50 protein-coding genes and 1 pseudogene (1 of these 51 cut by a window edge) are annotated in these 51,108 nt (G+C 62.0%); 28 read left to right on the top strand and 23 right to left on the bottom strand.

What is annotated here, in order from left to right; genetic code table 11:
• Window positions 1-540 precede the first annotated feature (540 nt).
• The 3 genes from AC1DYF_RS06525 to recQ all read left to right on the top strand — a co-directional run bounded on the left by AC1DYF_RS06525 (window position 541) and on the right by recQ (window position 4,080).
• On the top strand, window positions 541-963 hold the full coding sequence (locus AC1DYF_RS06525; RefSeq protein ID WP_477875879.1) for a hypothetical protein: 423 nt from the start codon (window positions 541-543) through the stop codon (window positions 961-963).
• 552 nt (window positions 964-1,515) lie between these two features.
• Window positions 1,516-2,103 (top strand): sterol desaturase family protein, encoded by a 588-nt coding sequence (locus tag AC1DYF_RS06520; RefSeq protein WP_477875878.1) that lies wholly within the window; start codon window positions 1,516-1,518, stop codon window positions 2,101-2,103.
• Window positions 2,104-2,220: 117 nt separating this feature from the next.
• Window positions 2,221-4,080, top strand: a complete 1,860-nt coding sequence (recQ, locus tag AC1DYF_RS06515; RefSeq protein WP_477875877.1) for a DNA helicase RecQ — start codon at window positions 2,221-2,223, stop codon at window positions 4,078-4,080.
• 24 nt (window positions 4,081-4,104) lie between these two features.
• Here the strand turns inward: recQ and AC1DYF_RS06510 are convergent, their stop codons facing one another.
• The 4 genes from AC1DYF_RS06510 to AC1DYF_RS06495 all read right to left on the bottom strand — a co-directional run bounded on the left by AC1DYF_RS06510 (window position 4,105) and on the right by AC1DYF_RS06495 (window position 9,946).
• On the bottom strand, window positions 4,105-5,520 hold the full coding sequence (locus AC1DYF_RS06510) for an FGGY family carbohydrate kinase (RefSeq protein ID WP_477875876.1): 1,416 nt from the start codon (window positions 5,518-5,520) through the stop codon (window positions 4,105-4,107).
• Between the two features lie 8 nt (window positions 5,521-5,528).
• On the bottom strand, window positions 5,529-6,779 hold the full coding sequence (locus tag AC1DYF_RS06505; protein ID WP_477875875.1) for an FAD-dependent oxidoreductase: 1,251 nt from the start codon (window positions 6,777-6,779) through the stop codon (window positions 5,529-5,531).
• Window positions 6,780-7,008: 229 nt separating this feature from the next.
• On the bottom strand, window positions 7,009-8,451 hold the full coding sequence (locus AC1DYF_RS06500; protein ID WP_477875874.1) for an FAD-dependent oxidoreductase: 1,443 nt from the start codon (window positions 8,449-8,451) through the stop codon (window positions 7,009-7,011).
• Window positions 8,452-8,521: 70 nt separating this feature from the next.
• Window positions 8,522-9,946 carry an MFS transporter gene (locus AC1DYF_RS06495; protein ID WP_477875873.1) on the bottom strand — a complete coding sequence of 475 codons (1,425 nt, stop codon included), beginning with the start codon at window positions 9,944-9,946 and terminating at the stop codon, window positions 8,522-8,524.
• A gap of 212 nt (window positions 9,947-10,158) precedes the next feature.
• On the opposite strand from AC1DYF_RS06495, the gene AC1DYF_RS06490 reads away from it, so the two are divergent.
• Window positions 10,159-10,686 (top strand): NADPH-dependent FMN reductase, encoded by a 528-nt coding sequence (locus tag AC1DYF_RS06490; RefSeq protein ID WP_477875872.1) that lies wholly within the window; start codon window positions 10,159-10,161, stop codon window positions 10,684-10,686.
• Here AC1DYF_RS06490 and AC1DYF_RS06485 read toward each other — a convergent pair.
• From AC1DYF_RS06485 to AC1DYF_RS06465, 5 genes are all read right to left on the bottom strand, one after another.
• Window positions 10,641-11,771, bottom strand: coding sequence for an AGE family epimerase/isomerase (locus tag AC1DYF_RS06485; RefSeq protein WP_477875871.1), 1,131 nt, complete (start codon window positions 11,769-11,771; stop codon window positions 10,641-10,643). The two genes, AC1DYF_RS06490 and AC1DYF_RS06485, sit on opposite strands and share 46 nt — an antisense overlap.
• A gap of 56 nt (window positions 11,772-11,827) precedes the next feature.
• Complete coding sequence (locus tag AC1DYF_RS06480; protein ID WP_477875870.1) at window positions 11,828-12,616, bottom strand: 2-keto-4-pentenoate hydratase; 789 nt, start codon at window positions 12,614-12,616, stop codon at window positions 11,828-11,830.
• Between the two features lie 309 nt (window positions 12,617-12,925).
• On the bottom strand, window positions 12,926-13,726 hold the full coding sequence (locus tag AC1DYF_RS06475) for an SDR family oxidoreductase (RefSeq protein WP_477875869.1): 801 nt from the start codon (window positions 13,724-13,726) through the stop codon (window positions 12,926-12,928).
• Window positions 13,704-14,852 carry a galactonate dehydratase gene (gene dgoD, locus AC1DYF_RS06470; RefSeq protein ID WP_477875868.1) on the bottom strand — a complete coding sequence of 383 codons (1,149 nt, stop codon included), beginning with the start codon at window positions 14,850-14,852 and terminating at the stop codon, window positions 13,704-13,706. The genes AC1DYF_RS06475 and dgoD overlap by 23 nt, the downstream gene beginning before the upstream one ends.
• A gap of 19 nt (window positions 14,853-14,871) precedes the next feature.
• Window positions 14,872-15,627: a FadR/GntR family transcriptional regulator gene (locus AC1DYF_RS06465; RefSeq protein ID WP_477875867.1), complete on the bottom strand. Its 756-nt coding sequence runs from the start codon at window positions 15,625-15,627 to the stop codon at window positions 14,872-14,874.
• Between the two features lie 209 nt (window positions 15,628-15,836).
• Between AC1DYF_RS06465 and AC1DYF_RS06460 the strand changes: the two genes are divergently transcribed.
• The 5 genes from AC1DYF_RS06460 to AC1DYF_RS06440 all read left to right on the top strand — a co-directional run bounded on the left by AC1DYF_RS06460 (window position 15,837) and on the right by AC1DYF_RS06440 (window position 21,457).
• Window positions 15,837-16,820 carry an arabinose ABC transporter substrate-binding protein gene (locus tag AC1DYF_RS06460; RefSeq protein ID WP_477875866.1) on the top strand — a complete coding sequence of 328 codons (984 nt, stop codon included), beginning with the start codon at window positions 15,837-15,839 and terminating at the stop codon, window positions 16,818-16,820.
• Between the two features lie 101 nt (window positions 16,821-16,921).
• Window positions 16,922-18,424 (top strand): L-arabinose ABC transporter ATP-binding protein AraG, encoded by a 1,503-nt coding sequence (gene araG, locus AC1DYF_RS06455; protein WP_477875865.1) that lies wholly within the window; start codon window positions 16,922-16,924, stop codon window positions 18,422-18,424.
• Window positions 18,425-18,438: 14 nt separating this feature from the next.
• Window positions 18,439-19,389, top strand: a complete 951-nt coding sequence (gene araH, locus AC1DYF_RS06450; protein WP_477875864.1) for an L-arabinose ABC transporter permease AraH — start codon at window positions 18,439-18,441, stop codon at window positions 19,387-19,389.
• 256 nt (window positions 19,390-19,645) lie between these two features.
• On the top strand, window positions 19,646-21,010 hold the full coding sequence (locus tag AC1DYF_RS06445) for an amidase (RefSeq protein ID WP_477875863.1): 1,365 nt from the start codon (window positions 19,646-19,648) through the stop codon (window positions 21,008-21,010).
• Window positions 21,011-21,013: 3 nt separating this feature from the next.
• Window positions 21,014-21,457 carry an N-acetyltransferase family protein gene (locus AC1DYF_RS06440; protein ID WP_477875862.1) on the top strand — a complete coding sequence of 148 codons (444 nt, stop codon included), beginning with the start codon at window positions 21,014-21,016 and terminating at the stop codon, window positions 21,455-21,457.
• Between the two features lie 65 nt (window positions 21,458-21,522).
• Here the strand turns inward: AC1DYF_RS06440 and AC1DYF_RS06435 are convergent, their stop codons facing one another.
• The 3 genes and pseudogenes from AC1DYF_RS06435 to AC1DYF_RS06425 all read right to left on the bottom strand — a co-directional run.
• Window positions 21,523-22,662 carry an extracellular solute-binding protein gene (locus AC1DYF_RS06435; protein ID WP_477875861.1) on the bottom strand — a complete coding sequence of 380 codons (1,140 nt, stop codon included), beginning with the start codon at window positions 22,660-22,662 and terminating at the stop codon, window positions 21,523-21,525.
• The gene (locus AC1DYF_RS06430) at window positions 22,659-23,819 is read right to left on the bottom strand and encodes a CaiB/BaiF CoA transferase family protein (protein ID WP_477875860.1); all 1,161 of its coding nucleotides are present in this window, start codon (window positions 23,817-23,819) and stop codon (window positions 22,659-22,661) included. Before AC1DYF_RS06430 ends, AC1DYF_RS06435 begins: the two co-directional genes overlap by 4 nt.
• 4 nt (window positions 23,820-23,823) lie before the next feature.
• Window positions 23,824-24,020 (bottom strand): annotated as a pseudogene (locus tag AC1DYF_RS06425) (amine oxidase); the annotation flags it as partial.
• Between the two features lie 169 nt (window positions 24,021-24,189).
• Here AC1DYF_RS06425 and AC1DYF_RS06420 point away from each other — a divergent pair.
• Together AC1DYF_RS06420 and AC1DYF_RS06415 are read left to right on the top strand one after the other, a co-directional pair.
• Window positions 24,190-25,287, top strand: coding sequence for a lactonase family protein (locus tag AC1DYF_RS06420; RefSeq protein WP_477875859.1), 1,098 nt, complete (start codon window positions 24,190-24,192; stop codon window positions 25,285-25,287).
• A 121-nt stretch (window positions 25,288-25,408) separates the two neighbouring features.
• On the top strand, window positions 25,409-26,116 hold the full coding sequence (locus AC1DYF_RS06415) for an EF-hand domain-containing protein (protein WP_477875858.1): 708 nt from the start codon (window positions 25,409-25,411) through the stop codon (window positions 26,114-26,116).
• Here AC1DYF_RS06415 and AC1DYF_RS06410 read toward each other — a convergent pair whose 3' ends face one another.
• The 5 genes from AC1DYF_RS06410 to AC1DYF_RS06390 form a co-directional block, all read right to left on the bottom strand.
• A complete protein-coding gene (locus AC1DYF_RS06410) occupies window positions 26,117-26,728 on the bottom strand; it encodes a hypothetical protein (RefSeq protein WP_477875857.1) in 612 nt (203 codons plus the stop codon).
• 61 nt (window positions 26,729-26,789) lie between these two features.
• Window positions 26,790-27,527 (bottom strand): CbtA family protein, encoded by a 738-nt coding sequence (locus AC1DYF_RS06405; protein WP_477875856.1) that lies wholly within the window; start codon window positions 27,525-27,527, stop codon window positions 26,790-26,792.
• 12 nt (window positions 27,528-27,539) lie between these two features.
• Complete coding sequence (locus AC1DYF_RS06400; RefSeq protein ID WP_477875855.1) at window positions 27,540-27,752, bottom strand: CbtB domain-containing protein; 213 nt, start codon at window positions 27,750-27,752, stop codon at window positions 27,540-27,542.
• A 222-nt stretch (window positions 27,753-27,974) separates the two neighbouring features.
• Window positions 27,975-28,700, bottom strand: coding sequence for a Crp/Fnr family transcriptional regulator (locus AC1DYF_RS06395; protein ID WP_477875854.1), 726 nt, complete (start codon window positions 28,698-28,700; stop codon window positions 27,975-27,977).
• A 203-nt stretch (window positions 28,701-28,903) separates the two neighbouring features.
• Window positions 28,904-29,401, bottom strand: a complete 498-nt coding sequence (locus AC1DYF_RS06390) for a hemerythrin domain-containing protein (protein ID WP_477875853.1) — start codon at window positions 29,399-29,401, stop codon at window positions 28,904-28,906.
• Window positions 29,402-29,589: 188 nt separating this feature from the next.
• Between AC1DYF_RS06390 and ccoN the strand changes: the two genes are divergently transcribed.
• From ccoN to ccoP, 4 genes are read left to right on the top strand one after another with little or no spacing between them, the layout of a single operon-like run.
• Entirely contained in the window at window positions 29,590-31,215 is a 1,626-nt protein-coding gene (gene ccoN, locus AC1DYF_RS06385) for a cytochrome-c oxidase, cbb3-type subunit I (RefSeq protein ID WP_477875852.1), read from the top strand.
• Window positions 31,216-31,226: 11 nt separating this feature from the next.
• Window positions 31,227-31,808 carry a cytochrome-c oxidase, cbb3-type subunit II gene (gene ccoO, locus AC1DYF_RS06380; protein WP_477875851.1) on the top strand — a complete coding sequence of 194 codons (582 nt, stop codon included), beginning with the start codon at window positions 31,227-31,229 and terminating at the stop codon, window positions 31,806-31,808.
• 11 nt (window positions 31,809-31,819) lie between these two features.
• The gene (locus AC1DYF_RS06375) at window positions 31,820-31,972 is read left to right on the top strand and encodes a cbb3-type cytochrome c oxidase subunit 3 (protein ID WP_477875850.1); all 153 of its coding nucleotides are present in this window, start codon (window positions 31,820-31,822) and stop codon (window positions 31,970-31,972) included.
• Between the two features lie 3 nt (window positions 31,973-31,975).
• A complete protein-coding gene (gene ccoP, locus AC1DYF_RS06370) occupies window positions 31,976-32,836 on the top strand; it encodes a cytochrome-c oxidase, cbb3-type subunit III (protein WP_477875849.1) in 861 nt (286 codons plus the stop codon).
• 62 nt (window positions 32,837-32,898) lie between these two features.
• On the opposite strand, the gene AC1DYF_RS06365 is transcribed toward ccoP, so the two are convergent.
• Window positions 32,899-33,312 (bottom strand): SRPBCC family protein, encoded by a 414-nt coding sequence (locus AC1DYF_RS06365; RefSeq protein WP_477875848.1) that lies wholly within the window; start codon window positions 33,310-33,312, stop codon window positions 32,899-32,901.
• Between the two features lie 140 nt (window positions 33,313-33,452).
• Here AC1DYF_RS06365 and ccoG point away from each other — a divergent pair, with 140 nt between their 5' ends.
• The 5 genes from ccoG to AC1DYF_RS06340 all read left to right on the top strand — a co-directional run bounded on the left by ccoG (window position 33,453) and on the right by AC1DYF_RS06340 (window position 38,571).
• Entirely contained in the window at window positions 33,453-35,036 is a 1,584-nt protein-coding gene (gene ccoG, locus AC1DYF_RS06360; RefSeq protein WP_477875847.1) for a cytochrome c oxidase accessory protein CcoG, read from the top strand.
• Between the two features lies 1 nt (window position 35,037).
• Complete coding sequence (locus AC1DYF_RS06355) at window positions 35,038-35,532, top strand: FixH family protein (RefSeq protein ID WP_477875846.1); 495 nt, start codon at window positions 35,038-35,040, stop codon at window positions 35,530-35,532.
• Window positions 35,529-37,991 (top strand): cation-translocating P-type ATPase, encoded by a 2,463-nt coding sequence (locus AC1DYF_RS06350; RefSeq protein ID WP_477875845.1) that lies wholly within the window; start codon window positions 35,529-35,531, stop codon window positions 37,989-37,991. The genes AC1DYF_RS06355 and AC1DYF_RS06350 overlap by 4 nt, the downstream gene beginning before the upstream one ends.
• Window positions 37,988-38,155 (top strand): cbb3-type cytochrome oxidase assembly protein CcoS, encoded by a 168-nt coding sequence (ccoS, locus tag AC1DYF_RS06345; RefSeq protein ID WP_477875844.1) that lies wholly within the window; start codon window positions 37,988-37,990, stop codon window positions 38,153-38,155. The genes AC1DYF_RS06350 and ccoS overlap by 4 nt, the downstream gene beginning before the upstream one ends.
• 248 nt (window positions 38,156-38,403) lie before the next feature.
• A complete protein-coding gene (locus tag AC1DYF_RS06340; RefSeq protein ID WP_477875843.1) occupies window positions 38,404-38,571 on the top strand; it encodes a hypothetical protein in 168 nt (55 codons plus the stop codon).
• 5 nt (window positions 38,572-38,576) lie between these two features.
• Here AC1DYF_RS06340 and AC1DYF_RS06335 read toward each other — a convergent pair whose 3' ends face one another.
• The gene (locus AC1DYF_RS06335; RefSeq protein ID WP_477875842.1) at window positions 38,577-39,260 is read right to left on the bottom strand and encodes a class I SAM-dependent methyltransferase; all 684 of its coding nucleotides are present in this window, start codon (window positions 39,258-39,260) and stop codon (window positions 38,577-38,579) included.
• A gap of 14 nt (window positions 39,261-39,274) precedes the next feature.
• Window positions 39,275-40,261, bottom strand: a complete 987-nt coding sequence (locus AC1DYF_RS06330) for an aldo/keto reductase (RefSeq protein ID WP_477875841.1) — start codon at window positions 40,259-40,261, stop codon at window positions 39,275-39,277.
• 390 nt (window positions 40,262-40,651) lie between these two features.
• On the opposite strand from AC1DYF_RS06330, the gene AC1DYF_RS06325 reads away from it, so the two are divergent.
• Window positions 40,652-41,128: a DUF1003 domain-containing protein gene (locus tag AC1DYF_RS06325; RefSeq protein WP_477875840.1), complete on the top strand. Its 477-nt coding sequence runs from the start codon at window positions 40,652-40,654 to the stop codon at window positions 41,126-41,128.
• 241 nt (window positions 41,129-41,369) lie between these two features.
• Window positions 41,370-42,146 carry a 5-formyltetrahydrofolate cyclo-ligase gene (locus tag AC1DYF_RS06320; RefSeq protein WP_477875839.1) on the top strand — a complete coding sequence of 259 codons (777 nt, stop codon included), beginning with the start codon at window positions 41,370-41,372 and terminating at the stop codon, window positions 42,144-42,146.
• On the opposite strand, the gene AC1DYF_RS06315 is transcribed toward AC1DYF_RS06320, so the two are convergent.
• A complete protein-coding gene (locus AC1DYF_RS06315; RefSeq protein ID WP_477875838.1) occupies window positions 42,106-42,384 on the bottom strand; it encodes a hypothetical protein in 279 nt (92 codons plus the stop codon). The genes AC1DYF_RS06320 and AC1DYF_RS06315 overlap by 41 nt on opposite strands.
• Before the next feature lie 60 nt (window positions 42,385-42,444).
• Complete coding sequence (locus AC1DYF_RS06310) at window positions 42,445-43,341, bottom strand: DMT family transporter (RefSeq protein WP_477875837.1); 897 nt, start codon at window positions 43,339-43,341, stop codon at window positions 42,445-42,447.
• A 172-nt stretch (window positions 43,342-43,513) separates the two neighbouring features.
• Here AC1DYF_RS06310 and AC1DYF_RS06305 point away from each other — a divergent pair, with 172 nt between their 5' ends.
• From AC1DYF_RS06305 to AC1DYF_RS06290, 4 genes are all read left to right on the top strand, one after another.
• Entirely contained in the window at window positions 43,514-44,683 is a 1,170-nt protein-coding gene (locus AC1DYF_RS06305) for a mandelate racemase/muconate lactonizing enzyme family protein (protein WP_477875836.1), read from the top strand.
• A gap of 293 nt (window positions 44,684-44,976) precedes the next feature.
• On the top strand, window positions 44,977-45,438 hold the full coding sequence (locus AC1DYF_RS06300; protein WP_477875835.1) for a hypothetical protein: 462 nt from the start codon (window positions 44,977-44,979) through the stop codon (window positions 45,436-45,438).
• A gap of 146 nt (window positions 45,439-45,584) precedes the next feature.
• Window positions 45,585-46,598 carry an Ldh family oxidoreductase gene (locus AC1DYF_RS06295; protein ID WP_477875834.1) on the top strand — a complete coding sequence of 338 codons (1,014 nt, stop codon included), beginning with the start codon at window positions 45,585-45,587 and terminating at the stop codon, window positions 46,596-46,598.
• Between the two features lie 9 nt (window positions 46,599-46,607).
• Window positions 46,608-47,873, top strand: coding sequence for a M24 family metallopeptidase (locus AC1DYF_RS06290; protein WP_477875833.1), 1,266 nt, complete (start codon window positions 46,608-46,610; stop codon window positions 47,871-47,873).
• Here AC1DYF_RS06290 and AC1DYF_RS06285 read toward each other — a convergent pair.
• Window positions 47,846-48,763: a LysR substrate-binding domain-containing protein gene (locus AC1DYF_RS06285; protein WP_477875832.1), complete on the bottom strand. Its 918-nt coding sequence runs from the start codon at window positions 48,761-48,763 to the stop codon at window positions 47,846-47,848. The two genes, AC1DYF_RS06290 and AC1DYF_RS06285, sit on opposite strands and share 28 nt — an antisense overlap.
• Before the next feature lie 100 nt (window positions 48,764-48,863).
• Between AC1DYF_RS06285 and AC1DYF_RS06280 the strand changes: the two genes are divergently transcribed.
• Together AC1DYF_RS06280 and AC1DYF_RS06275 are read left to right on the top strand one after the other, a co-directional pair.
• Window positions 48,864-49,652, top strand: a complete 789-nt coding sequence (locus tag AC1DYF_RS06280) for a HalD/BesD family halogenase (RefSeq protein WP_477875831.1) — start codon at window positions 48,864-48,866, stop codon at window positions 49,650-49,652.
• A 174-nt stretch (window positions 49,653-49,826) separates the two neighbouring features.
• Window positions 49,827-51,108, top strand: the 5' portion of a protein-coding gene (locus AC1DYF_RS06275) for an ABC transporter substrate-binding protein (RefSeq protein WP_477875830.1). 383 nt of this gene lie beyond the right edge of the window; 1,282 of the gene's 1,665 nt are visible here — the first part of the coding sequence; it begins with the start codon at window positions 49,827-49,829; its stop codon lies beyond the right edge, outside the window.

The raw sequence follows: 51,108 nt of genomic DNA, 5'->3' as shown, positions 1-51,108 counted from the left end.
CTTGGGAACACCGACGCAATCAAAGTGGAGCCCGCATCAAATGGATGTTCTCAACCGAGCAAGCCCGCGCCAAACTTGCCAAAGCATACCCAAACCCAATCGCCAAAGAGTCATAATCTCTGTGCAGAGGTACTAGGGGTAGTCCGGCAGATGGACCCCCATTAATAGACCAATTTAACAACCCAGATAACATTCCCCCTGTATCCCCCAAGCCAACGAAAGCCTCTTTCCGTGCAAACCCTCTCCAACGCCTCTCAGAGTATCTTGAGCCAAGCGGAGGCATCCCGCCGCTCGAATGGGGAGAATGGGCACACACCGCCTTCGCCTGGGACGCCGACCGCATCAGCTTCGAATGGGACGACTTCTCCGATTACTGGAATAGCGGCAACGCCAAGGGTGGGGGACGGAAGTCCGATTGGGCTGCAACATGGCGGAGCCATTGCCGTCGTGTCTCCTCGGACAGCCGACGAGGCTACCGTGTTGGCGGAAAGGCTCGTAGTGGATTTGCTGCCGCCTTCGCTTCAAGCGTGGCTAACCGCTATGGAATCTCACCAGCTGACGGTGGTGTCGGTGGGCGGCAAGCCTCCGAAGGGGCCGGAGAGGACGCCGGAGCTGATGCAGGCCGTCTCCCTGTCGGTCAAATCGCTTTCTGAGCTGTTGGCGCCGGCACGGACACGCGGCCCGGAGCTGGAAGCGCAAATCCTCAAGATGTTCGCCGCCTTCAACCTCTACACCGGGGACCAAGGTAAGCTAAATGCCATGGTCGAGGTCTGGGCCGACGAACTGGAGGAATACCCCACGTACGCTATCCGCAAGGCCTACAAATGGGCTATCCGGGGAGGGGACAAGCTGCCGTCGCTGGCTTCGTTCATCGGGGATGTGAAGCTGGCGATTGGCAGCAACGTGCTGGCGCGCAAGCGGATGCTGCAACAATGGTTAGCTCAAGGAATAGAGGCGCGATAGGCCTGTATCTCTGGGTCAAGCGCAACCATCTCACTCGCGATGGCCGTAAAACGTGGGAGAGAAGGAGATTTGAAAAACTCGTGGACCTTGTAACTGGTGACCTGCCACGGGTAATTTCCTCCAGAATGGATTAAAGTCCGGCCCATTGATGATTAAAGAAACGGCAATTTCCTTTATCACCTTGGTCGCTCATGAGAGATCGGAAACCAACGAAGTGGACAAGTCGTCATTTCAGCCAACTCGCCTACGCCGTCGAGACAGCTGATTCCATCCTTCCGAATTACCAAGGCCCATTCATTGGGAGATCAAGCGCGTGCGGCTCACAGGTTTGATGCACGTCAACCAACCTCTCACTATGTTCCCCATCCCCCCACTGTGCCAGCCCGAACACGCCCACCCGCCAATTTCCCAAAACACCCCCCAATCCCCATATTGCCGATTGCGACCCGCCCCACTCTATGTTCAATACTATCTCGCAAAGAGACCGGGTCATTCCACACATCGTGCGGCACTTCTCGGGCAGGTGTCGCGGCAAAGCAGCAAGCAGGGTCCATGAAGCAGCCGCTCAACAAGACGTCCAATCGGGTTGCATATTTTGCCGATTTCATCGTCTATCCAGTCGTGGTCGTCGCGCTGGTTGCAGCCTATTTCCTCCACTATGACGGGCGGCCGTGGGCCTGGCTGGCAATGATTGCGGTCGGCGGTTTTGTCTGGACATTGGTGGAATACATCATCCACCGCGCGGTCCTGCACCATGTCGTTTACTTCCGCAACCTGCATGACCAGCATCACAGCACACCGACGGAGCTGATCGATACCCCCGTCTGGATGAGTTTTTCCTTCATGGCGCTCGGCGTGCTGCTGCCGTCCTGGCTGACCTTCGGTTTCGGCGCTGCCTCGGGCTTCACCATCGGCATGACGCTCGGCTACCTGACCTATGGCCTGATGCACCACGCCATGCATCATTGGCGCATCCCGCACGACACCTACCTTTATCGCGCCAAGCGCCGACATGCGCAACATCACGCCTCGACCGACGAGGGCAATTACGGCGTCTCGTCGCCATTCTGGGACTATGTTTTCGGCACGATACTGCCGGACCCCGCGACGACAGCCAAAAGGAGCGAGGGGACGGTCTGACGCTCCCGGCGACGGCACGATCATGGTTGTCGCGGTTCATGTGGACGTGCGCCCGGGCATACTCGCGGAGACGAATGAACCTGTGCCATAGTGCGCGCTTTGCTTGAGACCGATTCCATGCCGCAAACCCAAAGCCAGTTCGACACGATTTTCGGCCCGGAAGGCGCCAAAGCGCCGCTCGACGTGCTGAAGCGGGTCTATGGCTATTCCTCGTTTCGCGGCAAGCAGGGGGCGGTGATCGAGCAGGTTTTGTCCGGCGGCGATGCGGTCGTGCTGTTTCCGACCGGGGCCGGCAAATCGCTGTGCTTCCAGATCCCGGCGCTCTGCCGAGACGGCGTCGGCATTGTCGTGTCGCCGCTGATCGCGCTGATGCGCGACCAGGTGGAGGCGTTGAAGCAGCTTGGCGTGCGGGCCGCGGCGCTCAATTCGTCGCTGACGCGCGAGGAATTTTTCGATGTCCGCCGGGCGATCGCCGATGGTGCGCTAGACCTGCTCTATGTCACGCCAGAGCGGATCGTCACACAGGGTTTCCAGGACTTGATCGGCAATGCCCGGATCGCGCTGTTCGCCATCGACGAGGCGCATTGTGTGTCGCAATGGGGCCATGATTTCCGGCCGGAATATCGCGAACTCGGCCAGCTGGCCGACCTCTATCCCGGCGTGCCGCGCCTGGCGCTGACCGCGACCGCCGACCCGCATACGCGCGATGACATTATCGACAAGCTGGCGCTCGGCAATGCCCAGGTGTTCACCACCTCTTTCGACCGCCCCAATATTGCCTACGAGATCGTCGAGCGCGACCAGCCGCGCCAGCAATTGCTGCGCTTCCTGTCGCGCCATGCGGGATCGAGCGGCATCGTCTATTGCCTGTCGCGCGCCAAGGTCGAGGATACGGCCGAATGGCTGGAGCAGCAGGGCATTCGCGCGCTGCCCTACCATGCCGGCATGGAACGCAGCTCACGCGACCGCCACCAGGATGCTTTCCTCAAGGAGGAGGGGCTCTGCCTGGTCGCCACCGTCGCCTTCGGCATGGGCATCGACAAGCCGAATGTCCGCTATGTCGCCCATCTCGATCTGCCCGGCTCCGTCGAGGCTTATTACCAGGAGACCGGCCGCGCCGGCCGCGACGGCCTGCCGTCGGAAGTGTGGATGACCTATGGCATGGCCGATGTCATCCAGCGCCGGCGGATGATCGATGAGAACGCTTCGGCCGATGACGTCAAGCGAGTCGAGCGTGCCAAGCTCAACGCCCTGCTTGCCATCTGCGAGACGCCCACCTGCCGGCGCCAGTCGATCCTCGCCCATTTCGGCGAGGCGCATGCCGGCAATTGCGGCAATTGCGACACCTGCCTCAAGCCGGTCGAGACCTGGGACGGCACGGAAGCGGCGATCAAGGCGCTGGCCGCGATCTACCGCACCGGCGAGCGTTTCGGCGCCGGTCATCTGATCGAGGTGCTGCTCGGCCATGAGAACGACCGGACCATCCGCTTCGGCCATGCGAGCATGCCGATCTTCGGGGCCGGCAAGGATTTTCCCGCCAAGACCTGGCAATCCGTCTACCGCCAGCTGCTTGCCGCCGGCTTTGTCCGCGTCGATCACGATGCCTTTGGCGCGCTCAAGCTCGAGCCGGAGGCCCGCGCCGTGTTCAAGCACGAACGGCAGGTGCTGTTCCGCAAGGATCGCCCGACCAAGGGCAAGGCGTCGAAGGCCCCGTCGGCGCGCTCGGCCAATGCCAAATCGGCACTGGAGGGCGCAGAGATCACGCTGTTCGAGGCCCTGCGTGCCGTCCGCACGGCGATCGCGAAAGAGCTATCGGTGCCGCCCTATGTCGTCTTTCCCGACACGACGCTGGTTGCCTTCGCCACGGAACGGCCGACCAGCCGCGATGAACTGCTCGGCATTTCCGGCGTCGGGCAATCCAAGCTTGAACGCTATGGCGACGCTTTCCTCGCTGTCATCCGGGCGCATGAGGAATGATTTCGGCTGTCGTCCCGGCCGATATCAGCGATGCCAGCCGCGGCTGCGGCGGATCGCTTCGTCGAAACGGGAGCGCCACGCGCCGCTGACAGGTTGCGGCGCGTATTTCTGCGATGCCGGCGAGGACAGCGGCAAATCCTCGCCGAGAGCGCGGGCCGCTAGCGATGCGACGCCATAGGCGGTCCGCTCGGAAAAATCGTTGACGACAATCTCGAAGCCGCTGCAATCGGCAAGAAAACCGGAAAAATAGCCATTCTTCGACAGGCCGCCATCGATCGAGAGCGACGTTGCCAGCGGCACATGCTCTCGCATGACGTCGAGGACAGTGGCGGTCAGCAGGGCGACCCCTTCGAGCAACGCCTGGCACATGTCGCCGCGGCCCATATCCGGGCGAAGTCCGATGATCAGCGGGCTGGCGCTGCGGTCCCAGAAGGGACAGCCCAGGCCGGAAAAGGCTGGCACGAAGATCAGGCCGCGATCGATGGCGGTGTTGTGGCGATCCAGCCCGTTGAAATCGTCGAGGCCCGTGGCGAGACCGGCGCGGACACCCCATTCGATCGCCGAGCCGGCATCCTGCACGCCGCCATCCAGCGCATAGACCAGGCCCTCGCCCAAATCCCAGGCGACGGTGGGGACAAGGCCGGCAGCAAGCGCCTCGCGCGGCACGGAGGCTCCGGTCACGGCCAGCGCGAAAGCGCCGGTGCCGAAGGTGATCTTGGCGTCGCCGCGTTCGCGGCAGCCATGGCCGTAAAGTGCGGCCTGCTGGTCGACGATGGCAGCCGTCACCGCAATGCCGTCGATCGCGCCGAAGCCGGCTGTGTTGGCGCGGATTTCCGGCAGGCAATGGATCGGTACTTTGAACAGCCGGCACAGTTCAGGATCCCATTGCCCGGTTTCGATATTCATCAGGCTGGTGCGCGAGGCGGTAGCCCGGTCGGTGGCGAAGTGGCCGGTCAGGCGGTCGAGGAAAAAGGCGTCCGTCGTGCCGAGCCGCAGGCGGCCGGCGTCCAGCGCCGTCCGCGCCGCCGGCAGGTTTTCGATGATCCAGCCGAGCTTGCTGGCGGAGAAATAGGGATCAAGGGGCAGGGCAGCGCGGGTGGCGACGTCTTGCGTGGCACCGTCTTGCGCCATTGCCTCGAGCAGCGGCGCGGTGCGTGAATCCTGCCAGACGATCACCGGCGACAGCGGCTCTTTGCTCACCGCATCCCAGGCAAGGCAGCTCTCGCCCTGATTGGCGAGACCGATGGCATCCACCGGGCCGGCTTCGCCCAGAACCTTGCTTATGTTGGCGATCAGTTCATTGCCGTCCTGCTCGACCCAGCCGGCATTGGGATAACTGGTCTGATGCCGCTGGCTGCCGGCGATGTCGATAGGACCGTCACTGCCGAACACCAGCGCGCGGGTGGATGTCGTTCCCTGGTCGATGGCGGCAATGCGCATGGCGGATCCTATTGATTGCGTGCGACGATGCGAAGCGTGCCGGCCTGGCCCTGTGGCAGGGCGTCGGCTGGTATGGAAATACGGCGCTCCGGCCCGCTGACGAGACGTTTTTTCCACAGCACGCGGCCATCCTGCTCGACGGCAAGTTCGCCGTCCAGCCATTGGTCCAGCCTGACCTCAATACTCTCGAAAGCCGGCTTTTGCGCCGGCGCAAGCCGCTGCGGCATGACGAGTTTCACCCCGGGTCCGGCTTCGAGGAGAGTGGCGGCGGGCGCGGCTCCACGATTGGCATCAGCCATCATCGCAGCCGCCACCCTGCGCGCTTCGGACCAGCAATGGCCAGCGGTTTCGACGCCGCGCAGCACATTGCCGGCGGCGTAATGCCCGGCCATGCTGGTGCGCCCGCATGTGTCGACCACGGGACCGAGGCTCTTCGGATCGATTGACATGCCGGACATGCGCGCCACACCGGCCTCCGGCGTGAAGCCGCCGGTGAACAGCACGCCATCGCAGTCGATCCGGATCAGCGATCCCCCGGCGCGGCGCAGGTTCACGCCTTCGACCTTTGCGACCCCGATAATATCGGCAATCTCCGCGTCATGGAAAACCGGAATGCGCATGACATGCGGCAGCCAGCCAAAGGGCGCGCGCGCAATCGTGCGCGGGCCGCGCTCGACGATCGCGGCCGGCCGGGCACCGGCCGTCAGGCAGGTCAGGATCGCCGACATCGATACAAGCTCCGTGCCGACGATGACCGGCCGCCGGAATGGTCTTAGCCGGCGAAGAAACACCATGTCCTGCAGCGCCCCAGTATTCATGATGCCGGCCGGGCGTCCACCGGAGACAAGGCGGCCGGCGCGGGTCGCCTCGCGGATGCCGGTGGCAAGCAGCACCTGCCGCGGTTCGAAAATGCGGATGCCGTCCGGCGTCGCGACCATGACCCGCGGTCCTTCGGACAGGCTGACAACCGAATGGCCGAGGCGAAGCTCGGCGCCGGCCGCCACAGCCGTATCGACCAGCCGTCGGGCATAGCTTTTGCCGGAGAGGATGCGCTGGAACTCGCGCATGCCGAAGGGCGAATGACCGCAATGCCGGGGAATGCCGCCCGCTTCCATCTGCCGTTCGACGACCACCACCCTGCCGGCGCCGGCCTGGCGCAGTGCCGCGGCGGCACCGAGGCCAGCGGGTCCGGCGCCGATGATCAGCACAGCGGGGCGTTCGACTGGGGGGAGAGCTTGCTCGCCAGTAGTGGCTGTCATGGCTGTAGCCCTGGTGAAGCGGGGCCATTGGGCAGTGCAATCGCGTGTGGCACCCCCCTCTGTCCTGCCGGACATCTCCCCCTCAAGGGGGGAGATTGGCCAGGGGCGGACTCCCTGCCTCGAACTGCCGTCGAGTGCTGGGAATACGACAGATGATTGGGGCGAGGCTGCGCCCCATCCAATCTCCCCCCTTGAGGGGGAGATGTCCGGCAGGACAGAGGGGGGTATCTCAGCATTCGCGATTGCCCTCCTCTTGGCGGATGTCAGCAGGACGGGTCGAGCCGAGTGTCTGGATCCCGGCCGCCACTCCCGGAAACGGATGCGGCAATCGCCCAGCGGTCAGCTCCGCCAGACGCCCAAGGCAATTAAACCCCTGGCAGCGGCCCATCGTGCAGCGCGTCCGCCGCTTCAGCCCGCCGGCATCGCCCGGCGGCAATGGGCCGGCGAGGGCTGCCTCGATCTCGCGGCGCGTCACCATTTCGCAGTGACAGACGATCTCGCCATAGCCTGGCGTCTGCCAGTCGCGCGGCAAGTGCTCCGCAAGGTTCTGCATCTGCGGCAGTGCGGCACGGCTTGCCGGCATATCGGCCTCGCCCAGCAGCAGCCGCGCGGCATGCTGCGCCAGCCCGAGGGACGCCGTCATGCCGGTGGAGCGGATGCCACCGATCGTCAGCCAGTTCCGGTCGGCTTCGTGGCGGATGCGGTAGTATTTCTCTTCGGTCGCCGGTCGCAATCCGGCATAGAGCGCGGTGACCGGCATGTGCTTGAGCGCGGGCAGCATCATCTCCGCCCGATTGAGCAGGATCTTCAGTTCCGGCTCGGTCACTGCGGCAAGACTGCGGTCCTCCTGCTCTTCGGCTGTCGGGCCGATCAGCACATTGCCGAAGGCGGTACGGCAGAGTACCACGCCCTTGGTCCGGTCGCTGGGCACCGGCAGGATGATCGTGGTCAGCAATTGGCTGGCCGCCTTGTCGTAGACCGCGAACTGGCCCTTGCGCGGCCGGATGCCGAAGCTCGCAGCGCCGAGCAGGCGCTGCTCCATCCTGTCGCCATAGAGGCCGGCGCAATTGACGATCGTCCGGGCGGAGAAACGGCCTTTTCCGGTCTCGATGGTCCAGACCGCACCGTCAAAGGCCCCGCCTGTCACCTCCGCATCGAAGACGAAACGTCCGCCCGCGTCGATCGCCTGGATCGCATAGGCGAGGAACGGCGACCAGGGGTCGATGATATGCTCGCCCGGCACCAGCAGCGCGGCGCGGGCTCTGTCCGAAAGCTGCGGTTCGCGCGCCAGAATTTGCTTTTGTCCGATGCAATGGGCATCGCTGACGCCGTTCTGGTGCGCCTGGGCTTCGAGTGTCGGCAGCCGGGCCTCTTCCTCCTCGTTCCAGGCGACCACCATCGCGCCGGTTTCGAGCAGCGGCAGGTTCATCGACTGGCGGATTTCCAGATATTCCCGATAGCCGCGCTGCATGCATTGCAATTCGAGGCTGCCCGGCGGTGCGTCGAAGCCGGTATGCAGGATGGCGCTGTTGGCCTTGCTGGTGCCGGAAAGGATGTCGGCGCCCTTTTCGAGCACCAGGACACGTTTTCCCGCCAGCGCCAGTCGCCGCGCGGTGGCGCAACCGACGACGCCGGCGCCGATGATGGCGATATCGTAGATCTCCCCGGTCATTCCGCCTCGCTGCCCTGGCTCGCCATCCGGGTTAGCATAGAGGCGAGATCATGGATAGGCATGAGCGCGGTCAGGACGCGTGGCCCGCCCTCAGCAGGCTGGTGAGGCCGCCCGCGACAGCGAGAACCGCACCCAATGCAAGGCCGATGCGCGGCGCCACGGYAAGTGGCGCCACTGTGAACAGCAGCGCCATGATCACCGCCCCAACCGTCTGGCCGGCAAGCCGGGCCGTGCCCTGCATGCCGCCGGCGGCACCACTGCGCTGCCTGGGGGCGGACATCAGCATGTTGCGGTTGTTGGGCGTCTGGAAGAAGCCGAAACCCAGTCCACAGATCATGGTCAGCGGCACGAGCGGGATCAGGTTTTTGCTGAATGGGTAGAGCGCGCAGAGGATCAGGCCGATACCGAGGCATATGCCGCCGGCGGCGCAGAGCCAGGCCGTTGGAATGCGCACCGACATCCGTCCGGACACCGGCGCTGCGACGGCGACCGTCAGCGGCCAGGGTGTCATGTAGAGGCCGGTGACGAAGGGCGATTGGCCGAGCGCGTGCTGCAGGTAGAAGGGCAGCGCCACGGAGCTGACCATCTGTGCGGTGAAGCAGCAGACCGAGGCGATGACGGAAATCCGGAATGGCGCGCTGCGCAATAGGTCGAGCGGGATGAGCGGCGCCTCGCGATGCATCTCCCGGCGCACCAGCGCCACCAGGCTGACGGCCGCGATGACCAGCAGCACGGCCGCGATGACCGGCCGCGTCGTCAGCGAATCGACGCCGACAACAAGTGGTGCGAAGAAGCCGCCATTCAGCGCCACGCTGAGATAGTCGATCTTCCGCCCGGTTCCCTCATGTTGCGGCAAGGCGCGGCAGGCGATCAGCACGATGATGCCGACGGGGATGTTGACCGCAAACAGCCATGGCCAGCTCGAAACGGAGAGAATGCTGGCGCCGATCGTCGGGCCGGCGGCGGAAGACAGTGCCACGGCAAGCGCGTTCCAGCCGATGGCCGTGCCGACCAGCCGCTGCGGATAGGTGAAGCGCAGATTCGCGGCCAGGAGCGCCATGATCGCGGCGCCGCCGAGGCCCTGCAGGAAACGCGCGGCAATCAGCCAGGGCAGCGATGGCGACAGCGAGCAAAGCGCCGAGGCAGCGGTAAAAATCACCACGCCGAGGATGAAAACGCGGCGATAGCCGAAACTTTCGCCCAGCGCCGCGCAGGGCAGCAGCGCCACCACGAGCGAGATCTGGTAGCCGGTGACGACCCAGATCGATTCGGCCGGAGAGACGGCAAGTGTCTTCGAGATCGTCGGCAGCGCGACATTGGCGATGGCGCCATCCAGCACCGCAAGCACGATGGCCGCCAGCAGCGCCGCCGCAGCGACGTATCGCCGCGGGGTCGGCAGCCCGTCTTCGTCCGCGGCATGCGCGGGCGCGATTGCGCTTGCGGACGGGCGTGCCTGCAGCACAGCCGTTTCATCCGCCGGGGGCCGATCGTGCATGCATTGTCTCCGATGAGTCGTTTGGGCGGGGCGTGTCGGGAAACTACCGCGTTTGCCTGCGATCGGAAAGTGCAAGCTCTTGCACTGCAGCATGTTCATTGTGCAATCTGCGTGGACGCAGTGTTGACGCAATAGACGGCGCAACATGGCTCCGTCATGGTAAGAGCGTGACGCATTCCGCATGCCAGAATTTCCCCAAAGGAGAACGAACTATGCCGGACCAAACGAAAGTCGCTGTGCTCGTCGGCAGCCTGCGCAAGCACTCCTTCAATCGCAAGGCAGCGCACGCGCTGGCAGCCCTGGCGCCCGAGACCCTCAAGCTCGACATTGTCGAGATCGGCGCGCTGCCGCATTACGACCATGACCTGGACGAAGAAACCCCGCCGCAGGCCTGGACCGAATTCCGCAACGCGGTCAATGCCCATCAGGCCGTGCTGTTCGTCACCCCGGAATATAACCGCTCCGTGCCGGGCGTGCTGAAGAACGCCATCGATGTCGGCTCGCGCCCCTATGGCAAGAGCGTCTGGGACAAGAAGCCCGCGGCGATCATGAGCATTTCGCCCGGCGCCATCGGCGCCTTCGGCGCCAACCATCACCTGCGCCAATCGCTGGTCTTCCTCAACATGCCCGCCATGCAGCAGCCCGGCGGCGCTTGTGGCGTACCCCGCCGCCGCAACGCTCGTAGCTATAGCAGTCAATCCGACGGCAGCAATTCCGCCACCGCCGTCCAGAGATGGTAGAGCGAGCTCGCCGGAATAGACGTCGCAATCGGGCGCCCATCGAGATCAAAACAATCACGCCATGTCCCGGCGGCCGTCTCTGCGAGATAAGTCTCGAACAGCGCCGCCGCCAAGGCGTCAGCCTTCTCCAGATAGCTCTCATCCCCCGTCGCACGCGCCTGGGTGATATAGGCCTTGATCAGCTCCGCTTGCGGCCAGAGCCGCCGGCTTTGCTTCGCCGGAACGCCGTCAAGATCGGTTTCATCCACCAGGAAGGGCGTGCCGGCATCGATGCCGAGCTTGACGGTGGTCGCAAGAATCCTGCCGGTCAGGCTGCTCAAGTCCATGCCGGTGAATTGGGCATAGCGTCCCACCAGCCACACCCATTCCGCCATATGGCCGGGCTCGATTCGCCCTGATCCATAAGTGTCGGACATCTCCCAGGCCGGGCCGAAATATTCTCTGAGCGTATCGGTCGGATCGTGGAAGAACCGGGCGCGAAACAGGCCGTAGAGTTCGCCGGCGCGGGCCACATGGGCGGGATCGGCATCGGTTTCCCAGAGCGCCAGGAAGGATTCGAAGCAGTGCATATGCGGATTCTGCCGCCGTGGAACGCTGCCGGTGCTGTCTTCCGCCCAGCCGCCATGCGGGGCCGCGAGCGTGATGTCCATCGCCGCGATCAGTTCCTCGATCTGATCGCCATAGGCCGGCTTGCCGGTCGCCTCGGCCAGCCAGGCGAGCGCCAGCAGCACGCAGGCCGTGTCGTAAAGGTCGCGCTCGGAATCGACGATCGTGCCGGTCTTGTAATTGATCGTCCGGGCAAAGCCGGGCCTGTCGCCGCCGATCCAGGCCGTGGCACGGAGACTGGCGAAGGCGCGTTCGGCCTTGTCGAGCGCGCCTTCCGGGGCCACGCCGAGTGCGCTTGCCTGGGCGAAGACATAGATTTCGCGCGCTGCCGTGCGCGTCCGGACCACGCCGCTCGGATCGGCGGAACCATCGGTCTGCAGGCCTTCCATGAACTGGCCGGCATCGGCGTCGAAGGCCGTTTCGGCCCAGACCGGCAAGACGGCTTCGACAAAATAGTCCTTGAGGCGGTTAAGCGACACGCAATTCTCCATGGTCGGTCGACTGGTTTGGGAGGATACCAGGCGACTGTGGCAACTTATGTGAAATGGACGGTGAGGCGGCCGAAGATGCCGTAATCGGCGATCACACTGTCGCCGGGCTGCACCTCGACCGGCTTGACGCAGGTGCCGGTGATCACGACCTCGCCGGCATGTGCGCCAGCGCCGATACCGGACAATTCGTTGACCAGCCAGGTCAGTGCGATGCGCGGATCGCCGAGCGCGTTGGCGCCTATGCCCTCGCAATGCGACTTGCCGACGAGATCGGCCGAAACCTTGTGCTGCACCAGGTCGATGGTTCGCCAGTCGAGTTCCGTTGCCGGACCGACCAGGACCAGATGGGCGCAGGCATTGTCGGCGATCAACTGGGCTGCGCCGACGGCGCAGAAATCCTCATAGCGGGAATCGGGAATTTCGATCGCCGGATGCAGCGAACCGACGGCCGCCATCACTTCGTCGACGGTGTAGGGCGTTTGCCGCGGCGGCAGGTCGGTGGCAAAGCGGAAAGCAAACTCGACTTCGGCCACCCGCATGTGATTGCCGGTGAGCGAGATCGTCGCGCCATCCGGCACGGCGCGCTCGGCCAGCAGCCGTCCCGCCAGCGGCCCGTCGACATTGATATGTTTTTGGCCAGCCTCGCTGGTGCCGGCGATCTTCCAGCCGAGCAAGGGTTTGGTGGAGGCGTCCATGACATGCGCCTGGATCGCGTAGCCCTCGGCGCGGGTTGTCGGGCGGATTTCGTGGGGTAGCTCCGGGATGAGTGTGCCGTCGTTCCAATGGCGCCGCAGGAGCAGCGATGCCTCGCGTTGTGCGGAAAGCTCCAGCATTGATATTTTCCCCGCATTGTCTTCGGCCGTCATGTCCGTCAGACATGGCCGAAGCGGCGGCGGGCGTCAAGCCGTCCGGCAGGGCCGGTGGACGGTGATACCCCCCTCTGTCCTGCCGGACATCTCCCCCTCAAGGGGGGAGATTGGCCAGAGGCACGAACCTCGGTTCAAATATCTGCCGAGAACCTGGTTTGCGGCAGTTGTTTTGGGCACAGCGGGCGCCCCATCCAATCTCCCCCCTTGAGGGGGAGATGCCCGGCAGGGCAGAGGGGGGTGCAACTTGCTCCGGAGGGCGAGGGGTTAGCCCATCTAAGCCGGATGCTGCTGTACACTCAGCCCGCCATCGATCGTCAAACAAGTCGCATTCATAAACGGACACTCATCCGAGATCATGAATACCGCAGCCATGGCGATCTCTTCCGGCGTCGCGATCCTGCCGCCAGGATGCAGCCTCATCGTCTCCGCCTTGGCCGCTTCCGGATCAGGAAAACTGTCCCAGTAGTCGATCACTTTCTGGGTGGCTACATAGCCGGGCGCGATCGCGTTCACCCGGACATTCTTGGCCGCGTATTCCAGCCCCAGCGACCTGGTCATGCCGAGCAGCGCATGCTTGGCGAGTGGATAAGGAAACGTATGCGGAATGATGGTGAAGGCATGCGTCGAGGCGATGTTGACGATTGCCCCGCCGCCCCCTTCGATCATCCCCGGCAGCACTGCCTTGCAGCAATTCCAGGCGCCCTTGAGATTGATGTCGAAGCAGCGGTTCCATTCTTCGTCCGTCGTCGCTAAGGGCTCGGCAAAGACATTGACGCCGGCATTGTTGAGCAGTGCATTGATCCGGCCGAGCGTCTTCGATGCCTCTTCGACAGCCGCAGCGATTGCTGCGGCGTCGGTGATATCGGCCGCTCGATAGCCGACGCGGGCGCCATCCGCCTTCAGCGCTTCCGCTTCCTGGGCAAGCAATGCACCGTCGCGATCGACCAGGAAGACACTGCCGTCTTCCCGGACAAATGCCTTGGCCACGGCGAGCCCTATGCCCTGGGCGGCACCGGTGACGAAGATGCGCTTTCCGGTGAGCCGCCCCATCTCACCACTCGGCCACGCTGCCATCCTGGTGGCGCCAGACCGGGTTGCGCCAACGATGGCCTTCCTTGGCGCGCTCGATCACATAGGCCTCGTCGACCTCGACGCCGAGACCCGGCCCCTGCGGGATGGTGACGAAACCATCGGCATAGTGGAACACCTCCTTGTTGGAGATGTAATCGAGGATGTCGTTGCCCTGGTTATAGTGGATGCCGAGGCTCTGTTCCTGGATGAAGGCATTGTGGGAGACAGCATCGACCTGCAGGCAGGCGGCCAGCGCGATCGGGCCAAGCGGGCAATGCGGCGCCAGCGCCACGTCATAGGCTTCGGCCATGGCCGCGATCTTGCGGCATTCGGTGATGCCGCCGGCATGCGACAGGTCCGGCTGGATGATATCGACATAGCCGTCCGACAGGACATGCTTGAAATCCCAGCGCGAGAACAGTCGCTCGCCGAGCGCGATCGGCGTCGAGCAATGGTTGGCGATTTCCTTCAAGGCTTCGCGGTTTTCCGACAGCACCGGCTCCTCGATGAACATCAGCTTGTAGGGCTCGAGTTCCTTGGCGAGCACCTTGGCCATCGGCCGATGCACCCGGCCGTGGAAATCGACGCCGATGCCGATATAGGGGCCGATCGCCTCGCGGATCGTGGCAATGGTCTCGACCGCCTTCTCGACCTTGTCATAGGTATCGACGATCTGCATTTCCTCGCAGCCGTTGAGCTTGATCGCCTTGAAGCCGCGGGCGACGACGTCCTTGGCATTGTTGGCGACGTCGGCCGGCCTGTCACCGCCGATCCAGCTATAGACCTTGATCGTGTCGCGGCACTGGCCGCCGAGCAGCGAATGGATCGGCTGTCCCAGCCACTTGCCCTTGATGTCCCAGAGCGCCTGGTCGATGCCGGCGATCGCCGACATGTGTATCGCGCCGCCGCGATAGAAGCCGGCGCGATACATGACCTGCCAATGATCCTCGATCCGCATCGGGTCCTTGCCGATCAGATAATCAGCCAGTTCGTGCACGGCGGCCTCGACCGTCAGCGCCCGGCCCTCGACCACCGGCTCGCCCCAGCCGACGACGCCCTCGTCGGTCTCGATCTTCAGGAAGCACCAGCGGGGTGGCACGATGTAGGTGGTGAGCTTGGTGATCTTCATGCGATGCTCTCTATGTTGATCATTTTGTACGGCCGATGACCCGCTCGGCCGCCGCGAGATCGCGGCCAGCCAGATCGAGCATACGATTGGAACAGTCCCGCGCCCCGGTCTTGTCGCGCAGGCGCAGCGCTTCGACCAGTTCGCCATGCACGATCACCGCGTCCTCGCGGTCCTCGACGGCGACATTGGAGGCGTGCAGCGCGTAATGCAGTGCTGCATGGATGGCGCTCGACAGGCGCCGGAACACCTGGTTGTGGCTGGCGTTGAGCAGCACCGTATGGAACTGCATGTCGGCCTCGGTGAATTTCTCGGGGTCGCGGCTCGAGTCGCGCATGCCCTGCCAGGCGCGTTCGAGATCGGCGATCTCCTGCGCGCTGGCCCGCTCCGCCGCGAGCTCGGCGGCGGCTGGCTCGATCGTCCGGCGCGCTTCGAGGATGCAGCCGAGCAGGTCGAAATCCCTGATATACGGCCCCATCCATTCGAGCACGTCGGCATCGAGGATGTTCCATTCATCCTTGTCGCAGACCGTGGTGCCGATACGCGGCTTGCCGCGCACCATGCCCTTGGATTCCAGCACTTTCAGGGATTCGCGGATGACGGTCCGGCTCACCCCATAGAGGTCGCAGAGATCGTTCTCGCGCGGCAGCGGCGAGCCGGCCGGATAGCGGTCGGAAAAGATGTCCTCGGCGATCGCCGCCGTCACATTGCGGCGCACGCGCGGCCGGCGCGCAACCTGCGTGCCCTCTGCCTCATCCTGCCGTTCGACCGTATCCAACAATGCCTCCGCTTCGCTTCCCTGGCGGTTTCGAACCTCAATATCCGAATTCGAACCGCTTTGCGACAATTCCTCCAGTGACGACTTTTCGCGATCACCGATTTCCCTTCTATCTAAATCATCATACAAAGGCAATTGACTGGTATGATGATTTAGAATAATTCATTAGACGCTGCCTGGGAGGCAGCCCAGAGATCAGGGAGAGAGACATGCGCTCGTTCAAAGCCGCCATTCTGGCCGGCACATTCGCCATCATGGCGGCCAGCTCCGTATTCGCCGCCGACGTCAAGATCGGTTTCATCGTCAAGCAGCCGGAAGAGCCGTGGTTCCAGGACGAATGGAAATTCGCCGAACAGGCCGGCAAGGAAAAGGGTTTCACCGTCGTCAAGATCGGCGCCGAAGATGGCGAGAAGGTCCAGTCGGCAATCGACAATCTCGGCGCCCAGGGTGCCCAGGGCTTCATCATCTGCACGCCGGACGTCAAGCTCGGCCCGGGCATCGTCGCCAAGGCAGAAGCCAACCAGCTCAAGCTGATGACCGTCGACGACCGCCTCGTCGGCGCCGATGGCAAGCCGCTCGAAGACGTGCCGCATATGGGCATTTCCGCCACCAAGATCGGCGAGGCCGTCGGCCAGTCGATCATCGACGAAATGAAGAAGCGCGGCTGGGACATGAAGAATGTCGGCGCGATCCGCGTCTCCTACGATTCACTTCCGACCGCCGTCGACCGCGTCGAAGGCGCGATCTCCGTGCTGAAGAAGGCCGGCTTCCCGGCTGACAATATCTATGACGCGCCGCAGGCCAAGACCGACACGGAAGCGGCGCTGAATGCAGCCACCACCGTGCTCAACAAGCATGCCGACGTGAAATACTGGGTCGCCTTCGGCCTCAACGACGAAGCCGTGCTCGGCGCCGTCCGCGCGTCTGAATCGGTCGGCATCCCGGCCGCCAACTTCATCGGCGTCGGCATCGGCGGTGCGGATTCGGCGATCAACGAGTTCAAGAAGCCGACCGCGACCGGTTTCTTCGCCTCCGTGATCATCTCGCCGAAGCGTCATGGCTACGAGACGGCGCTCAACATGTATGATTGGATCGCCAACGGCAAGGAGCCGCCGAAGCTGACCCTGACCTCCGGCTCGCTCGCCCATCGCGACGACTACGACAAGGTCCGCAAGGACCTGGGCATCGAATAAAACCCGGGGTGATCCTTCCAGGATGATCACTATCATCCTCCCAAGGTGATTTTTGCCCGGTGGCAGCGTGACCTGCCGCCGGGATGTCTGGCAGGGCAACAATGGCTTTCCTCGAATTCAATCACATTTCCAAGGGCTATCCGGGCGTGCAGGCGCTGAAGGACGTTTCCTTTCCGGTCGAGAAGGGCGCGGTCCATGGCCTGATGGGCGAAAACGGTGCCGGCAAGTCGACGCTGATCCGCGTGCTCTCCGGCGACCAGCATGCCGATACCGGCACGATCACCATCGACGGCGTCGAGCAGAAATATGCCTCTGTTCGCGATGCCTTCCACGCCGGCGTCGTCGTCATCCATCAGGAACTGCAACTGGTTCCGGAACTGACTGTCGCCGAAAACCTCTGGCTCGGCCGCTTTCCCGCCAAAGGCGGGGTGATCAGCGGCCGGACATTGGTCGATACGGTCAAGCAGCGGCTCACCGAAATCGGCATCGACGTCGATCCGAACGCCAAGGTCTCTTCGCTCTCCATCGGCGCCCGGCAGATGGTCGAGATCGCCAAGGCCGTCATGGTCGAGGCCCGCGTCATCGCACTGGACGAGCCGACCTCGTCGCTTTCCTCGCGTGAAAGCGAGATCCTCTTCGAGCTCATCGGCAAGCTCAAGGCCAAGGGCACGGTCATCCTCTACGTCTCGCATCGGCTGGACGAGATTTTCCACCTCTGCGACAGCCTGACCGTGCTGCGCGACGGCAAGCTTGCCGCCCATCACCCGCGTGTCGCCGATATCAGCCGCGATCAGGTGATCGCCGAAATGGTCGGCCGCGAAATCAGCAATATCTGGGGCTGGCGCGGCCGTCCGCTCGGCGAGGTCAGGCTGAATGTCAGTGAGCTTTCCGGCGGCAAGCTGCCCAAGCCGATCAGCTTTTCGGTTCGCAGCGGTGAGATTCTGGGCTTTTTCGGCCTGATCGGCGCCGGCCGCAGCGAGATGGCGCGCCTGCTTTTCGGCGCCGATCATCGCCACTCGGGCTCGGTGATCATCGACGGCGTCGCTGTGGCGTCGAACAATCCGGGTGCCGCCATTCATGCCGGCATGGTGCTTTGCCCGGAGGATCGAAAAGCCGATGGCATTATCCAGGGCCGCTCGATCGAGGAAAACATCGCGATCTCCTCACGCCGGCATTTCTCGCCCTTCGGCATTCTGAGCATGAGCAAGGAAGCCTCGTTGGCCGACCAGTTCATCGCCAAGCTCAAGGTCCGCACGCCGTCGCGAAAACAGGACATCATCAATCTCTCCGGCGGCAACCAGCAGAAGGTCATCCTCGGCCGCTGGCTCTCAGAACAGGGCATCAAGGTCTTGGTGATCGATGAGCCGACACGCGGCATCGACGTCGGCGCCAAGTCGGAAATCTATGAGATCCTCTATGACCTCGCAGCCGGCGGCATGGCGATCGTGATGATCTCCAGCGAACTGCCCGAGGTCATGGGCGTGTCGGACCGCATCATCGTCATGTGCGGCGGCCGTGTGTCGGCCACCGTCGAACGTGCGGATTTCAATGAACGCACCATTCTCGCCGCCGCCCTTCCCGATAAGAACGCAGCAGCCCACTGACAGGAACGATCTCGATGAATTCGTTGAAAAAACTCTTTCTCGGCGAACAGGGGCTGGTGATGATTTTCGCCGCCGCCTTCGTGATCGTGGCGCTGACGGTGCCGAACTTCATGACCGAGCGCAACATGCTCGGCCTCTTACAATCGGTCGTCACCATCGGCATCGTCGCCTGCACCATGATGTTCTGCCTGGCCTCGCGCGACTTCGACCTGTCGGTCGGCTCGACGGTGGCTTTTACCGGCATGATCTCGGTCATGGCCTCCAACGTCACCGGCTCGATCCCGCTCGGCCTGTTGGCCGCCGTGATCTGCGGCGGCATTGTCGGCCTCATCAACGGAGTCGTCATTGCCCGCTTCCGCATCAATGCGCTGATCACCACGCTGGCGACCATGCAGATCGTCCGCGGCCTGGCGCTGATCGCATCGGATGGCCGCGCGGTCGGCATCAACGACCCTGCTTTCTATCAGCTGGCTCTGTCGAAATTCCTCACCATCCCGACGCCGATCTGGGTGATGGCGCTCCTCTTTATCGTCTTCGGTTTCGCGCTCAACCGCACCGTCTTCGGCAAGAATACGCTGGCGATCGGCGGCAATCCGGAAGCCTCGCGGCTGGCCGGTGTCAATGTCGCCAACATGCGCATCTGGATTTTTGCGCTGCAGGGCCTCGTCTGCGCCATTGCCGGCATCCTGCTCGCCTCGCGCATCACCTCGGGCCAGCCGAATGCCGCCACCGGCCTCGAACTCTCGGTCATCTCGGCCTGCGTGCTCGGCGGCGTGTCGCTGGCCGGTGGCCGGGCGGCGATGACCGGCGTCATCGTCGGCGTACTGATCATGGGCATCGCCGAAAACGTCATGAACCTGCTCAATATCCAGGCCTTCTACCAATATGTCGTGCGCGGCCTGATCCTGTTGATCGCTGTCCTGCTCGATAATCTCCGCTCCTCGGCCGCCGGCCGGCGGAATTGATCGGCGGGCGAATTTTCTGGCTGGCCGGTGATCCTGTCACGGCCAAAAGCCGTATAGTCTGATGCGGAGCGCTGACGCCCCTACCGTATGACGCTTCGCGTAACTTGCCGGACACGGGCGGTACCCCATAATGCGCCCGTGTCCATTCGACCATCCGTGCTTTCTGTGCTGATCCGTTCATCCCGTCTTTGCAGTTGACGGATGGATCGCGAGCCTGTTCAAACGGTGCTGCGAACCGGGTATGCGGAGGATAGTCATGGCGGCCAGCAATCAGGGCAAATCGATCGCCCAGCTTTCGGTATTGATCCAGCAAGGTGCGCTCGACCCGGTGGCATTGGCCGAGGAGACGCTCGACGCCATCCGCAATTATCGCGACCAGTCGGTGTTCATCACGCTGACGCCGTTGCGCGCCATGGCCGAGGCGGAAGCCTCTTCGACGCGCATCAAGGCAGGCCGTTCGCTGGGTGTGCTCGATGGCATTCCGATCGCCTGGAAGGATCTGTTTGACCTCGAAGGCATGGTGACCACGGCCGGGTCGAAAGTGCTCGCCCGCGAAAAGCCGGCGGAGACCGATGCGGCCATCGTCGCCAATCTGGCCGCCGCCGGCATGGTCGCGGTCGGCCGCACCAATATGAGCGAATTCGCCTTTTCCGGCCTCGGCATCAACCCGCATTACGGCACGCCGGAAAACCCGCATGCTACCGACGTGCCGCGCATTCCCGGCGGCTCGTCGTCCGGCGCCGGCGTGGCCGTCGCGGCAGGATTGGTGCCGGTGGCGATGGGCACCGATACCGGCGGCTCGATCCGCATTCCCGCCGCTTTCAACGGCATTGTCGGCTACAAGGCCACACGCGGTCGCTATTCCATGCAGGGTGTCTATCCGCTCGCAAAGAGCCTGGATTCACTCGGGCCACTTGTCCGCACGGTGCAGGACGCAGTGTGGATCGATGCGGCGATGCGTGGCGTGACTGCGTCGGAGGTGCAGCGTAGATCGGTCGCCGATCTTTCGCTCGTCGTGCCGACGACCACGGTTTTCGACGAAACGGAAGAGGGCGTGGTCGCTGCGTTCGAAGAAGCAATTAGCCGCCTAACAAAGGCCGGCGTGAAAGTGCGGCGACAGGCTTTCCCGCTGTTTGCCGAGCTTTTCGCGCTGATGGCGGAGCACGGCCCTCTCGTGACGGCCGAGGCCTATGCACTGCATCACGATCGCGTCCTCGGACCGGACGCTGCCAATATGGATCATCGTGTCGTGCTGCGCGTCAAGCTTGGCGAGAAGACGTCGATGGCGGGCTATGTCGATATTCTCAATGCCCGCGAACGCATGATCGCCGACATGGCGAAGACGATTGAACCGGGCGAAATCCTGGTGTCGCCGACGCTGGCACATGTGGCGCCGCCGATCGCGCCGCTGGAGCGTGACGACGATCTTTTCATCCGCGTCAATGCCAAGACCCTGCGCAATACGCTGATCGGCAATTTCCTCGACTGGTGCGGCGTCTCCATTCCCTGCGGTACTGGCAATGCCGGCATGCCGGTCGGCCTGCTACTGTCGGGTCTCCCGCGCACCGACGAACAGGTGCTGGGCGCCGCGCTGGCGCTCGAAGACATTGTGAGAGGTTGAGCCATGTCGAACCACACCGTCATCACTGATATCGACAACCGCCGGGCCGATTGGGATCGCCTCTATGCCGGCTATGCGGCCTTCTACAAGGTCGACCAGACGGTCGAGATGCGTGACCGCGTCTGGGGCTGGATCGGCGAGGGTCGCATCATCTGCCTTATGGCGCTCGATGCCGAGGGCCGGCCGGTCGGTATCGCCCATATCCGCGAATTCCTGCGACCGCTCAGCGCCACCGTCGCCGGCTATCTCGACGACCTCTACGTCGATCCCAACCTGCGCGGCTCCGGCATCGTCGACGATCTGTTCGCCGCGGCGAAGGAACTCGGCCGTTCGCGCAACTGGTCGGTGATTCGCTGGATCACGGCGGAGAACAATTATCGTGCCCGCGCGGTCTACGACAAGGTCGCCACGCGCACCGTCTGGGTCACCTACGACCTCGCGCCCTGAAAGGCTCCAGCCCGCGTGGAAGACGATCCGAATGACCGCTACAAGGCGCCGGCGCTCGCCGGTCTTTACGATGCCTTGAAACTGTCGCGGAACAGCTGGTTGAGATCTGTGACGACCGCTGCTGCCGACTCTCCGCCGGTCAGGCCGGCATTGATGCGATCGGATGCCGCTTGCTGGAACGCCATGTAGCCATTGTGCCGCGGCCGAACCCAGGCGGCTTCCAGTGTTGCCCGCGTGCCGCGGTAGAAATCGGCCGTGGCCGCATTGACCGCGTTATCCTCCCAGGCGTCGGCATGGCCGGGCTGGCCGCCGGAGGCGGCGTAAAGCCCCTTCTGCACCTCGCCGCTGGCGATCCAGTAGGCGAAATCGACTGCTTCCTTCGGCGCCTTGCTGAAAGCCGAGACGGCGATGCCGGTACCGCCTAGCGCCGAGCCCTTCGGGCCATCGCTGCCGGCGACGGGAATGTCGGCGAACTTCAGCAGATTGGGCCTGAAGCCGGCCATCGAATAGCTGACATAGCCATAGCCCAGAGGAGAACAGGCGATGGTCGAGCCGGCTTCGGCCATCCGTTCGTAAACCGCGATCGGGTCCATGCCGAAGCAGGCGGGATCGACGAGGTCGGCGATCTCGCGCATCATCCCGAAGACTGCGGCGCCGGTCTTTGCGTCGATCAGGTCATCCGGCCCACCCGTCCGGCAGGGTTTGCCGAGATTGCCCGAGAGCGTGAAGAAGGTCATCAGCGTATGCGGTGGCCTGAGCGCCAGGAGCACGCGGGCGTCGCGCGCCAGCGCCAGCATGTCGCTCCACGTCTTCGGCGGTTCCCTGATCAAGTCGGGTCGATAGGCCTGCACCTGCGTCGCCGTATCGATCGGGAAACCCCATTGCCGGCCCTGCCAGTTGTAGCTCGGATAGGAGGCGCCGACACTGCCGTCGGCGAGTGCCTTGCGCTCGGCCTCGCGGCCCTCGATATCGAGCGGCAGCAGACATTTCTCATGCGTGATCTGGCCGACATGCGGGTGATCGATGACGATCATGTCGTAGGCCCGCGCCAGTTCTTCCACCGGAAAGCTTTCGAAATCCTGCAGCGAGCGCTTGTCCCATTCGACCGTGACGCCGGTCTTTTCCTTCCACAGCGTCGAGCAGGYGACCATCGGGTCATAGCCGCGCGGATGGTTCCAGGTCATACCTTTCAGCGTCACGCTCATAGGCCGAATTCCTTGCGGATCGCTTCGCTGTGCTCGCCGATGCGCGGTGCCGCGCGGGTGAATTTCGGCCTGACGCCGTTGACCCGTAGCGGTGACCGGGTCGTTGCGATCGAGACATTGTCCTCGCGGGTGACGGTCTGCAGCATGTCGAGCACTTCAAAGCCTTCGCTGGCCAGCAGCTCGTCCCACTTCAACACCTTGGCGCACCAGATATCGGCTGGTTCGAGGATCGCCAGCCATTCGGCGATCGTTTTGGTTTCGATCTTTTCCGAGATCAGCTTCTTGATCTCGTCGCGTTCTGTGAACCAGGTCGAGGGATTGTCGCTGAAGGCGGCCAGTTCCGGGATTTCAAGCAATTTTTCGATCTTGGCGATCGGCGTCATGGCGATCGCCAGATAGCCGTCCTTGGCCGGATAGACGCCATAGGGCGCCGAGAGATAGGCATGCGCGCTGCGGAAGGCGGAACGTTTCGGCAGGCGCTGGCCATCATTGAGATAGGTGGTCAGCACTTCGAACTGGAAGTCGACCAGCGCTTCGAGCAAGCTGGTCTCGACCTTGCCGCCCTTGTTGGTGATGCCGCGGCGGACAAGTGCGGCCAGAATGCCCTGACAGGCGGCCGCACCCGCGAGCATGTCGCCGACGGCGAGCCCGAACGGCACCGGCCCCTGATGCTCGTCGCCATTCAGCCACATCACGCCGGAGCGCGACTGCGCCAGCAAGTCCTGGCCAGGACGCTTGACCCAGGGACCGTCCTCGCCATAGCCGCTGATCGAGGCATAGACGATGCGCGGATTGATCTGGTTGACGGCTTCATAGTCGAGGCCCAGCCGCTCGATCACGCCGGGACGGAAATTCTGGATCATCACGTCGGCCTTGGAGAGCAGGGTCTTCAGCGCCCGCATGTCGTCCTCGTTCTTGAGGTCGATGGCGAGGCTTTCCTTGGCGCGGTTGATGGCATGGAAAATGGTCGAGTCCCCGCCGATCTCGGTGTCGCTGAGATAGAGCCGGCGCGACAGGTCGCCGCCATCCGGCCGCTCGATCTTGATCACCCGCGCGCCGAGATCCATCAGCCTCAGCGAACAATAAGGCCCGGAAAGGAACTGGCTCATATCGACGACGACAAGGCCACTGAGCGGCAATTCGGTCTCGGGGGTCATGGTTTCACTTTTCGGTCTTGCCGACGACATCGTCGGGATTTCTGTATTTCACCGTCTGCAAACGCGCGCAGCAGAGCGCCAGTTCGTGAACATGTCATTGGAAGCGTGGATCAGGCCCACGTCCCTGTAGCCGGGCCTTTTGTCCATGTTGGTGCGGATCGTGTCCCCGATGAAAACCGGCTTGATGAAGCGCAGCCTGTTTTCGACACGCTTCCGGTCTCCTCCGTCGCGCTTTCTTCGGTAATATTCTTATTTGAAGAACATTTTCACATATGGATTTAATTTGCAAGCCCCGGATGAAAATGCGGCTGGACAAAATGCGGCGGCGCGCGGAAAAGCAGCAGCCATGGCACATGTTCGGGAGGAAGAAATGGCTTCGAAATATCTGGCCTTCGTCGGCACGCTCAATCGCGAGGCACCGTATTTCCATGGTGCGCGCGGCAAGGGCCTCGTCGTCTACAGTTTCGACGAGGATACGCTCGCCGTCGAGGAACTGGCGAACGCACCGGAGATCGAGAATCCGACATTCCTGTCGGTCGATGCCTCAGGCACGCATGTCTATGCCAATTCCGAGATTTTCGGCTGGAAGGAAGGCCTGGTCTCCGCCTATCGCTTCGACCGCGAGACGAAGGCGCTTGACTATATCAACATGCAGGCGACGCTCGGCAGCATCACCGCGCACAACATGGTGAGCCGCGATGGCGGCAAACTGATCGTTGCCAATTACGGCACGGGCGAGGGTGGCCCCGACCAGTCGGTCGCGATTTTCGATATCCGCGCCGATGGCGGTCTCTCCGCTCCGGTCGCTAGCACTCGTCAAACCGGAACGGGACCTGATGCCGACCGTCAGGAGCGCAGCCATGCCCACAGCGTCACCGAACTGATCGGCGGCGGACAGGTAGTGGTCGCCGATCTCGGCAGCGATACGCTGACAACCTACAGCCTGAAAGCCGACGGTACTCTGGAACGGCTCGCCGTGTGTGAAACCGCGCCCGGCGCCGGACCGCGGCATGTGGCGCTGCATCCCAATGGCGAACTGATCTTCCTGATGAACGAGCTCGATTCGACCGTTGCCAGTTTCCGGCTCGATCGCGCCAGCGGCGCGCTGACCCAGCTCGATGCCCAGCCGGCGGTTCCGGTCGAAGCGCGTGCGTCCAACTACTGCGCCGATATCCAGATCTCGCCGGATGGTCGTTTCATCTATGGCTCGAATCGCGGCCATGACAGCATCTCGTGCTTCGCCGTCGATGCCGCGAGCGGAAAACTGTCGCTGCTTGGCTTCTTCCCCTGCGGCGGGGCGACGCCGCGCAACCTGGCGATCACGCCCTCCGGCAATCACCTGTTCTCCGCCAACCAGAATGCCGATCGTATCTCAATCTTCGCCCGTGACGCGGAAACGGGAAAGCTCACCGATACTGGCAAAGCGATCGAGGTCGGCACGCCGGTGTGTGTGAAATTCTCGACCTGAAAACGTCACTATACGCACCTGCAGCCGGAGAAATGGTACCCGGCTGCACGGTAAGTTACCTTAAATTCTTTCTTCTAGATTGGCCCTCAGTGAGTCGAACCGAATCGCATGAGGGACAATCATGGTAAGTGCAGTTGCCAGCACATCCACGGCAGCGACGACGACGTCGTCCTCGTCGTCTTCCGACAGCAAGAGCAAGACGGCTGAGTTGAAAGCCGAGCTTGCCGATAAGCAGAGCCAGCTGGCTCAGGCCAAAACCGACCAGGACAAGGCCGAGCTCAACGCAGAAATCACCCAGTTGAAGGCGGAGATTGCGGCCGCTCAGACCACGGGCGATTCGAGCAGTTCTTCTGCTTCGAACGCTTCCTCCAAGACACACAAGTGGGATGACGCCAAGCAGAAGGGCAACTTCAATACTGCCGATAAGGCGTCGCCGGAAAGCAAGATGTCCAGCGCCAACATGGACGTGCTGATGCGCATGGGCCAGCAGGGCGGCATGATGCCTCGCGGTGGCATGGGCGGTCCGCAGGACATTTCGAAAATGTATTCGAACATGGATGGCGACAGCGACGGCAAGGTCACCAAGGACGAATTCGTCTCCGCCAATGCCGACCGCATGGGCAAGGACCAGGCCGCCAAGGTATATTCCGAGATCGACACTGAGAATACCGGCTCGATCACCGAGGACCAGTTCGCCCAGAGCGTGAAGCAACACGATCACGGCGGCGGTAATTGGATGGGACCGCCGGATGGCGGCATGCCGCCGGCTTGGGGCGATCAGTCTGACGACACGACGGCGGATGACTCGACGACGGCGGTCGCCGCCTGATCAGGCGCCTATGGAGCTTGACGTCCGCCGCGATAAAACCAAGCGGATAAGAACAGGACTCAGCAACAGAAGCAGCGCCGCCCCGATTGCATAGAGCGTCGGGCGGTGCCGCGTCAGGTTTTCCCAATGCGGCCGGACGAAATCGGCCGTGTTGAAGCTCTCGCCAGAGAACTGGCAGCCGATCAGCGCCGCCCCGGTGCGCACGACATCGGCATCGATATCGGAAATCAGCGCGTTTGCCTGAGCGGAAACGTCGGGCATGGCGCGCATATGGAAGAGCAGCGCCTTGGCGCCCGACAAATAGGCATGGGCGCATTCGTTGAACGGGCTCATCTCATCGGTGATCGCGCCCGGCGCAATACCCCAGAGACAGTAGGAATATTGGATCGCACCAAAATTCAGCAGCGTCCGGAAAGTCGGATCGGTCTTGTTGACCTGTCCGGCGATCAACAGGATGCGGCTGCGATACTGTGAAATGATCGCCATCTCGCCATGCGAGAGGCTCGGGATGGGGATGCCTGACGTATTGCTCGGCTTGTAATTACCGTGCGCCAGGGCCTGACTAGCCAGAAGCCCCAGGAAAACCGCAACAACGATACGCAGCAATGCCATGTTGGACCTCGCGCCCAAAACAATTCGGCCGCCAAGGTTGGCGGCCGAATCTTGTTTCGCATCAGCGCGCCAAAGACGGCCGATAAGCGCCCCGTTTGATCATCAAGCGCTCGGCAGCCCAGCCGAACAGCAAGCCACAAACGCCCCACAGAGCTGCATGCATGCCGAGATTGGCAAGGCGGAAATTCCACAGCACATAGGCCGAGAAATTCTCTGGAACCTCATTGATCACAGGCAGGAGAGCCTGCACGACAGCGATGAATACAATATAGGCGACACCGGCGGCAATAATGCCGTTCCATGCGCCGAATTTCGCTGCGAGATTGCGAGCCAGCATAAACGCCAGAACCATGCCTGCCACCGAAGCGAGGATCAGAACGAAGAACAATTCGGTGCGAACGCCGATTGTATCCGGGTTGCCGACAGCGGGCGGATTGGCCGGATATTTCAGTTCGGGCACTGCGATCACGGCGATAAAGCCGGCAAGCGCTACAATCGCAGCCGTACCGCGCGGACCAAGCCCGCCGAGACGGCCGTAGGCAAAGGCGAAAGTCAGCGACAGAAGACCGCCAATCGCGGCGCCGATGATGAGTGTGCCATTGAACAGCCCGCTACCGGACTGAGTGGCGCGGCTAACCAATTCTGGCTCCTCGGCCTTATGCTCTTTCTTGGCTTGCTGTTCTTCAAAAGCGATGGCGCGATCCACCATGGGTTCGCCAAAAATCTTGCCGACACCGAATGCCAAAATAGCAGCGAGCAGCCCGACAATCATGCCGCGCAGCAATAGTTGTCCGGTCATATTGGAAACCCTTTAGTGGCAGGGAAATCCGAGCAGGTGACGGGCGTCATGGAAATATTCATGGACTCCCATGCCCGAAATCAGCGAGGTCGCACCTTCTTCGGCACCGACGAAATAGATGCCGATCATCAGGAGAAGGCCGGCGAAGACCGCCCAGGGAAGGACCTGGCCGAGCGGAATCGGAGCCGGGATAGCGATCGTGTTGTTGAAGGTAGTATCGGACATTTCAGTCTCCGTGAATGGCGCGTTCAACCTAGAAGTGACGTTCTATCGCAAATCGGGGTCTGGCTCTCGTCCGGAGACGATGACAGTGGCGCGACCGCGCCAGATTTCCACTGGCTTCCCGCCTGCGATCAAGCAGTCATATCAGTGTGACCCTAGCCCGTCAACAAAAGCCCGGCATGCCGAATTGCGGCGTCGGATGGTGATTTTTTGGCAAGGGGAGGGTCAGGCGCCGCCGGCGACAGTCCGCAGACGGCCGATGTCTGGGACGGTGACATTGCGATTGTCGACGACGCTGATCACGCCGTCCATTCTCAGCCGGGTGATCTGGCGGCTGACCGTCTCGATCGTCAGGCCGAGAAAATCGGCGATCTCCTGGCGGGTCAGCGGAATGTCGAACTCGATCTCGTCGTCGGCCTCCGGTTCGTAGTGCGCGGCCAGCAGGTGCAGGAAACTCGCGACCTTCTCGCGCGCGGTCTTGCGGCCGAGCGTCAGCATCCAGTCACGGGCATCGTCGAGTTCCGCCAGCGCCTGATTGTGCAGCCGATGCTCCAGCTCCGCGCAATTGCCGACCATGCGATCCATCGCCGCCTTCGAGACGGTGCAGATCTCGACATCGGTGGCCGCCTCGGCGGTCAGCGCGCTCTCCTGGGCAAAGGGGCGGCCGAGGAAATCCGGTGCGAATTGCAGCCCGACGATCTGCTGGCGGCCGTCCTGCATCACCTTGGTCAGCTTGACCACGCCCTTGAGGATATTGGCGTAGGAAATCAGTTTCTCGCCCTGGCCAACCAATTCGGCGCCGTGACTGATCTTCTTGCGCACGGTGTAGCGGCTGAGTTCGTGGAGTTGTGCGGGCGTCATCGCGCCGCAGACGCCGCCGCGCCTGGCCTCGCAGGCCATGCAGGTGGCGGGAATGTCTGATTTGCAGGGTTCCTTGCGCAGCGCTTGCATCGATATGTCCTCAAACCTTCCTGCAAGATAAGGGTGCCGGCGGCGTCTGCCAACTGAGACCAATGTCGGACAGTTTTAGCGAGGAATCGGCTGATGACGTTGATCGAGATCAAGGTTGACAGCGATAAAGCCCGTCGGCGCGGGCATTCGCCAGGTCGGTGGTCGTGACGTTGGACGCCTCTCGGCGCCGCGCCGGCCCCCTCTCAGTGGCGGTCCGGGGGTGCAGCGGCTGTCAGGCCGAGCGTGGCGAAATAGTCGCGCTCAAAGGCGATATGGCGCCGCACCGATTCAAAAAAACCCCTGAGCATGTAGCCGGTGGCTTCCATATTGATGTCGCCGCGCCCGGTGGCGAGCATCAGCAGGCGCTCGGCCAGTTCATCGGCGAAACATTCATCCTCGAAATGTTCGAATTTCAACCGCGCCAGCGTCTTGGCGAAATCGGGCGAGGCGAGCATGCGGGCCTCGAATGAGGGGAAGAGGATATTGTCCTCAAAGTGATGCACGCYGCGAATGAGTGGTCCAAGTGCCTTGGCCGCATAGATACATTTCTGGCGATTGACCATTGCCGGCAGGGAATCGGCAATGTCTTCCAGTTCGTCGCAGAGCCGCAATTGCTCGTCATGGGCTCGCTGCCACCGGTCCAACGAAGCGCGGGGTTCGGGCACGGCAGTGGGCTTGTCCGGAAAGCGGATGATTTTCACTGCCTTCTCCTTCGTGCTCCCGGTTGAAATCATCGACCAAGTCTTCGCGAGAAAGGCTGAATTCGCGTTGATCTGGGTCAAGGCCGCCTCTGACCGGTGTGAGATGTTCGGCCGACAGTCGGGAGGTTGGTGCCTCCCGCCGCGTGCCGGCAAGGCCGGCGCGACACTCATTGACGTCGGGGACAACAATGAACAACTATCCGATCGAAACCGCGCTGGTTGCGCTAGGCGCCTTCGTGGTGCTGCTTGCCGCCGGCTTTGCCCATGACAGCCTGTTCCAGGCGCATATGTGGGTTGCCTTCATCACCCTTCTCATCGGCACGATCCTGCTGCTGCGGCGCGTGCGGTTCGCGCCTGCCGGCGTGACCATGCCGGCGCCGGATCGCAGCGGCTATATGGATGATGTGATCCGCTATGGCGTCATCGCCACCGTCTTCTGGGGCGTCGTCGGCTTCCTGGTCGGGGTGGTCATCGCGGCGCAACTCGCCTATCCGGACCTGAACTTCGGCCCTTACTTCAATTTCGGCCGGCTGCGGCCGCTGCATACGTCAGGCGTCATCTTCGCCTTTGGCGGCAATGCGCTGATCTGCACCTCGCTCTATGTCGTGCAACGCACCTGCCGGGCGCGGCTCTTCGGCGGCAGCCTGCCCTGGTTCGTCTTCTGGGGTTATCAGTTCTTCATCGTCATGGCCGCGACCGGCTATCTGCTCGGCATCACCCAGGGCCGCGAATATGCCGAGCCGGAATGGTATGTCGACCTCTGGCTGACCGTGGTCTGGGTTGCCTATCTGATCGTCTTCCTCGGCACGATCCTGAACCGCAAGGAGCCGCATATCTATGTGGCCAACTGGTTCTATCTGTCGTTCATCGTCACCATCGCGATGCTGCATATCGTCAACAACCTGGCGGTTCCGGTCTCCTTCCTCGGCTACAAGAGCTATTCGGTATTCTCGGGCGTGCAGGATGCGCTGACCCAATGGTGGTATGGCCACAATGCCGTGGGCTTCTTCCTCACCGCCGGCTTCCTCGGCATGATGTACTATTTCATTCCCAAGCAGGCCAATCGCCCGGTCTATTCCTACCGCCTGTCGATCATCCACTTCTGGGCACTGATCTTCATGTATATCTGGGCCGGCCCGCATCACCTGCATTATACCGCTCTGCCCGATTGGGCGCAGACGCTCGGCATGGTGTTCTCGATCATGCTGTGGATGCCTTCCTGGGGCGGCATGATCAATGGCCTGATGACGCTCTCCGGCGTCTGGGACAAGGTCCGCACCGACCCGATCATTCGCCTGATGGTCATGGCGCTCGCCTTCTACGGCATGTCGACCTTCGAAGGCCCGATGATGTCGGTGAAGACCGTCAACTCGCTCAGCCATTACACCGAATGGACCATCGGCCACGTGCATTCCGGCGCGCTCGGCTGGGTCGGCATGATCACCTTCGGCGCCATCTATTATCTGACGCCAAAGCTCTGGAACCGCGAGCGGCTCTATAGCCTCCGCCTGGTCAACTGGCACTTCTGGCTGGCGACGATCGGCATCGTCATCTACGCCGCCGCCCTTTGGGTCGCCGGCATCCAGCAGGGCCTGATGTGGCGCGAATATGACAGCCAAGGCTTCCTCGTCTACTCCTTCGCCGAAGTCGTCCGCGCCATGTTCCCCTACTATCTGCTGCGTATCTTCGCAGGCCTCCTCTACCTCGGGGGCGGGCTCGTCATGGCCTACAATGTCTACATGACCGTCAAGGGCTACGAACGCCAGGAGGCGCCGATGCCCGGCGCCCGTCCTGTCGCCGTACCGGCCGAATAAGGGAGCCGACAATGGCCAGTATCCTCGAAAAACACGCAATTCTCGAAAAGAACGCTACGCTGCTGCTCATCGGCTCACTGCTCGTCGTAACCATTGGCGGCATCGTCGAGATCGCGCCTCTCTTCTACCTGCAGAACACGATCGAGAAGGTCGACGGCATGCGGCCCTATACGCCGCTCGAACTGGCCGGCCGCGACATCTATATCCGCGAAGGCTGCTACCTCTGCCATAGCCAGATGATCCGGCCCTTCCGCGACGAGGTGGAGCGCTACGGACATTATTCGCTCGCGGCAGAATCGATGTACGATCATCCGTTCCAATGGGGTTCGAAGCGCACCGGGCCTGACCTCGCGCGCGTCGGCGGCCGCTATTCCAACGAATGGCATGTTCAGCATCTCTCCGACCCACGTTCCGTGGTGCCGGAATCGATCATGCCGAGCTATGCCTTCCTCAAGGACACGCCGCTCGACCTCTCATCCTTCGACGTCAAGGGCAATCTGGTCGCCAACAAGGATGTCGGCGTGCCCTACAGCAAGGACATGCTCGACAATGCCGAGGCCGATACCTACAACGATGCATCCGGCTACCGCTGAGGGAGATTGCCATGAACACCTATGAAGCCATGCGCCATTTCGCCGACAGCTGGGCCATGCTGCTCATGCTGGCCTTCTTCGTGGCGGCGATCGCTTTCGTTTTCCGGCCCGGCGCCAAGCGGCATGCCGACGAAGCCGCCCAGATCCCCCTCAAGGAGGACTAAGAAATGGCAGACAAACATATCGACGAGATCTCTGGCGTCGAGACCACCGGCCATGAATGGGACGGCATCCGCGAGCTCAACAATCCGATGCCGCGCTGGTGGGTCTATACCTTCTATGCGACCATCGTCTGGGCCATCGGTTACACCATCTTCTATCCGGCCTGGCCGCTCGTGCATGAGGCGACCAAGGGCGTGCTTGGCTACACCAACCGTCAGGAACTGTCGCAGGAACTGACGGCGGCGAAGGCCGCGCAGAAAGCGACGCTCGACAAGATCGCCGCCATGTCGGTCAAGGACATCGCCAAGGACCCTGCGCTGTCGCAATTTGCCATGAATGGCGGCGCGGCCGCTTTCAAGATCAACTGCACGCCCTGCCATGGCACCGGCGCCGAAGGTGGCCCCGGCTTCCCCAATCTCAACGACAATGACTGGCTCTGGGGCGGCTCGGTCGACGCCATCTACTCGACCATCTCGCATGGCATCCGATCGGATGATCCGGACACCCGCTTCTCCGAAATGCCGTCCTTTACCGATGTCATTCAACCCGACCAGATCCAACAGGTCGCGGCCTATGTCGTCAGCCTGACAGGCAAGCCGCATGACCCATCGCTGGTCGAGCCCGGCAAGAAAGTCTTCGCCGACAATTGCGCCGCTTGCCATGGCGACGACGCCAAGGGCAAGCGCGAGGTCGGCGCGCCCAACCTCGCCGACGCCATCTGGCTGAAGGGCAAGGGCGAGGATGCGATCATCCCGCAAGTGACAAGTCCCAAGCATGGCATGATGCCGGCCTGGACGGCACGATTGGGAGACGTGACCGTCAAACAACTGGCCGTCTATGTCCATGCTCTCGGTGGCGGCGAATAGTCCGATCGCTGCTGCCGACAGCCCCCGGAAGACCGATTCCGGGGGCTTCTTTTTAACCTGCGTCATGCGGTATGGCCCGCCTCCATCAAGGCCTTGAGTGTCTGCAGGTCCTTGAGGACAAGGGCCGCGTCGGCGGCAAAGGCGGCATCGTCCATGCCCGGCTGGCGCAGCAGTGTGAACATCACCTCAACGCCCTCGCCATTCGGCACGACGCGCAAGGCATTATCAATTTTTGTCCCGTCCTCCAGGGTGACGACATGATCGATGACGCCGAAGGGATTTTCCGGCGCGAACCGCACCCTGATCCTGCCGATCGGTCCGCCATCGGCCATCCATTCGTCGCCGTCCCGGGTGAGATCGTCGGTAAGGCCCGATGCCCAACGCGATATGTTTTCCGGTTTCCCGGCAAAGGCATAGACGTCTCGCCAGTGTCTCCCGATCGACAGATGAACGACATGTGCGGGCATCGTTTTCATGATGAGGCTCCCTGTTGAAAATGTTGACCGCTGTCCGGTAACTGCTTCAGTCGCGGCACCGTAGATGCTTTTGAGTTGACCAAGATCAAGTGGCCGCATGTGGCGACCGGCTACACTCTACCTCGATGTCGAGGTCGGGAATGTCAGCAATCATGTCGGTCAGCGAAACAAACGCAAATGACGAGAGCATCGAGAGGCTCGAAGCGGCCCCCGTCAATGCCGCGCGTCTGCGCCAGCCTCTCTATACCGCACGCAAGAAAATCTTTCCCAAACGTGCCGAGGGCGATTTTCGCCGCTTCAAATGGATCGTCATGGCGATCACACTCGGCATCTATTACCTCGCGCCCTGGATTCGCTGGGATCGCGGACCCTATGCTCCGGATCAGGCGATCCTGCTGGATCTGGCCGATCGCCGCTTCTATTTCTTCTTCATCGAGATCTGGCCCCAGGAATTCTATTTCGTCGCCGGCCTCCTGGTGATGGCCGGCCTGGGACTCTTCCTCGTCACCACGGCCGTTGGCCGCGCCTGGTGCGGCTATACCTGTCCGCAGACGGTCTGGGTCGATCTCTTTCTCGTCGTCGAACGAGCCGTCGAAGGCGATCGCAATGCGCGTATCAAGCTCGATGCGGCGCCCTGGACCGTCGACAAGGTCTGGAAGCGCACGGTCAAACATGCGGCCTGGATCGTCATCGGCATGCTGACCGGTGGCGCCTGGGTCTTCTATTTCGCCAATGCGCCGGAGCTTGCCCACGACCTCCTCACCCTTCAGGCGCCGTCGGTCGCCTATTTCACCATCGCTACACTGACGGCCACGACCTATATCTTCGGCGGCCTGATGCGCGAGCAGGTCTGCACCTATATGTGCCCCTGGCCGCGCATCCAGGCGGCGATGCTGGACGAGAATTCGCTGGTCGTCACCTATAACGACTGGCGCGGCGAACCCCGTTCTCGCGGCACCAAGAAGGCCGCGGCAGCCCACCAGGCCGTCGGCGATTGCGTCGATTGCAACGCCTGCGTTGCCGTCTGTCCCATGGGCATCGATATCCGCGACGGGCTGCAGCTCGAATGTATCACCTGCGCGCTTTGCATCGACGCCTGCGACGGCGTGATGGACAAGCTCGGCCGCGAACATGGCCTGATCGGCTATTCGACATTGTTGGACTATACGTCCAACATGGCGCTGGCGACCGCGGGCAACACCGCTTCGATCGATCCCGGCCGGGTCCGTGACGCCGACGGAAAGTTCGTGTCTTCCGTCCGGCATTTCAACTGGCGAGTCATCTTTCGGCCGCGCATCATCCTCTACACCGCGCTCTGGTCGCTGGTCGGCATCGGCATGCTGATCGCACTGGGGCTGCGCGACCGGCTGCAACTCGACGTGCTGCATGACCGCAATCCGCAATATGTGCTGGAATCGGATGGCTCGATCCGTAACGGCTACACCGTGAAGATCCTCAACATGAAGGCCGAGCCGCGTGCGGTGACGCTCTCCATGCGCGACATGCCTGGTGCCACGATGAGCATAGCCGGCGAAAGCTGGTCGCGCGGAGCCTCCTTCAATGCCGWTGTCGAGCCGGATTCAGTGAGGACGATCAAGCTCTACGTCACCATGCCGAAGGATCGGCTGCCGGACGGGACGCAGGATTTCACCTTCCATGTCGAATATCGCCAGACCGGCGAGAGCTATGACTACAGAGCCAGTTTCGTGGCTCCGGAGAAATAAGATGACAACCGCGACAGACACGCCCAAACCCTTCACCGGCTGGCACATGCTCGCCATCCTCGTTGCCTTTTTCGGCGTGGTCATTGCCGTTAACGTGACGATGGCGACCTATGCGAGTTCGAGCTGGAGCGGACTGATATCCAAGGATACCTATGTCGCCAGCCAGGATTTCAATGTCGAAGCGGCGAAAGCCCGGCGCTGGCTGGCAGAAGGTTTCAAGGGCGAGTTCAAGGTCAAGGACAAGGTCCTGGAATATACGTTGAAAGGTCCGACTGCCAAGCTGGACCACCTGACGGAGATCAGCGCCATCTTTCACAGGCCTGTCGGTGACAAGCAGGATTTCACCATCAAGCTGAAGAAGGTCTCCGACGGTTTCTTCACCGCTGAGCACAATCTTGCTGTGGGCCAATGGATTGTCGATCTCGCGGCAATCGAGAACGGCGAGACCGTCTATCACGAGGCTGAACGCATCTATTTCGCGGGGAAGACGAAATGAGCTGCTGCGCACCCGGCGCCGAGGACGGGTTCGATGAGGGCAGGGCGCTGCCGTCCTCCGAGGAGCTCTGGCTATCCTCGAAACCTTTGGGCGATGGCCGCCTGCAGACCGATTTTAGCGTCCCGGACGTGCATTGCGGCGCCTGCATCACTACGATCGAGGACGCGCTCAACAAACTGCCGGAGGTGGAACGCGCCCGGGTCAATCTCTCGACCCGGCGCGTATCGATCGTATGGCGCGATATGCGCGATGGACTGAGGACTGATCCTGCACGCTTCGCTGAAGCGATCGCCGCCACCGGCTATAGCCTCAACCTTTTCCAGGATATCGACGCCGGCAGCGACCAGCTACGCAATGACTACCTCCGGGCCGTCGCTGTAGCGGGCTTCGCCGCCACCAATATCATGCTGCTGTCGGTCTCGGTCTGGTCCGGCGCGGAAGCGGCCACGCGCGACCTCTTTCACTGGATTTCGGCGATGATCGCCGCACCGGCGCTGATCTATGCCGGCCGCTTCTTCTTCCGCTCCGCCTGGAGCGCGCTGAAGCATGGCCATACCAACATGGACGTGCCGATCTCGCTTGCCGTTACGCTCTCCTATGCCATGTCGCTCTGGGAGACGATCCATCACGGCGAACACGCCTGGTTCGACGCGACCGTCTCGCTGCTGTTCTTCCTGCTCATCGGCCGCACGCTTGATCACCTGATGCGCGACCGTGCCCGCGCCGCCGTTGTCGGTCTCGCCCGCCTTTCGCCGTGCGGCGCCATGGTGATCGGCGCCGATGGCAGCCGCGATTATCGCCCGGTCGGAGACATCCGGCCGGGAGACCGGCTGGCAATTGCCGCCGGCGAACGCATCCCCGTTGACAGCGTCGTGCTGTCGGGGACAAGCGATATCGATTGGTCCATCGTCAACGGCGAGAGCGCTCCCCAACCGGCCGCCAGGGATAGCCGCCTGCTTGCCGGCACGCTCAACCTCACGGGCGGGCTGACGGTCGAAGCGATGGCCGAGGCGAAAAACTCCTTCCTTGCTGAAATCATCACCCTGATGGAAGCGGCAGAGGGCGGCAAGGCACGCTACCGCCGCATCGCCGATCGCGCCGCACGCCTCTATTCGCCCGCCGTTCATCTTCTGGCACTTATCTCTTTTCTCGCCTGGGGCATTTTGGGTGGTGACTGGAAGCAGGCCATGCTGGTGGCAATCTCGGTGCTGATCATCACCTGCCCCTGCGCACTCGGCCTTGCCGTGCCGGTCGTCCAGGTCATCGCCGCAGGCCGACTTTACCGCAGGGGCATTATGGTCAAGGACGGTTCGGCCATGGAGCGGCTGGCGGAAGCGACCACGGCGCTGTTCGACAAGACCGGCACGCTGACCATGGGCCGGCCGCGGCTTGTCAATGTTGGTGAGATTGATCCGCAGGTGCTGGCCATTGCGGCAGGGCTGGCGGAGCATTCGCGTCATCCACTGTCACGTGCAATAGCGGCTGCTGCACAGATAAGGGCTGAGTTCTCGGACGTGAAGGAAATTCCTGGCGAGGGACTGGTTGCGACGGATGACAAGGGCCTATGGCGGCTGGGAAGTCGCGCCGCCAGCAGCATCACCACCTGTGAGGCACCCCCCTCTGTCCTGCCGGACATCTCCCCCTCAAGGGGAGAGATTGGCAAGAGGCGCGCTTACCTCCCCATCACAAACGTCGAGATAGGCGCGAACGCCTGCCGCGAGTCGATCTCCCCCCTTGAGGGGGAGATGCCCGGCAGGGCAGAGTGGGCTGTCACAGGCGCCAGCCTAGCTGGCTCGGACCACTCGGCTTATTCAGAGAGTGTGCTCTCGCTGAACGGTGCTCCCATCGCCTCCTTCCGCTTCGAGGACAGGCTGCGCCCACAAGCAGCCGAAACCATCCGCGAACTCCCTCACCAGAAACTGTCGACCGGAATTCTCTCCGGCGACCGCGAGCCGGTGGTCGCCGCCATCGGCCGCCGGCTCGACATCTCCTCCTGGAAATCTGGCCTCGACCCGCAGGGCAAGGTCAACGCGGTCGAACAGGCTGCGGCAAACGGCGCCAAGGTCCTGATGGTCGGCGACGGCATCAACGACGCGCCGGCGCTCCGCTCAGCCCATGTCTCGATCGCTCCATCCACTGCCGCGGATATCGGCAAGCAGGCCGCCGATTTCGTCTTCATGCGCGATGGCCTCGACGCCGTTTGGCAAGCGATCGATGTCTCGCGCCGGGCGGGCCGCCTGATCCGCGAGAATTTCGCGCTCGCCATTGCCTACAATGTCATCGCCGTGCCGGTCGCCATTGCCGGCTATGCCACGCCGCTGATCGCCGCTATCGCCATGTCGACCTCGTCGATCATCGTCGTGGTCAATTCGCTGCGGCTGAATCTCGGGGAAGACGATCAGATTGCACAGGCGGCAGCCGGCGTTTCCCCGAAAGTGCCTGAGGTGCTGCCGATATGAATGCACTCGTCTTTCTCATCCCCATTGCGCTCGGTCTTGGCGGGCTGGGGCTGGCTGCCTTCCTCTGGTCGCTGAAGAGCGGTCAGTACGACGATCTCGAAGGCGCATCATGGCGCATCCTGGAGGATGACGACAATAAGCCTGTTGGCGGCGGCCGGAGGTGAGATCTGGTTTCAGGCCGTGGACTCCAAATCTGTCAGATCATGTCGCTTTATCGTCACCTTGAATCATCGATGCTTACTCCATAAAAGCGCTTTGCGATGTCATTCAATCCCAAAGATTTCCGCTGATGTTATACCTCTCGACAGTGGACGACACGTTCGAACTATCCGGTCGAAGCTCGCTTGTCGTTGCTCCTGGTATCTCGAGGCGTAATGAGCGCCAATGGAAGATCAAGATCGGAGATGCTGTCATGTTGGAAGCACCCGACGGGACAATTCATCACACAATCATAGGCGGCATTGAAATGCTGTCACCGCCTCATCCTGACTTCATCCCTTTCATGCTTGGACCGGGCATCACGAAGCAGATGGTTCCGATCGGCACGAAAATCTACGTGCACGAGCGAGCGGCTCTCTAATCGGCTTACGAGTTCGCAGCCTGGCCGGTATTCTTCGGTTCCTCATCCATCAGCCCCAGCGCATAGACGCCACTCTTCGGCCGTTCGCCACCCAGCGCATCGCCAAAATCAGCCACCGCATATTCCGCGACAAGCACCAGCCTGTCCGTCGGCAGGTCTTTGCGCTGCGGATCGCCGATCAACACCTCGATGCCGGCCGCATGGCAGCGGCTGAGAAACGCAAGGGCCCGTGTCGCAAGCTCGGCCGCGTAAAACAAATCGCCGACGAGCACGATAGCGGCAACCGGCGGCTCCTCTTCCAGGATATCCGCGCATCTGAACTCCAGGGTGACACCATTCGCCTCGGCATTCAGGCCGGCCGCGACGATGGCGACCGGATCGACATCGACCGCCACGACATGGCGTGCGCCGGATTTCATCGCCGCGACGCCGACAAGCCCCGATCCCGTCCCGAGATCGACCACGCGTCGTCCAGCAACGATCTCCGGCCGGGCGAGGATATGTCGCGCGAGCACGGCCCCACCAGCCCACTGATAGGCCCAGTAGGGCGGCACGTCATTATCCCGGCCCAGCAGTCGCCAGAGACCACTGCCGGCCTGGGCCGTGTAGAGCAGGATTTCCGGCACCGACTGCGCCGGCTGGAGCCGCAGGTTCTCTTTTATGAACTGGCGCGGCTCCGGGCGTTTCATGCCTGGCAACCGCTTCAGCGGATCGCGTATGGATCGAATTTCGAGAAAATCGACGGATCGAGTCTGGCCGACATCGCCTTGACGTTGCGGTCAAGCTGGGGCGCCTTGGTCGTGCCGAGAAGGATGCTGGCGACCACCGGTTCGTCGAACGGGAACTGCAGCGCCACCGTCGCGAGATCGGTGCCTTCTGCCTTGGCGATGTCCTGCATCTTGCCGACGCGATCCAGCACATCCTGGTTAGCCGGGCCGTAGTTGAAGGTCGCGCCCGGCACCGCCCCAGTCGCGAGAATGCCCGAATTGAACACGCCGCCGATGATGAAAGACGTGCCGCGCTCGCGGCAGAGCGGCAGCAGCTCCTTCTCGGCGCTGCGGTCGAGCAGCGTGTAGCGGCCGGCCATCAGGATGCAGTCGAGATGGGTTTCGCGGAGCACGTCGAGCAGCACTTCGACTTCGTTGACGCCGAGGCCCCAGGCCTTGATCACGCCCTGGTCGCGCAGGTCGTTCAGCCGCTGGATGCCGCTGTCGCGGAATGCCTTCATGTGTGCGGCATTCTTTTCCTTGCCATGGGTGAATTCGCCGATGTCATGGACGAAGAGGATGTCGAAACGGTCGAGCCCAGTGCGCTTGTGGCTCGCTTCCAGGCTCTTCATGATGCCGTCGCCGGAATAGTCGTATTCGAGCTTGATCGGATGGGCGTCGACGAAGGCGTGGTCCTCCGCCTCTTCTTTCGGCACCCGGTGCAGGATGCGGCCGACCTTGGTGGAGATCACATAGTCCTGGCGCTTCTTCGTCTGCAGGAAACGGCCGGTTCGCTCCTCGGACAGGCCGCCGCCGTAGTGCGGCGCCGTGTCGAAATAGCGGATTCCGGCTTCCCAGGCGGCGATCAGAACGCCCTCTGCGTCCTGATCGGAAACCGGATGGTAGAGATTGCCGAGCGGCGCGGTGCCGAAGCTGATTTCGGTGACTTCGAGGTCGGTCTTGCCGACGCGGCGGGTCTGCATGGGAGTATCCTCAGTGAAATCCATGGCGGTGGAAACGCTGCCCATAAAACACAGCCGGCAGGCCTCCGCAACCGCTTACGGATCGTGCTCATACATTTCCAATCGTCAAACTATCCTAATGGGATGGGCGGGATTTGAACCGCCATTAACCCTGCGACGATTCATGTATTTTGCTGTCGGTTTTTTAATTTGACTTTGCGGTATCCGGAGCCCATATCGCAATCATGTCCGGTGCGCCCGGCATATATCGTCAACGACCCTCAAGAGGGATCATGTCTAGCAACGACCATAGTCGATCGACCGTGCCGCTCACGGCCTTCGCGCTTGCCTGATCCCTGATCGGCTCGCCCGCGACTGGCCCTGAGCGGCCAGTCAGAAACGAGGTGAGCCATGAACACCGCAATCCGGTTCTTCGCCGAACAACTCCGTCGTGCCTCGGCACCGCGCGACCCCAATGAAATTTTCGCCGAGCGGCTGACGTTCGGGGAGCGGCTTGCCGATCGCGTTGCGGCTGTCGGCGGCTCCTGGAGCTTCATCATTGGGTTCGGGCTGTTCCTTGTCGCATGGGCAGCTCTCAACACCGTGATCCTCGCGGCCAACGCGTTCGATCCGTTCCCGTTCATCTTCCTCAACCTGATGCTCTCCATGCTGGCGGCGCTGCAGGCCCCGATCATCATGATGAGCCAGAACCGGCAGGCGGCCAAGGACCGGCTCGAAGTGCGGCTCGACTACGAGACCAATCTTCGCTCCGAGGCCGAGATCGCGAACCTGAACGCCAAGGTCGACGCGCTGACCGAGGAAGTGGCTCTGCTGGTGCGGCTGCAACTGCGCCGGGATCATCGGGATGAGGATGTCGTGACGGCGTGAATATGCTGTCCATTCGTGGCAGAATTACCGAAACAAAAGAGGCCGGGCATCGTCTGGCCTCTTTTGTTGCTGACAGGCCAATCATTCGGCTTCGAATCCCTATTGATTGAAGACGCCACCGAGAGTTAGTTTCCTATTTCAAAGGCGGCGGCAATCGGGATGATTGCCGCCCAAGGTGGCATTGCCGGCTGGATCATGCCGCGTGCCGTGCTGAAGGAGGCTACGACGCCGGAGATGATGGATGTCTGAACAGGGACGCTGGTCGGGACGCAATATCGCCAAGGACTTTGTGCGTGACCGCATCTGGCGAACCCTCGAGGATACCGGCGTCGCCGTCGGTCCGGCCTGGAGCATGATCCCAAATTTCGTCGGCGCCGACATGGCCGCCTGGCATCTGGCCCAGACGCCGGAATGGAAGTCGGCGCGCACCATCAAGACCAATCCGGATGCGCCGCAGATTCCCATTCGCCTGCGCGCTCTTTACGAAGGCAAGATCGTCTATGCGCCCGTGCCCTATCTCACCAAAGACTTCCCCTATCTCAGGCTCGATCCGGTGATCCTGACGGCCAACGGCATTTCCTACGAACTTGCCGCCACGTCGCAGGGTTTCATCGAGCACGGCGAAAGGATCAGCTTCGAGGAGGTCGAGAGGCTGGATTTCTGCGTCCTCGGATCCGTGGCGGCGAGCCGCACAGGCGGCCGAACCGGCAAGGGCGCCGGTTTCGCCGATCTCGAGACTGCGATCTTTCGCGAGCTTGGCACCATCACGGAAAGGACGCCGGTGGCGACCACTATTCATTCCTGCCAGATCGTCGGCGACGACGATGTGGTGGTCGAGGCGCATGATTCCCCGCTCGACATGATCGCCACCGAAAAGGAACTGATCGTCACCGGCAACAGACAGCCTCGCCCGAACGGCGTCGACTGGGACCGCGTCCGCCAGGACCAGTATGACAGCATTCCCTTCCTCGTCGAACTCAAGAACCGGATGCTTGCACGCCGGGAAACGGCCAAATGATCACCATCGGCGGCCAACTGATTGGCGGGATTTCGAATGCGTCGCCAATGTTTGGAGTATTATTTTTGGCGCCGAAAAAATCAATCGTTCGCTTTCGAAGCTTTAAATAATACTTTTCATCAAAATGGAAAATAATAGAGGCGAGCCGCACATGAAGTTCGTCAAGAACACTCGCCCGCTGCCATAAAGATTTGAATTTTGCTTCGAATCGTATACCTAATCGCAATGTAAGCACCACGCGGCTTCCCTATGGCCGCGTTTTACCGGCCGTCCGGGTACCCCACATCAGCCCGGACGGTCAGCCTGGCGCGACTGCAACGACGGTTGCGCGATTGCGCCTGAGTTCGATGAACATATGGCCGAACAGAGCGGCGAGCACTACGGCGCCGCCGACCTGCGTCGAATGCGACGGCACTTCGCTCATGAAGATCCACACCCAGAGCGGCGTCAGCGGCACTTCCAGGGCCACCAGCAGGCTGGCATCGACGGCCGGGATATGCTTGACGCCGAATGTGTAGACGGCAAGCCCGAAGCCGTTCTGGATTATGCCGAACATCACGATCAGCAGCACATCGCTGCTGCCGATCGACAGCGGATGCGCAAACCAGACGGTGAGCAGCGAGCAAAGCCAGGCGGAGGACGCCATGGCCGGCAGCATCTGCACGTCGCGATACTTGCGCATGATGATCGACAGGCTGGCGACCGTCAGCGACATGATCACAGCCAGGCCCTTGCCGAGCAGCGTGCCGCCGCCTTGCGTGTCAGCGACCATATAGACCACGCCGGCAAAAGCGATGAGGCTTGCTATCACGGTCGTCAGGTTCGGTTTTTCCCCGAGGAAGAGATAGGCGAAGCCGGCGGTGATGAACGGCGCGGTCGCATAGATCACCATGCTGTCGGCTATTGTCGTGTAGTAGAGAGAGCCGATGCCGGAGATCATGCTGAGCGCCGAGAACAGCGCGGCGAGGAAGGTGGGCCAGCGCATGGAGCGGAGAATCGCCCAGGCCCTGCCACGCTCCATGGCAAAGAACAGCAGGAACACGGTGAAACCGGAAACGATGCCGCGCAGGAACAGAATGGTCATCACGTCTGTGTGGATAGCGCGAATGAACAGGCCCGACAGTGACCAGAGCACGGCCGACAGCGCGACATTGGCCACACCCCAGCGATAGGTTCTTTGTTCTGAGTCGGTCATGCGGGGAATCCGGACGGGAGAAAGCCCCGACTAACATTCTTCGTAGCCGGGCGACAAGGGTTGCCGCGCCGACGCAGATGAGATTTTGCCGACTGTGTCAAGAATGTCCGGGCGTTGCCGCCGGGAGGGAAATCGGCAATAGTCCCGCGCGTCCCGCCGCCGAGACCCCACTATGAAAATCACCGCCATCCGCGCCACGCCGGTCAACATTCCGTTCCACGCACCCTATCGCTTCAGCTACGGCTCGATTGCCTCGCTGACCAAGACGGTGATCGAGCTCGACACGGACGAGGGTGTGACTGGCCTCGGCGAATGCGCCGATGGCAACCGTGCCGCCGATGTCGTTGCCGCGGGCGAAAAACTGATCGGGCTGGACATCCGCGACATCGCTACCGCCGAGCGCCGACTGGTGCCCGGCATGCGCTACACGCCCTGGGGCAACGTTACTGCCATCAGGCGCGTTTTCGGCGGCATCGAAATGGCGATGTGGGATGCGCGCGGCAAGATCGACGGCGTGCCGCTCTATCTGTTGCTCGGCGGCGCGGTGCGGCTCGACATCCCGCATACCGAATATTTCAGCTATCGCTTTCCCGGCCCGAGCCATCCAGGCGAATCCTCGCCGGTCGAGATCGCCCGCTACTGTGCCGAGATGATCGAAAAGTTCGGCGCCGATATGTTCGAAGGCAAGATGGGCACGGTCGGCCTGGACGAGGAGATCGACATGGTGCGCGAGGTCCGTGCCGCCATCGGCGACAGGCCGCTCCGCCTCGACGCCAATGGCGGTTGGACGGTGCCGACAGCGCGCGAGGCACTGAGAAGGCTGGAACCGTTCGACATCCAATGGTTCGAGGAGCCGGTCGAGACCTACGAGGAAATGGCAGAGCTCAGGCTGCATTCGAAGGTCTCCTTCTCCGCTCATACGATCGACCTGCCGAAGGCCGTGCGCCTGCGCGCGCCCGATGCCATTGTCACCAATATCAACGAACATGGCGGCATCCGCCACGCCGTCGAATTCATCCGCGCCTGCGAAATGTTCGACATGGGTTTCCGCTTCCACAGCGGCGAGACGGGCGTTGCGAGCGCCGCCTATCTGCACCTCACCGCAGCTTTGGAGCATGTGCGGAATGCGAGCCAGACTTTGTTCCGCTGGTATGCGGATGATGTCATCGAAGGTGGGCCGTTGCTGTTGAAGGATGGTGCCGTGCGTGTGCCGGAGGGGCCAGGACTGGGCGTGATGCTGGATGCGAAGGCGTTGAAGCGCTGCCATGAACGATTTCTGGCGGAGGGCGCATTTCCTGGGGCGAAGAACGCCGCCTACGGCGATGGGTTTCGAAAGGGGTGACGATTGAGGGGTGTATTTCCGTCGCATAAGACTTTAAAAATTTGCAGAGCAGCGAGATCGAGAGGGCTTGTGGCTCTCATGCGCCGGGGTTCGCTTATCAGCCTGTTGTTACCGCGCGCATTTGTTTGGGGCAGTACAGTCGCGATGGCCGAGAAAAATCCGAGCGGCCTAGCGCTGGCAGACCTCGTTCCCGGCGGAAGCACGCCGACCGTCGCTGGCGAGGACATTTCGCTAGCGATGATCAGACGGGTCCAGGAGGTCGCATGAGACCTGGCTGGAGTCGGAAGCTGAACTTGGCGTTTATTGTGCTCGTGCCAGTGCTATTGGTGCTGGGCCAGGAGGCTTGGTATGATTTCTGGAATCTCGACGGTTTTTTCTGGCCTGAGTCTGGGCATCGGCGGATCGAAGACATGGCAGYGGTTCTCAAAAGGATCAAAGCGCCAGCTCGTTGGTGTTATCCGTCTGAAAACAAGCTGAATCTGCTTCAACAGAGCTATTATTGGGACACTACCTTCAATCATTGCGTCGTCAGCATCCAGCCTGCCACCGATTTTATCGAAAAGGACTTTGCTGGCCGGGAGACAGATGGTTACGCCAAGCGTTTCTATCGTGCAACCTTAGGAAGCTACGTCTGCGAAGTTACCCTGTCTACAGATCGTGGTGATGATCGCATAGTGGGGTCCGATTGTTACTACGGCTTGTTTCGCTCCAAAGACGACAAGGGTGTCGGGATGACCGACGATCCCTTTGGCTAAGCAGATATGGACTCCAGCCTGCACAATGTTGCAAACCGATAAATTGATGTGATGACTGCGGTTGCTACTCGCACGCTCTCTTGCACGCCGCGACCAGTACGGCATAAGACTGATATATAGGTATAGACATAAGGGGACAGCACCACATGGCCGACACGATCAAACTCAAAGTGGACGTCGCCTCCGATTTGATTTTCGACGCCCTCGTCGGTGCGGGCACGGTCGCCCGCAATGCCCGCTATTTCGCCGACGCCATCCTCGACACCGAGCTGTCCGGCATGGAAGGCCATGGTTTCTACTGGCTGCAATATTATTGCGAGCATGTGCAGACCGGCAAGGTCGACGGTAAGGCGACGCCGACGGTAAAGAGGATGTCGGTCGTTTCCTTCCGCGTCGATGCCAAGAATGGCTTTGCCCATCCGGCGATCGAAAAGGGTTTTTCCCACCTCATCCCGGCCGCGCAGGAATATGGCGTTGCTGCGATGGCGGTGCATAATTCCTATAATGCCGCGACGCTCGGCTATCACACTGGCTTCATCGCCAAGCACGGCTTGCTGGCCTTCGGCTTCACCAATTCGACGCCGGCGATCGCCCCGGTCGGCGGCAGCAAACCGGTGATCGGCACCAATCCGATGTCCTTCGCCGTGCCTGGCCGCAAGGGCAAGCTCGCCTTTCTTATTGACCAGTCCTCCTCGGCCGTCGCCTGGACGGCGGTGAAGACCGCGGCGGACGAACATCGCGCCATCCCACTCGGTTGGGCGATCGATCGCGACGGCAAGCCGACCACCGATCCGGAAGAGGGCCTGAAGGGCTCGATGGCGCCGTCCGGCGGCTATAAGGGTTTTGGCCAGGGCCTGATCGTCGAAACCATGTGCGCAGCCTTGGCCGGCGCCAATCGCGGCCTGGAAATGGGCTCGTTCTTGGACAATGATGGCCTGCCGATCGGCTGCGGCCAGTTCTTCATCGCGCTGGAGCCGAAAGTGTTTTCCGGCGGCTTGTTCGACAAGCAGATCGAGCGCCTCGTCGCCTCGATCACCGGCCAGCCCGGTGCCCGCATGCCGAATTCGCGCCGCGAGGAGAATTATAGGAAGCTGATGAAATCCGGCATTCCCATTGACAAGGCGCTCTACGAGAAACTCAAGAGTTTCGCCAAGAAATAGGGGCGGGCGATGGATCAGGCGACCGGTCGCACCATCTTCAAGGACGAACGCAAGCGCACCTTCCTCAATGCCGAAGGCGCCGACAAGCCGTTGAAGAGCCCGCTGCCGCCGGATGTGCTGGAGCGGGCGCGGGCCTATCGCATCGGCCGCCTGCGCAGGCTCTTGCGAGAAAACGACTGCGCCGCCGCTCTCCTCTACGATCCCGTCAATATCCGCTATGCGCTCGACAGCCCTAATATGCAGGTCTGGTCGCTGCACAATCCGGTGCGCTATGCGCTGGTTTTCGCCGAAGGTCCGGCGCTGCTCTTCGACTACAAGGGCGCCGAGCATTTTTCAAAGCACATCAAGACCATCGACGAAGCCAAGCCTGCGACCTCCTGGATCTTCGTCATGGCTGGCGACACCGGTCCGCGTCAGGTGACGAAATGGGCGGCCGAGATCGATGACCTGATGCGTGAGCACGGCCACGGCAATCGCCGCATCGCGGTCGACCGGCTCGATGTCAAAGGCGTCCGCGGCCTGGAAAAGCTCGGCCTCGACGTCGTCGACGGCACGCCGATGACCGAGACGGCGCGTTCGATCAAATCGGCCGACGAAATCGAACTGATGCGCTGGACGATCCGCGTCTGCGAGGCCGGCATGGCGCGCATCTATGAACATTCCGTCCCCGGTGTCACCGAGCAGGAACTCTGGGCGCATCTGCATTTCGAAAACGCCCGCTCCGGCGGCGACTGGCTGGAGACCAAGCTGCTCACCTGCGGACCGAACACCAATCCCTGGTATGCGGAATGCTCCGACCGACCCTGCCTGCTTGGCGAGATGATCGCCTTCGACACCGACATGATCGGACCTTACGGTTATTGCGCCGATCTCTCCCGCTCCTGGACCTGCGGCTATGCGAAGATGACGGCCAAACAGCGCGAGCACTATTACGCTGCCGTCGAACAGGTCGAGCATAATCTGTCGCTCTTGCGCGACGGCCTCGATTTTCGAGAATTCAACGAGAAATCCTGGAAGATCCCCGAGCGCTACCAGCCTTACCGCTATTCGCTCGCCGTCCATGGCGTCGGCATGGCGGACGAATGGCCGTTGGTGCTCTGTCATACCGATTTCGAGCACAATCAGGGCGGCCGCTTCGAGACCGGCATGGTCGTCTGCGTCGAAAGCCTGATCTCCGAAAAGGGCTGCGAAAGCGTCAAGCTCGAAACCCAGGTGCTGATCACCGGCAAGGGGCCGGAACGGCTCGATCACTTCCCCTGGGAACTGACCGACTGAACCAGCCAGTCGACCAGGTCGATCAGCCCGGCCTTCTTCGCCTTGCTGCGCGGATAGACGAGGCAATAGCGATGGCCGAGCGAGATCGGCCGCTCGTCGAGGATAACCAGCCTGCCGGCGCGGAGATCGTCCTCCGCCATCATTCGTTGCCCGAGCGCGACGCCAAAACCGTCACGCGCCAGATCGAGCGCCAGGCTCGACTTGCCGACGCGAAAGCCGCGCGTCTCATCCGGCCGGTCGATGCCGATCTCGCCGAACCAGGCCTGCCAGGTCGGATGCGATACGAAAGTCGGCCCCCAATTGGTGTGGATCAGGTCGTCATCCGGCACGGCAGTGAGAAAATCGCTCCGCGCTCCCGGATTGCGCTGAAGATAGAAGGGGCTGCACATCGGCAGCACCTCGTCGAGCTTTAGAGGAATGATCACCATTTCGGGATAGAGGCTGGTGCCATAGGCGAACCTGAGGTCGATCTCGTTCTTGGCGAAATCGACCATGTCCTCTTCGGAGCGCAATTCGAAGCGGAAATTCGGTTTTTCGCGGATGAACGCAGCCAGCTTCGGTTCCACCCAGCGCTCGGCGACGGAGGGTAGCGCACTGATCACCAGCCGCGAGCGCGCCCGGCCGGAGACGACCTGTTCGGTAAAGGCGGAGATAGACTGTAGCGCGTCGGTGGCGCCGGAATAAATCGTCTGGCCCGCATCGGTCAGCACGATCCTGTTGTTATATCTGCGGAAAAGCTCCTTGCCGAGGAATTCCTCGAGGTTCTTCACCTGCTGGCTGACAGCGGCTGCCGAGACACCGAGTTCTTCGGCCGCAGCAACATAGCTGCCGCTACGGGCCGCAGCCTCGAAGGCCCGCAATGCATTGAGCGGCGGAAGCGAGAGCGACATGTGAAACCTGCATAAGCCAAGCTTAGCCAGAATAAGAATTTATGCCGTTGTGTAAAGCTGAAACCTGGTCAAATCTCTCTTCATCAACTGGAGGAAGAACATGCACGACTTACTCGACCTGGATCGCTATCCCCTGCATAAGCCCGGCTCTAAGGCTTGGAACGACCTCGTCGATCATTGCCGTGTCGACCTCGCCTGCGAAGGCATGTTCAATCTCGAAGGTTTCGTGCGCGACACAGCGGTGGAGAGGGCGATCGGTGAGATCAAGCCGGTGATGGACACGCTTTCCTTCGTCCACAAGCGCGCCCACAATGTCTATTTCCGCAAGGAAGTGCCCGGCCTGCCGCCGGATCATCCGGCGCTGCAGACGGTCGAGACCGTCAGCCACACGGTTTGCGCCGACCAGATCCCCGACAGCGTGCCGATCTGGGTCTACGAATGGCCGCAATTCGCCGTGTTCCTTGCCGCCTGCATGGAAAAAGACTCGCTTTTTGCCATGCGCGATCCGCTCGCCCGGGTAAACGTCATGGCCTATCGCGAGGGCGAGGCGCTGAACTGGCATTTCGACCGGTCGCAATTCACCACAACCATCTTGTTCCAGAGGCCGGAAGCGGGCGGCGATTTCCAATACCGTTCCGACCTCAGGACCGAGGCGGATCCGAACTATGACGGCGTTGCGCGCCTGCTGCAGGGCAAGGACAACGACGTCAAGACGCTGTCGCTGAAGCCGGGCACGCTCAACGTCTTCCTGGGCAAGAATACGCTGCATCGCGTCACCCCGTGCAAGGGGCCGAAGGAGCGGCTGATCGCGGTATTCTCTTATTATGAGCGCCCCGGCGTCACGTTCAGCAAGGAAGAGCAGGTGGGCTTCTACGGCCGGGCCGCCTGACCGGTGTCACGTTTCCCCTTGCGTTGCGAAGCCAGGGTCCCGATGATGATTTCCTAACGAAAGATAAACATTCCGCACTTGACATGAAGCGCGGAATGTCCGTTGAATAGGAAGCGGGAATAAATCTATACATAATAAAAAATACGGCTCGCAACGCTAACGAAAGAGGGAACCATGACAATCGATTACAAGCTGCTCGACCTTCTGCGCAAAGGCCGTAGCGAACACGACAATCACCTGATCGACGGCCTTGTCGATGGCCGTGTCAGCCGCCGCGAATTTCTGCGTTTCGGTTCCGTGCTCGGCATGTCGCTGCCGCTGCTGGGTGGCATTTCCGGCGCTGTCGGCCTTGCCGGCCTGCCGAGCCTCGCCCGCGCCCAGACCCCAGGCGGCACCATCCGTGTTGCCCAGATCGTTCCGGCCGCGGCTGTCGAGCCGGTCAAGCTCGCCGATGCCGGCGGCATTACCGTCATCAGCCAGGTCGGCGAGACGCTGGTCGTCTCCGGCAAGGACCTCGTCGCCCGGCCGCTTTTGGCCGAGAGCTGGTCGCCCAACAAGGACGGTTCGGTCTGGACCTTCAAGATCCGCAAGGGTGTGAAATTCCATGACGGCCGGCCGATGAACGCCGACGACGTCGTTGCCTCGATCAACCGCATTGCCGACCCTGCCAACGGCTCGAACGCACTCTCGGCGTTCAAGGGCGTGCTTTCCAAGGGTGGCGCCAAGAAGGTCGACGACTATACCGTCGAATTCCATCTCGACGCGCCGAACGGCAATTTCCCGTATTCGCTGTCGACCGACAACTACAACGCCGTCATCATACCGAAGGATTATGCCGGCGACTTCGAGAGTAAGATGATCGGCACCGGTCCGTTCAAGCTCGAAAAGTTCACCCCCAAGGTCGGCGCCTCCTTCGTCCGCAACGAGGATTACTGGGGCGGCAAGCCGCTGCCGGATCGCGTCGAGATGAGCTTCTACGATGACTATCAGCCGCAGATTCTCGCTCTTCAGGGCGGCCAGATCGACTTCATTCAGCAGGTGCCGATCCTGCAGGCCGCCGGCATCCTCAATGATCCGAACGTCGACATGATGGCGACGCCGTCGCTGGCCCACCAGCAGGTGCATATGCGCACCGACAAGGACCCGTTCAAGGACAAGCGTGTCCGCCAGGCGATCGCGCTGACCCTCGACCGGCCGCGCATCATCCAGGGCCTGCTCAAGGGCAAGGCGCAGGTCGGCAATGACAGCCCGTTCGGCGGCGCTTATCCCTATACCGACAAGAGCGTGCCGCAGCGCCAGAAGGACATTGCCAAGGCCAAGGAACTGATGGCCGCCGCCGGCATGGCGAACGGCTTCGAGGCCACGCTGACGACGGAAAAGTACCTGGAAATCCCTGATTATGCGGTGCTGATCCAGAACGCCGTCAAGGAGATCGGCGGCAAGATCAACCTCAACG

The sequence above is a fragment of the Rhizobium sp. P2_G9 genome, from assembly GCF_056403475.1.
This window is presented reverse-complemented; position numbering and strand designations above follow the sequence as displayed.

Excerpts from the sequence above, each read along its gene's own strand:
- AC1DYF_RS06525 (WP_477875879.1), top strand. The coding sequence starts at position 541 with ATGGAATCTCACCAGCTGACGGTGGTGTCGGTGGGCGGCAAGCCTCCG.
- AC1DYF_RS06310 (WP_477875837.1), bottom strand. The coding sequence starts at position 43,341 with ATGACCGACTCAGAACAAAGAACCTATCGCTGGGGTGTGGCCAATGTC.
- ccoP (WP_477875849.1), top strand. The coding sequence starts at position 31,976 with ATGGCAGACAAACATATCGACGAGATCTCTGGCGTCGAGACCACCGGC.
- AC1DYF_RS06500 (WP_477875874.1), bottom strand. The coding sequence starts at position 8,451 with ATGACCGGGGAGATCTACGATATCGCCATCATCGGCGCCGGCGTCGTC.
- AC1DYF_RS06330 (WP_477875841.1), bottom strand. The coding sequence starts at position 40,261 with ATGCAGACCCGCCGCGTCGGCAAGACCGACCTCGAAGTCACCGAAATC.
- AC1DYF_RS06395 (WP_477875854.1), bottom strand. The coding sequence starts at position 28,700 with ATGCAAGCGCTGCGCAAGGAACCCTGCAAATCAGACATTCCCGCCACC.
- AC1DYF_RS06320 (WP_477875839.1), top strand. The coding sequence starts at position 41,370 with ATGTCTGAACAGGGACGCTGGTCGGGACGCAATATCGCCAAGGACTTT.
- AC1DYF_RS06400 (WP_477875855.1), bottom strand. The coding sequence starts at position 27,752 with ATGTCCGATACTACCTTCAACAACACGATCGCTATCCCGGCTCCGATT.
- AC1DYF_RS06340 (WP_477875843.1), top strand. The coding sequence starts at position 38,404 with ATGTTGGAAGCACCCGACGGGACAATTCATCACACAATCATAGGCGGC.
- AC1DYF_RS06420 (WP_477875859.1), top strand. The coding sequence starts at position 24,190 with ATGGCTTCGAAATATCTGGCCTTCGTCGGCACGCTCAATCGCGAGGCA.
- AC1DYF_RS06490 (WP_477875872.1), top strand. The coding sequence starts at position 10,159 with ATGCCGGACCAAACGAAAGTCGCTGTGCTCGTCGGCAGCCTGCGCAAG.
- AC1DYF_RS06355 (WP_477875846.1), top strand. The coding sequence starts at position 35,038 with ATGACAACCGCGACAGACACGCCCAAACCCTTCACCGGCTGGCACATG.
- AC1DYF_RS06475 (WP_477875869.1), bottom strand. The coding sequence starts at position 13,726 with ATGGCAGCGTGGCCGAGTGGTGAGATGGGGCGGCTCACCGGAAAGCGC.
- AC1DYF_RS06335 (WP_477875842.1), bottom strand. The coding sequence starts at position 39,260 with ATGAAACGCCCGGAGCCGCGCCAGTTCATAAAAGAGAACCTGCGGCTC.
- AC1DYF_RS06445 (WP_477875863.1), top strand. The coding sequence starts at position 19,646 with ATGGCGGCCAGCAATCAGGGCAAATCGATCGCCCAGCTTTCGGTATTG.
- AC1DYF_RS06440 (WP_477875862.1), top strand. The coding sequence starts at position 21,014 with ATGTCGAACCACACCGTCATCACTGATATCGACAACCGCCGGGCCGAT.
- dgoD (WP_477875868.1), bottom strand. The coding sequence starts at position 14,852 with ATGAAGATCACCAAGCTCACCACCTACATCGTGCCACCCCGCTGGTGC.
- ccoS (WP_477875844.1), top strand. The coding sequence starts at position 37,988 with ATGAATGCACTCGTCTTTCTCATCCCCATTGCGCTCGGTCTTGGCGGG.
- AC1DYF_RS06505 (WP_477875875.1), bottom strand. The coding sequence starts at position 6,779 with ATGACAGCCACTACTGGCGAGCAAGCTCTCCCCCCAGTCGAACGCCCC.
- AC1DYF_RS06350 (WP_477875845.1), top strand. The coding sequence starts at position 35,529 with ATGAGCTGCTGCGCACCCGGCGCCGAGGACGGGTTCGATGAGGGCAGG.
- AC1DYF_RS06375 (WP_477875850.1), top strand. The coding sequence starts at position 31,820 with ATGAACACCTATGAAGCCATGCGCCATTTCGCCGACAGCTGGGCCATG.
- AC1DYF_RS06410 (WP_477875857.1), bottom strand. The coding sequence starts at position 26,728 with ATGGCATTGCTGCGTATCGTTGTTGCGGTTTTCCTGGGGCTTCTGGCT.
- AC1DYF_RS06325 (WP_477875840.1), top strand. The coding sequence starts at position 40,652 with ATGAACACCGCAATCCGGTTCTTCGCCGAACAACTCCGTCGTGCCTCG.
- AC1DYF_RS06460 (WP_477875866.1), top strand. The coding sequence starts at position 15,837 with ATGCGCTCGTTCAAAGCCGCCATTCTGGCCGGCACATTCGCCATCATG.
- ccoN (WP_477875852.1), top strand. The coding sequence starts at position 29,590 with ATGAACAACTATCCGATCGAAACCGCGCTGGTTGCGCTAGGCGCCTTC.
- AC1DYF_RS06290 (WP_477875833.1), top strand. The coding sequence starts at position 46,608 with ATGGATCAGGCGACCGGTCGCACCATCTTCAAGGACGAACGCAAGCGC.
- AC1DYF_RS06305 (WP_477875836.1), top strand. The coding sequence starts at position 43,514 with ATGAAAATCACCGCCATCCGCGCCACGCCGGTCAACATTCCGTTCCAC.
- araH (WP_477875864.1), top strand. The coding sequence starts at position 18,439 with ATGAATTCGTTGAAAAAACTCTTTCTCGGCGAACAGGGGCTGGTGATG.
- recQ (WP_477875877.1), top strand. The coding sequence starts at position 2,221 with ATGCCGCAAACCCAAAGCCAGTTCGACACGATTTTCGGCCCGGAAGGC.
- AC1DYF_RS06285 (WP_477875832.1), bottom strand. The coding sequence starts at position 48,763 with ATGTCGCTCTCGCTTCCGCCGCTCAATGCATTGCGGGCCTTCGAGGCT.
- AC1DYF_RS06295 (WP_477875834.1), top strand. The coding sequence starts at position 45,585 with ATGGCCGACACGATCAAACTCAAAGTGGACGTCGCCTCCGATTTGATT.
- AC1DYF_RS06480 (WP_477875870.1), bottom strand. The coding sequence starts at position 12,616 with ATGCTGGAGCTTTCCGCACAACGCGAGGCATCGCTGCTCCTGCGGCGC.
- ccoO (WP_477875851.1), top strand. The coding sequence starts at position 31,227 with ATGGCCAGTATCCTCGAAAAACACGCAATTCTCGAAAAGAACGCTACG.
- AC1DYF_RS06280 (WP_477875831.1), top strand. The coding sequence starts at position 48,864 with ATGCACGACTTACTCGACCTGGATCGCTATCCCCTGCATAAGCCCGGC.
- AC1DYF_RS06430 (WP_477875860.1), bottom strand. The coding sequence starts at position 23,819 with ATGACCCCCGAGACCGAATTGCCGCTCAGTGGCCTTGTCGTCGTCGAT.
- AC1DYF_RS06415 (WP_477875858.1), top strand. The coding sequence starts at position 25,409 with ATGGTAAGTGCAGTTGCCAGCACATCCACGGCAGCGACGACGACGTCG.
- AC1DYF_RS06520 (WP_477875878.1), top strand. The coding sequence starts at position 1,516 with ATGAAGCAGCCGCTCAACAAGACGTCCAATCGGGTTGCATATTTTGCC.
- AC1DYF_RS06405 (WP_477875856.1), bottom strand. The coding sequence starts at position 27,527 with ATGACCGGACAACTATTGCTGCGCGGCATGATTGTCGGGCTGCTCGCT.
- araG (WP_477875865.1), top strand. The coding sequence starts at position 16,922 with ATGGCTTTCCTCGAATTCAATCACATTTCCAAGGGCTATCCGGGCGTG.
- AC1DYF_RS06510 (WP_477875876.1), bottom strand. The coding sequence starts at position 5,520 with ATGCGCATTGCCGCCATCGACCAGGGAACGACATCCACCCGCGCGCTG.
- AC1DYF_RS06365 (WP_477875848.1), bottom strand. The coding sequence starts at position 33,312 with ATGAAAACGATGCCCGCACATGTCGTTCATCTGTCGATCGGGAGACAC.